Source organism: Inquilinus limosus MP06 (assembly GCF_000767795.1).
Taxonomy (GTDB): Bacteria; Pseudomonadota; Alphaproteobacteria; order DSM-16000; family Inquilinaceae; genus Inquilinus; species Inquilinus limosus_E.
In genome coordinates this window covers 1-56,843 of sequence record NZ_JANX01000002.1, presented here as the reverse complement: position 1 = coordinate 56,843, position 56,843 = coordinate 1, and the positions used below count along the sequence as shown (strand labels likewise).

The following is a 56,843-nucleotide window of genomic DNA, read 5'->3' as shown; positions in this document are numbered from 1 at the left end:
CACTGCCTATAGCGGCCTTGGGATCCGGTCCGAGATGCTCGAGACCACCGACTTCGTCTCGTTCCGAATGGTCCCACTGCGAGGCGACGCCGCCGGCAACAAGGGCATGGCCCTGTTTCCCCGCCGGCTCGACGGCCGCTATGCCATGATTGGGCGGCAGGACAACGAGAACCTGTATCTGATCCGGTCCGACGACCTGCATGTCTGGGAAGGCGGCCGGCTCATCCTTAAGCCGCGGTTTCCGTGGGAGTTCGTGCAGATTGGTAATTGCGGATCGCCGATTGAGCTCGACGAGGGCTGGCTGCTGCTGACCCATGGCGTCGGGCCGGTCCGGCGGTATTCGATCGGGGCGGTTCTGCTCGACAAGCAGGATCCCTCCAGGGTTCTCGCCCGGTCGCGCGAGCCGCTGGTCAGGCCCGAGCCGTCGGAACGCGAAGGCTATGTGCCCAACGTCGTCTACACCTGCGGGGCGATGCGGCACGGTGATCAGATCGTCCTGCCCTACGCGGTCTCCGACACCTTCTCTACCCTCGCGACGACCGAGATCGCGGCGTTGTTGGCGGCGATGGAGGGCTGACGCCGCGGCCGCTCATGACAAGACACGGAGATGCATGATGCAGATGGAAATCCGGCCGACGATCTCGGTCTGGGACGGAGACCGGTGGCACCGCGTCGACACTGGTGCCAAGCTGCTCGACCTGCTTCGGGTCCTGGCCCAAGAGTTGCCACAGCCCGGTTTCGTTATGCTGCACGACAGGGCCGGGATCGACCCGGCGACGATCGCGCATCGCCGGTTCCAGGAGCTGGTGCAGCTTGTCGAGCGCGAGCGCGACGCCGGGGCGGAGCAGCTCAGCCGGGCCGCGGCGACTTCCGCCGTGGATCTGATCAGCGGCTACCGGCGGGTGTTCGTCGGCGTCCTGCCCTGACGCTGCTTCGACGCCAGTCCCGGGGCGGCGGGGTTCAGAAGTCCATGCCTCCGCCGTTCGGAGCCTCCGGGCCGGCGGCATCCGGCCGCGTGGCCACCATCGCTTCGGTCGTGATCAGCAGGCCGGCGATCGAGGCGGCGTTCTGCAGCGCGATCCGCACCACCTTGGCCGGGTCGAGGATGCCCGCCTTGAGCATGGCCGTGAATTCGCCCTTCCGGGCGTCGTAGCCCCAATTGTGGTCCTGGCTGTCGAGCAGCCTACCGACCACCACCGATCCGTCGCCGCCGGAATTCTCGACGATCTGGCGCACCGGCGCCTGCAGGGCCCGGCGGACGATGTCGATGCCGACCTTCTGGTCGGTGTTCTCCGGCTTCAACTGGTCGATGACGCGGCTGGCATAGAGCAGGGTGACGCCGCCGCCGGCGACAATACCCTCTTCGACCGCGGCACGGGTCGCGTGCATCGCGTCGTCGACGCGGTCCTTGCGCTCCTTGACCTCGATCTCGCTGCCGCCACCGACGCGGATGATGGCGACGCCGCCGGCCAGCTTGGCCAGGCGCTCCTGCAGCTTCTCGCGGTCGTAGTCCGAGGTGGTCTCCTCGATCTGCGCCCGGATCTGGTTGCAGCGGCCCTCGATGTCGGTCTTGGCGCCGGCGCCATCGACCACCGTCGTCTCGTCCTTGGAGATGACGACCTTCCTGGCCCGGCCCAGCATGTCGAGGGTGACGTTTTCCAGCTTGATGCCGAGATCGTCGGAGATGACCTGGCCGCCGGTCAGGATGGCGAGGTCCTCGAGCATTGCCTTGCGACGGTCGCCAAAGCCCGGGGCCTTGACCGCTGCGACCTTCAGCCCGCCGCGCAGCCTGTTGACCACCAGGGTGGCCAGCGCCTCGCCGTCGACATCCTCCGCCACGATCAGCAGCGGCTGCCCGGCCTGGACCACGGCCTCGAGCAGCGGCAGGAAGGACTGCAGGTTCGGCAGCTTCTTCTCGTGCAGCAGGATGTAGGGGGTCTCCAGCTCCGCGATCATCTTCTCGGCGTTGGTGATGAAGTAGGGCGAGATGTAGCCGCGGTCGAACTGCATGCCCTCGACGATATCGAGCTCGGTCTCGAAGCTCTTGGCCTCCTCGACCGTGATCACGCCCTCATTGCCGACCTTCTTCATCGCCTTGGCGATCATCTCGCCGATCTCACGCTCGCCATTGGCCGAAATGGTGCCGACCTGGGCGATCTCGTCATTGGTCGAGATCGTCCTGGCCCGCTTGCCGACCTCCTCGACCACCGCGGCGACGGCCAGGTCGATGCCGCGCTTGATGTCCATCGGGTTCAGACCGGCGGCGATCGCCTTGGCGCCTTCCCGGACGATGGCGTGGGCCAGGACGATGGCGGTGGTGGTGCCGTCGCCGGCCAGGTCGTTGGTCCTGGTCGCGACCTCGCGCACCATCTGCGCGCCCATGTTCTCGAACTTGTCAGCCAGCTCGATCTCCCTGGCCACCGTCACCCCATCCTTGGTGATGCGCGGCGCGCCCCAGGACTTGTCGAGCACGACGTTGCGCCCCTTCGGGCCGAGCGTGACCTGGACCGCCCGGGCCAGGATCTCGACGCCGCGCAGCATCCGGTCGCGCGCATCGGTGCTGAATTTGACGTCTTTGGCCGGCATGTCCTGGTCCTTGCGATGATGCTGAACGCCCTGCTGCGGCCCGGCATCGATCCGGCCGGCGCATCCAAGGGCTTGCCATGGAAGCAGCTGCTAAATTCTATATCTCGCAGATATGGGAATCAGCATCGACAAATTCAATAAATTATATTGGTTATCAGAATAATATTATGGTTTGATTTTATATTCGAATTCTGTTTATTTGAGCAATATCTTCCCGACATTGATGGGCGGTGGTGAGTTCGCGACCCGCCCCGCTCACTCCGACAATTCCGCGCAGGCATGCGGCGGGCCGGGTCCGGCCCGGTCCCATCCGCGATAGCGGCATTCGCCGCCAGCCATCCCAACAGCCAGGAGCATCACCCATGAAGGACTACAAATTCGCCATCGGCAGCGTCGTGCAGGTCTCCCGCCGATCGCTGTCCGGACACTCCGGGGACGGGGCGTTCAAGGTGCTCGCCCATTATCCCAGCGACACGTCCGGTCCGCTCTACCGGGTCCGCAGCGTGCGCGGAAGCGAGGAGCGGATGGTGCCGGAGCATGAGCTGTCGCGTTCGGCCGAGCGCGATTCCGGCGCCCCGCGCCGATCAGACGGCCGCTGATCCGGCCTGGGGCCTACACCGACCGGCACGCGGCTGCCCATCTCGCCCATCGCCGGCGCCTGGCCGGCGATGGACGGGCTCCGGGTCCGCGACCCGCGTTGCGGCCGATCTTGCATCCGGCCTAGCTGGCGAGTTGGGCGGCGCAGGCCTTGGCGACCTGGGCGTCGGCGGTCGTTCCGCCCGGCATCGTCGCCCAGCCGGCTTTGACCACGAGGTCGCCGCGGCTGTAGGTCGATGCCGCCTTGAGCTCCGCGATCCGTTCCGTCAGCTGCGGGTCGCGCTTCGACTGGTCGATGCAGATCAGCGACAATGCGGCCACGACATCCGTCTTGGACCGGTCCTGGGCCATGCGCTGGGCCGAGGAGCCGGTGACCCAGCCACCCCAGCCGAAACCGATGACGGCGAGCACGACAGCACCGCACACGGCGCCGTAGAGCGCCGGTTTAAGCCATTCGGGGGTTTTCATGGATTGTGCTTTCGTTCGGAGAGAGGCAAATCTCCCTCACTCGCCAAACTATCATGTCCTAGATGTTGTCCGGGATTTATTTTTTCGGCGCCGTCGATCGCCAAATTTCGATCGATCTGATCCGATCATCCGACGGCCTTCTCAATCAAAATTCGGCCTTAATTCTCATCTTGGCCAAAATGGCGCAGAGGTCGATATTTCGATGCTTCTGACGTGTCTTGCTCTTGATTTTTGGCGTGTGGCCATCACGTCATATATCCCCACGAGGTGCGACTTGGACATGCCCGACACCGACGTCTTTCGCTTGCGCCAGTCGAATCTGAATGCGTTTCTGTTCGCCGATGTCGGGGCGGAATCCAACGGCATGCCCTTGAGCGTGGTCTCCATGCTGGGCCGCCTGGGTGGCGATCCCTGGGTCACGGCAGGCCGGCTGGCCGGGCAGCCACGGGACGCAGCCGTGCTTGAGCTGGCCGAGATCATCACCGGCACGGCACAAGCCGATCGGTCGAGCGGCGAGATCATGGCCATCGCGGCTCGCCTAGCTTCGCTCCTGCCCAGTGTGGAGCCGAGGACGGCCCGTCGTGCCCCGCTGCCCGGAACTCAGTCGCCCGCCCCCGGCCGGTGGAGCGGGGGTGCACTGGCCGTTCTGGTGCTTGCGGCGGTTGCGGCGGCGCTCCTGTTGAGAGTGGTCGGCCTCCTATAGTGCCTTCGCTCGCACAGTTCTGCCCGACCGCCGGCCCTTCCCGACAGATATGTCGCGAGATCTGCGCAAGGTCGCCGAGCCAGGTCCGGCTTGAAGGAGTCACGGCAATGTCCGGATGTGGCGCCCGTCGGTACGCCAAGCCGGTTGAGCAGCGCCGACGATAGCCGGTTCGGACAATGTCCGCTGCGCGGCGTAGGTCAAATGGGCGGGCTGTCGATGGCTGCAGAGTTGCAGCGGGGCTGGACTGGGAAGTTGGCGCGCGGCTCGGGCGAGGGCTGCAGGATGTTTTCTGTCGGGCTTGAGATTCCGGTCTAAGATGCCCGATGACCGAGGTCGACCCGATCTCCTCTGCATCGAATGCGCGGGGCCCGCACGCTCTCGCCATCAGTCGAGCCGCAGCCGCCGCGATACGCCATCTCGGAACGCCGGCTCTATGACCATTTGCGCACCCCTGTCTGGCGGCGCTGTCCGGAACGGTTGAATCCAGGCTCGAATGAGCTCGAGCATCTCTGGCTGCTTCACTGCGGTGAGTGTGGAGCGAGCTTGTGGCCGCTTCTAGAAAAATCCCCGCACCCAGCCCAGCTCACCCATCGTCTGCCAGACGACGCCGGCGGCGATGGCGAGCAGCAGGGCGGAGGCCGCGAGGGCAACGGAGAGCAGAATCCCGTCCTCCTCCAGATAGGCGATGGCGAGCAGGGCGGTCACCAGGGCGGGCGGAATGTTGCTCAGGGGGATCGGCGCCAGCAGCAGGACGCCGAGCAGCAGCACCACCAGCCCGACCCCGCGCTTGGTCGTCTCGAACGGCGTCGGCCAGCGCGGATGGATGAAAGCCTCGATGGCACGCAAAACCGGCACGGCGCGGCGGAGGGTGCGCGCCAGCCCCTCGGTCCGCACGCTGCGCTCGGCGACGCGCTGGGGGAAGGCCGGTCCGGCATGGCCCAACATCATCTGCACCGCCAGGATGGCGAGCAGCGGGGCGACGATGGCGGATGCGCCCGGCATCGCCCCGAGCAGAGCCAGCAGCAGCATCACTAGGCCGAAGGAGCGATCGCCCAACTGGTCCACCAGCCAGCGCAGCGTCACGCGCTCGGCATCGGCCTCGCGCAGCAGGCCATCGAGGAGGGCGGAGGTCGGGATCCGGGGCGTCATTTCACCGGCAGGATATCCGAAAGCTCTGGTGCCGAGGGTCAATCCGATCACAGCGAGTGATCGGGGCCTCACCCAATATCCGGAGTTTGAGGTGAGGCAGCTTTGGGGCCCTTCGGCCGAGCCAAGCAATCAGGACCGGCCGAATCTCAGGCATGCTCGGGAAACTGCTGCAGGACTTATCGACCTATGTTGATCCCGTGGTCGCCGACCAGCTCGGAGAGCGTTGCTAGGAGCGCCGCGGGACGGAAGGGTTTACCGATGCTTGGCAGGTCCCGGTACACCGGGTCAATCTCCCGTCGAGGGCGAGAGCTTATGAATGCGAACGGGATGCCTCGGGCCATCAATGCCTCCGCGACAGGATATGTGTGGTCACCTCCGCTAATCTCGATGTCGAGCAGCGCGGCCGCAATCTGCTCTGTCGAGGCTATTTCGATAGCCTCGGCCAGGTAGCCGGTCGGCCCAACCACGGTGTACCCGGCTTCGAGGACGATTGCTTCAATTTGACAGGCTACGATCCAACTGTCCTCGACGAGGAGGATATGAGCGCCCGATGTTCGCTGATCTATGACTGTCCGTTCTCCGCCTCTTCCCGTCCACCAGAGAACGGAGGATCGGCACCAGTAGTTCGCCAATAAGCACCTAATATTCAGTAAAATCCTGACTAGCGCCTGGTCTCGCTCGGTTGAGCGCCGCGGATCAATCAAACTGGTATTTTATGCGATCTGAGATCCTTACCAGAAGGTCACGGCTGGCTGCAATCCGTTCTTGACTGCGAGCTATCAGATCTCTGCTGATCGCCTCAATTTCGGCCGACTGCTTAAGTCTGAGCGCGGATTCGAACGCGGTCTCTTCAACCTTCTCGCGCCAGTATATGATGGAGGCGAACATCGCCCACTCCTCTGCCGCTCAGGCGGGAGCGCGCGTTCACCCATATTGCGAACGAATCTCTCAGTCGCCAACGCCCGAAGGGTCGCTGCTGACGATGCTGATGAGTGTACGCCGATGCGCGAGAGATGCAACTCGCTGTCGCGAAGGGGCGTCAGCAGCTCGCCGGTAGCTCTCGGGCCTTTGACGCCCCTCGGCAGGGCGCATTGGGAGATTTTGCTTTAACGCACGAGCCGGTGAGGGCTCTCGGCCTATGCTGCGGCAGGAGCAGGGCTGCCGCGCAACCGACCGGCATTGGATCACGCATTGCCGTCGGCCGTTGCGACCACTCGATAGCGAGGATGCGACGGACGGGAGCCGCGTCGATGCACTCCGGTCGGACGCCGAAGAGTGCGAGGCCGCGATCTTGCAGGCGCTGGCCGCCATGGACGGCAACGATGAGAGGGACACGCCGACGCCTTTTCCAGATTCAACAAGATATTCAAGAAGACGCTTGAGTGGGCCCCTGAGCAGAAGCTCGTCTTCAGCGGGTATCTCGCCAAGCGCGGCCGGATTGAGGACGGAGACTGGGAGGCTGTGGTTGATGCCTTGAACGAGTTCATGAAAGAACGGGAAGTTGAGCATTATACTCGATTTTTGAGGGCAGCTGCTGAACGGCTGCATTGCTCAGAGGGATCATCGAAAGCGTCTCGCGACAGGGGACCGCTTTGGGTTCGCGTGCGGTCATGACCGGTTCGGGTACCCACTGGCGATGGCCGGTTTCCGGCGTGTTGGTCCGGCCCGGTAGGCCGCGAGCGAAGCCAATCCCACGGGTTCGGTCGATGTCCGGTATCGGGGCGAGGGCACGATGGCCGCAGATGGCGCCGTCCAGTCGGGTCCAATCAGCAACAGTGGAACCTGCCGTGCGGCCCGGCCTATTTAAACGATGCTGCTGATCAGGAGCGAAGATCCAGACGCTAGCTCACGATGAGCTGGCGCCCGCGATCGGTCGCTTTTCTAAGCCGCGGAAGCTCTTGCGTGCCAGCGGGAACAGCGTCACCGCGAGATAGGCCGACCCAGTCAGCAGCAGCGCAGCGGGCAGACCGATGCCGCTGGTCAAGGCGCCGCCGAAGAGCCCACCGAACGGGATCAGCGTCCAGCAGAGCGCGGTGCTCATCGACGTGACGCGGCCGATCAAGGGCTTGGGGATGCGCTCGAACATCACGGCGAACAGGATCGGGTTGAGGAAACCCGAGGCGAACCCGCCCATCGCCAGGGTGGCGAAGACTAGGACGAATCGACATTCATCTCGCCGCTATCATGCTCTGGCTGCGCTGAATGTGGATTCGTCCTAAGCCAGAAACATGCGCATCGTTCCTGCGATCGTCAGCTATCGGAGACGCGCAGTTGTTCGAGATCGGCGATCAACCCGGGTCCCGTCGGTTCCCACCCGAGTCGCTTCCGCGTCTGCGTGCTGGACGCCGGCATATCGTATGACGCAAACCGGCCGAGCCAGCCAAAGAATGCCTGGGCCTCTTCCGGGGCGATGGATTTGACCGGCAGCTTCAGGCGCCGGCCGATGGCTTCGGCGATATCGCGCATCGAGACACCCTCTTCCGCGACGGCGTGATATTTTGCGTTCGGCTCAGCCTTTTCGATCGCCAGCCTGTAAAGACGCGCGACATCGAGAACATGCGCCGCCGGCCAGCGATTGAGCCCGTCGCCGACATAGGCGCAGACACCCTTTTCGCGGTACACCTCGATCGCCGGGGTGATGAGACCCTGTTTGAGCGGGTCGTGGACCTGGGGAAGGCGCATGACCGAGGCGCGGACGCCTTGCAGCGATAGAGCCGTCTGTTCCGAAACACGGGGGAATGGGAAATCCGGCGGTATCACGCCATCTTCGGTCGCAACCTGACCGGGCCTGGCCAATCCCGCCAACCCCCCTGTAACGATGAGGGGCCTGTCGGAGCCAGCCAGAACGGAACCCAAGGCTTCAATGGCGCGGCGGTCGATCTCGCAGCTCTCCGCGAAGTTCGACCAGTCGTGGATGAAGGCCAGGTGGATGACGGCATCAGAAGCGCTTGCGCCCTGACGCAAGCCGTCGAGGTCTTCAAGTGAACCGCGAAGAACATCCGCGCCAATGGCGGCCAGGGATTTTTGCCCTTTCTCCGAACGCGCCAGGCCAAGAACTTCATGTCCGGCGGCGATGAGTTCCTTGACGACGGGCATACCGATGAATCCGGTTGCACCGGTAACGAAAACACGCATGAGAAGGTCTCCAGGCTTCGCTGGAGACAAATCTCGGTGCAGGGTCTATTCTGGTAAAGTAGTGTCTTTATCATAGTAAGATGACTAACAGGACGAGCGAGCACCCGGCGACCGCCGCACCAGGCTCGACCCGGCCGCTCTCGGCTTTCCGTCGGAGCGCCGCCGCACTCTGGGCCTGCGCCGCGAGGAGGTGGCACAGCGCGCCAACATCAGCCCGACCTGGTACACGTGGCTCGAACAGGGCCGCGGCGGCGTCCCTTCGGCCGATGTGCTCGATCGGATCGCCCGCGCCCTGATGCTGACGGCGGTGGAGCGCGAACATCTTTTCCTGCTCGGCCTCGGGCGCCTGCCCGAGGTCCGTTACCAGGAGAACCAAGGCGTCACGCCCCGGCTGCAACGCGTCCTCGACGCGTTGGACCCGAGCCCGGCGCTCATTCGGACGGCGATCTGGAACGTGCTCGCCTGGAATCGGGCGGCCACCGTGATGCTGGGCGACTATGGCTCCCTGCCGCCGCATCAGCGCAATGTCCTGCGCATCATCTTCCTCGACCCGCGTGCCCGCGCCGTGCAGTGCGACTGGGAGAGCGTGGCGCGCCACGTGGTGGGCGCGTTCCGTGTCGGCGCAGCGCGTGCAGGGGCCGCGGCGGAGGTGGGGCCTCTCGTCGATGAGCTCTGCCGGCTCAGTCCCGAGTTCTGGACGATGTGGCGCGACAACGATGTTCGCAGTGCTGATGGCGAAGCCGTCAAGCATATACGCCACCCGGTTCTCGGCCCCCTGGCCTTTGAATACTCGGCCTTTTCGGTCGACGGCCGGACGGATCTCAGCATGGTGGTCTACAATCGGGCGACGCCGGCGGATGCGGAGAAGATCAGATCGCAGATCGGCTCGACGCCAGGAGGCGAGGGGATATGATCAGTGCTCCGAGCGGCCGGCGCGACTGCCGCGAAGTGTCGAGGCTGCAAGCATCGCCGGATCCGTCTGCTCGCGCACATACCGTGTCGTCGGCAGTCCGACATCGCGGATGGGAGCAGTATCCGGCGCGGTGCGGGCGCGATCTGTCGATGGCCGGATAGCCGCAGCAGGCTGGGTTGTCCATCAAGGGTCGAAGCCGCCAGATCCGCTTCGGGGAGCGGATTGCGATGGCCGGTTTCGGGCATCCTCGTCGGGCCGGGCTAGCCGGGAAGGGTCGGATCCTGCGGCTTCGAACATTGTCCGGTATCGAGGCGCTAATGCGATGGCCGCTTAGGGCGCATCCGTTCCTGGCGAAGTCATGGCCAGCGAGGAGATGATTGCCAGCACGCTTCACGACCACGCCGTCCGGATCCTCTCCTATGAGCTGGTGGCGCAGGCGTTCGGTCTGCCGGAGGCTGCTTAGCCGTCCGCCTTCATCGCCGGGAGCGCGAGGTCCGGGAAGTACCGCGCCGCTTCCGGCTTCAGCAGCGTGCCGAGATCCTTCACCGGGACCGCGATCTGCGGGCCGAGGCAAGCCCCCATGACGTGGGGGATGTCGGAGACGGCGAGGGCCAGCTTGTCACTGGATTGGAAATAGAGGGCTAGGTAGTCCTTCAGGGTCTCTCCGCCGCAGTTGTCATCGAGATCGCCCTGTCTGGACGCCGGGTGCCGGTCTATGAAGGCGGCGAGGGCAGGGCTGGGATCGAGTTTGCCGTACTCGTCGCGTACCCCGGCATCCAGCAGGCGGTTGAAGTCGAGATATCCGCCGTGCCGCAGGTCTAGCGTGAACGGGTCGAAGTGGTTGTTGGGATAGGCGCCGCCACAATCGGTACTGCCCGATTCGGCCACACTCATCAGGGTGGGCGACAGGAACTCGACCGAGATGGACTCGTTGTCGAAGCCGCCGAGCGTGCCGGCGGCGGGACCGGTCGAGGTGTAGAGAGTCCCCTTGCAGGCCAGGGCCTCCACGCTCATGTGCCAGTGCCGCTGTTCCAGGATGGCGTTGGCACGGGCCATGACTGCCGGGTCAGGGTGCCGGGTCAGGCGGGGATAGGCGAACTGCGTCCGCGGATCGACGACCATGCGGTAAGCGACGGGCCCCAGCCGGACCTCCGCCCCCGCGGTCATCGGCACCTGCATCCGCAGGAAATCGTAGGGCGCCGAGGCCATGCTGATCGTCGCCGCTTCGACGCTGTCCGGCGCCGCCGCGTCCGGGTCGTAGGCCGCGACCCGCCGCAGCGCGAAGGGCAGGGTCCTGCCGCTGCGCGCATCCCGCCACTGCCCCTCGTATCGATCGCGCCGGGCGCCATGTAGCCGGCCATCCCAGACCACGGCGGGCTTGCCGGTTCCGGCATCCTCGAACACGGGAGCGTTGCCCCCCTCGGACTCGTCGGCGAGGGGGATCGCCTCCGCCAGCGCGCCGGGCGTGCCGGACAGCGGGATATCGATCCCGTATCGCAGGTAGAAGTAGCGGCCGGTGACGCGCTGGCTGTCTTCGGAGGAGGACAGCTCCATCACCACCTGCGCCGTGCCCAGCGTGCCGCTGTAGACCATGCGCTCGGCGGTCCAGGCCGGGCTTGCGCCCAGGAGGGCCAGCGCGCCGCCGAGCACGGCCGCAGCCCGCACCCGGCGCCGCACTGGACCGGTGCAGGTCTCGAACGAAGCCATCATCGAAGCATCCTCTGTAAGCAGCGCGATGTCGCTAACCGCCGGTTATCCGCTCGGCCGGGCAGGGGCGCGACCGCCATCTTCGGTCTTGTTCGGCCAAGACGGCCGGCGCCGTGCTGGCATGTGCGCAGCCGTACGGCTGGCACGCACATCGCGTCAACGGAGACCTGTCAGCACCCGCGTCAACCCGGATATCCCACGCTGCCCTTCGCCGGCGGGTTCTTCGCCGTCTCTCTGGCGTCGTCGCAGGTGACGCGCCATTTCGGGCCCCGCACGCTGACCCTGGGCTTTGCGCTCCAGGTGCTGGGGTTCGGCGCGGTGATCGTGGCCGTCGCGGGGCTCCTGCCCGGGGCCGGCGGGCCAGGCTTGGCCTGCGCCGGGATCGGCTTCGGGATCGTGATGCCATCGGTGATCAAGGCGGTGATCGGCGGCGTCGACCCCCGCCATGCCGGGCTGGCCTGGGGGGCATCATCTCGACCGTCCAGATCGGCGCGGCGCTGGGCGTCGCCGTCATCGGTGCGTCATCGCCGGCGGGGATCCAGCGCCGCGATCAGGGGCTTTGTTGCGAGACTGGTGGGCCCGGAGAGGAGGGGAAGGGATCGCTTGAGATGAGCCTCTCGGGCAGCGGCTTGGTGGGTACGGCGGAAGCTAGACCATGCGAGGACATGGGGATCGGAATGCGGCGTTGAGCCAGCTGAGGGTGAGGCGTCGGATCTCCTGGATCGACCAGCGGATGAGCTTTGCCGCGACGCTGGCGGTGTTTTCGGCGTCATGGTGTTCGCCTTGAATCGAACGACAGCCATGAGAACGTAGGCGAGCATGACCAGGGACACATGCCGGTGCCATCCATGCCAGGATCTGGTTTCGTTGTGGCCGAGGCCGAACTCGTTCTTGGTGGTCTCGAAGCCTTCCTCGATGCGCCAGCGCGTGCCTTCGACCTGCACCAGGGTCTCGACTGGCGTGTCCTTGGGGCACCAAGTGGTGAAATAGGCGAGTTCGCCGTCGATGCTGCGATGGATCAACAGGGCGCGGGTCCAGAGCCCGGGTGCCGGCGCGTCGTATTCCTCGGCATCGAGGTCGGCCAGCGGGCAGTAGGCCCAGTCGTAGAGCCTTTCTCCCCTGGTTCCGGGGGCCGCGGAGAGGCGTTGCCAAAGGTCGGCGGACAACGTCGCGGCAATGTCCTTGGCCTCACCGGTAACCGAGATCTCCAAAGTCCAGGGCTGAACCGATGGTTGGCATTGACGCCAAGCACATAGCCCTTGCCGGCCCGGCGCAGCGTCATCTCGAGTGCGGCCACACCATGGACACTGTCGGCCGCCGAACGCAGCCCGGCACAATGGAAGGAGAGGGCAGCCGAGGGCGCCGCGGAGGCCGTGCCCAAGGCGGCCAGGATCAGAAGAAGGACGAGGCGCATCCGGAGCATGCCCGATGCCGCATTTATGACATGAAGACCTGCAGCCAGTCGCCGAAGCTGCGATGCCCTTCGTCCGTTCCCCGATCTTCCACCGCGGAAGGGCCGTCCGCCTCCTGGTCGAGAGCCGGGATCTCGCTGGGCGAGTGGCCGAACTCCGTCTTGAAGAGCCGGCTGAAATGTTTCTCGTTGGCGAAGCCGTGGCGCCAAGCAACATCTCCGATACGGGCTCTCGGTTCCAGCGGGTTCGCCAGCGCCTGGCGGGCTCGGCGCAGGCGTTTGCGCTGGATCAGCCGCATGACGCCGCCGGTCGGCTCGAACAGACGGTACAGCTTCGACCGGGAGATCCCAACCTCCCTGCAGATCCGGTCCGGGCTGAGGTCTGGGGACATGAGGGTCTCGTCGATGTACCGCCTGATCCGGCCGACAAGCGCGGCGTCGAGTTCGCTCCCGGCCTGCGCCAGGGTGTCCGATGTGGGCATCAGGCAGGCCAGGAGCATGGTCTTGGTGGCCTGGATCGCATAGGGCGCCTCCGCCCGCGTCAGACCCGGCAGGTGCCGCCGCAGCGAGTGGAGATGGTCGGCCAGCAGCCCTCCCAGCCCGCCCCGCAGGGATCGGCCGTGCAGGCTGGCGACGCCGGCCGGCAGCATGTCGCGCGGGATCACCATGCAGATGGTGTTGCCGGTGGTGACCTCGAGCGCGAAGGGCGCTGCCAGATCCAGCAGGCACAAGTCGCCCGGCCCGACATGGACGGAGGCGTCCCCCGCCTGCCCGCGCAGGGTTTCGCTGATCTGCAGTTGGAGATAGTAGTGGTCCAGCCCGTCCGTGCGGATCTTCCGCGGGTCCCGGCTCATCGCATGGGTGACGGGGGAGGCGGGGCGAAGCCAGTCGCGGCCGCCGAACATCATCTGGTCCAGCAGCGTGAACCCGAATTGCGAGTCGTAGGACACGTCCTCGCCGTCGAGATCGGAGATGTCGAACAGGGCGCCGACGTCGGATCGCCACGCATCGAACCGCTCCCGGGGCTTCGCGATCTTCGTGGTGAACCGATAGGTCAGACCTTCGAAGGGCTCGTCCATGCGGCAGCCTTCCTTGATCGAGCGCCCCTTCCGAGCAATGTTTCTAAAAGGATATGCATCGCGGTGTCTAGGTATCTGATCCCAGATCCGGCCCCGCCGTCGCGTGGCCCTGCCATGCGTCAGGCGAGGGTCATCGTGGCCCAGGTCGGGCCGGCGCCGATCGCCAGGAGGCCGGTCCCAACCCGGTCGGCCAGCCGGCGGGCCACCGTCTCCGGGCCGGCCTCGACGATCTCGCCCCGGTCCACATGCGGGATCGGCCGGTCGAGCTGGTCGACACAGGTGACGACGAGCCGGGGCGTCACCGCGACGCCGGACGGAAGCGAGGCCAGCAGGCGGTCGCGGCGGACGACGTCGGCAACGAGGTCAAGGTCGAGGGGGGCAAGCCGGATCGCGCCCTGATAGGGGTGCGGGACGTTGGTCCGGTCCTCGAAGCGGAGGCCCGGGATTCCGGCCGTCTCGTGGGGCAGGGGGCCGGCGCCGTGGCGGGTGGCATAGACCCGGCTGACATAGATCGGCTCGATGGACCGGAGGCGCCAGTCCCGGGCCAGGGCGGCCACGTTGCGCAGTCCCGTGTGCGACCGGGTGACATGCGGGAACCAGCCGAGATCCTGGTCCAGCAGCAGGCCCTGGGCGCCTTCCAGGACCAGGGGCCGGCCGGACAGGCCCGGCGGCTCCGCCGCGACCGAGACGTGGCGCAGGAACTCTGCGATATCCGCCATTGTCCGCTCGACCACCAGGTCGGAGGCCAGGAAGGCCGCGACCTCGCGGTCGGCGCCGAGGTCCGCCGCCGGCATCACCTGCCGCAGGGTGGCGAGCCGCGCGGGGACCCAGTTCCGGCGGATGGCCTCCAGGCGGTTCCGGACCCGGGCCTCGTCGGCCAGGTCGGCGACGGTCAGCCGGAATCCGGGGTGCAGGCTGCGCTCGACCGTCTCGCCGATCCCCACGCCGCAGCTCCCGTGGCGCGATCCCGACCGCGGCCGCTCCATCGCTTGGTTCAGGACCATGTCGTAGGGCGTGGTGACGACGCATCGAGGGTCGATGAGGACCGCCGGCGCGATCGAGAGCGCCGTGAGCCTCTGGCGCTCCGCGGCGAAGAGGGTGGGGTTGGCTATGAAGAAGCGGCTGAGGAATGTCGGCGCGCCGAGCAGGCTGCCGCTCCCGAAATGGCTAAACACGTGCCGGCGGCCGTCCGGCAGGGTGACGGTATGCCCGGCCTGGGCGCCGCCGTTGAAGCGGACGACCAGGGTGTCGGCTCCGAGCCTGGCCACGAGATGGTCGGTGACGAGGCCCTTGCCCTCGTCCCCGAACCCCGCGCCGATCACGGCATAGGCTTTCATCGGTCTTTCCGAGGAAGGGGCCGCCGCCGGAGCGGCGGCGGCCATGGGGGTCAGAACCGGACGATGCCGGTTCCCGGCGAGGCGGCCGGCAGGTTGGCGATCGCCCGGCCGACCACACGGGTGGTCGAGCCCGGCCAGCTCCTGGCGACGTCCCTGTGGTCGCGGCCCTCGGTGACCTCGATCGCCGAGACGATCACCTCGGGCAGCCGGTCGTAGTCGCCGACGCGGAGCACTCTCTGGCCGAGGACGGCGTGCCAGCTGTCGAGCACCTTGTCGAGGCAGGCGCTGGCGTAGCTGCCCTGCTCGATGACGCAGTGGAAGACGTTGTAGGTCCGCGACGCCATTGCCAGGAGGTCGGGGGTGGAGATGTCGCGGGCCGCTTCGTCGCCGATGACCTCGCGGATGTGGCTCGCCAGCAGGACCGGCGGGGCCTCCTCGTCGCCGACCGTGAACAGGTAGCCCTTTCGGCCGCGCCTCTCGAAGCAGTCGATCGAGGTGTGCCTGGCTGCGAAGTACCAGGGCAGGTTGTAGGATTTATAGCTGTTCCCTCCGCCGCCCTTCTCCAGATACAGGTCCTTGAGCGTGGCGGCGATGCGGATATCCGCCTCAAACTGCGTAACCTGGAGCGGGTAGCGGTCGCACCAGGCGTCGCCGATGCCCATGAAAGCAATATGGGGATCCGGCACCGGCTTGCGGTCGAGGATCTCGCCGACCAGCGTGCCGAGCCCGGTACGGGCCAGGTTGTCGGCGATGACGCCCATCGAGCCGGTGACATCAAGGCCGACAATGATGGCGGTGGAGTTCGGGTTGTCCGGCGAGTCGCGGGATTCGCGCACGGTGATCCGCCGTGGGTCGAGGTCGTCGGCGATCCGGCTGCGGCTGAAGATGGCCGATGTCGGCCTGCCAGCGGTCGCGGATGAGAAGGATGCCCACTCCGTCCCAGCGGCCAGCACCCATGATGATGTCTCCTTTCATTCCGTTGCGGGATAGATCGCGTCCGGCTCGATCGCGAGCGGGACGAAGCGGCGTGCGCCGAAGGCCGCCGTCAAAGCGGACTGCCAGCGCTCGTAGTCGGCGACGGCCGTCCCGGCCGGCGGATCGACGAGGAAATCCGCGAAAGGCTTCGGGACTTCGGGGGATCTCAACAGGCGGGCACCGCCCGGATCGTCCAGGATCTCGCGGCCGGTGGCCGGATCAGGTAGAGGTCCGTGCGCGGATCCCCGATCCCGGTCCGGGCGAGGTCGGCCGGTCCCTGGTCGATCGTGCGCGCGGGGACTGCCACGAGCGGCCGTCCGACCCGCGCGGCGTACCACCAGCCGCCGAGGAGGGCACAGACATGGGCCGCCGACGAGACGAAGCAGGTCGCGGGGCCGATCGCGTTGTGGACGATGCCGGCGTAACCGAGATAGCAGGCGAGGTTTTCCAGCGAGCTGACGATCCAGGCCGCGTGCCTGGGGTCGATCGTGCCGCCGAGATGGGCGACGAGATCCTCGAGCAGGACCATGTCGGGAGGATTCCGGACCACCAGGACCAGGCGGTCCGCCGTCCGCAGGTGCCGGACGGTCTCCGGCTGGCAGCGCGCGATCTCGTCGCGCATCCGGTCCGAGCCGAAGGTGAAGGAGCCGATCGCCCCGAGGGCGTTGTCGAAGAGATCCCGGTGCTGATGCGCGACCGCGAAGGCGATGGTCCGGCGGCCGATGTACATCTCGCCCAGCTCGAAGCCCTTCTGCCGGAGGAAACGCAGCCGGAAGCGCCGGCCTTCCTCGTCCTCGAACTCGACGACGCCAGGCGTCCGCCAGGCGCGGTCGCGCAGCCTGCGACCGGCCGCGCGATAGAGGGCGGCGACATGCCGGAACACGCGGCCCGCCTCGATCTCCCCGCAACGGTCCGGATGCCAGCGTATGGCGAGGGCGTGATACTCCCGCCTCGCAGCATCCGGGTCGCCGGTGAACAGCCGCCCCGGGGTGTCCTCGGCGATGCCAAGGATGTCTTCGGCGGTCAGGACGGTGACGTCGCGCATGCGATCCTCCGGAACCGGTGATCTCATTTAATCTCAATATGAGAATAATTAGAAAGGCGACGCGCGCATGGCAGTCGTCTCCGGAGGTCAGGGCAGGGGAAGCGGGCTGCCCGGATGCCACTGGCGGGCGGCGGCCGCCGCCCGGTCACGCTGCTGCTGCGAAAGCGGATGCTGGCGTTCGATCTGCGCCAGCAGTTCATCGGTGACATCGCGCTCGATCTCGTCGCCGAGCCTGCGTTCGAGGAGGATCAGCGTCAGGCCCGCGACGGCGTCCTTCGGCACGCCGGTCCCGTCGAGATACAGGAGGCCCAGGCCGCCCATGGCCTTGGGGTACCCCTGATCGGCGGCACGGCGGTACCAGCGGGCGGCCTCGGCCGGATCCTGGGGTACACCCTGTCCCTGCTCATACAGGATGCCCAGGTCGTACTGGGCTTCGGCGAGGCCCTGGTCGGCCGCCTTGCGATACCAGGCGGCGGCTTCGGCGTCGTCCTGCGTCGCGGCCAGTCCGAAATGATAGAAGCCCCCCAACCTCTCCTGGGCGGGGGCATAGCCCTGATCCGCGGCCTTGCGGTACCAGCGCGCTGCTTCGGCGGCGTCGATGTCGACACCGTCGCCACCCTCGTAGAGGAGGCCCATGCCGTAGCTCGCCCGTGCGTCGCCCTGTTCGGCCAGGCGCAGCCACAGCGACCGGGCCTTCTCGTAGTCGCCGGCATCGAGGGCAGCCTGCGCGTCGTCGAGAGGGGAGCAGAAGGCCGGGGTCGCGCCTCCGACGAGCATGAGGGCGGTGGCCAGGACGACGGCGGCGTGTCGGCGCGTCGCCGATCCGGTCCGGGCCGGCAGCGGCAGCCGATCGACAATCACAGACATGCCGCTGCCATAGCGCCCGGAGGCGCGGGCGGGAAGGGTCTGGGACGGCCTGTGCCCGAAATGGGATGGACAGGCACCTTTTCCTTCCTGGGGCCTGTGCCTGTTGGGCTAGATCTGGTGGGCTGGCGCGGGTGCCCGCCCCGGCGCGGGTCCTGTTGACATCGGGAAGAGGACGGATGACCCCTGGACGGAGGAGCCGGGACGGCGCGGCCGTGGCGCTGGCCGCCATCCTGCTTGTGATTGGCCCCGCCCCGGCGCGCTCCGCCGGGCCAGGGTACGACTGCACCGACGCCCTCGGCAGGTCGGCCTGTAACTGGGCCTACAGCGAAGGGCTGGCCGCGGTGCAGATCGGGCCGGAGCGGGAGGACGGCCCGCCCCGATGGGGCTATCTCGACGCCTCGGGCCGGATGGTCGTCGAGCCGGCCTTCGACGACGCCGAGGGGTTCTCCAACGGTCTGGCGGCGGTGCAGGTGAAGGGGCTCTGGGGCTATATCGACCCGAAGGGTGCCTGGGTGATCGAGCCGAGGTTCCAGGGGGCGACGTCCTTCAACGGCGACGGCACCGCGATCGTCGAATCCGACGGCCGGCATCTGCTGATCGACCGCCAGGGCCGGACGGTCAGGACCCTGCCCCCGGGCTGGCGCCTGGGCCGCTACGGCTTCGAGCCCGGGCAGCCGCTGGCCAGCATCCTGGTACCCGTCGCGCCGCTCCTGTGGAACGCCGCGACGGGCCTGGCCCGGGACCTGCCGGAGGACGTGATGGATGTAGGGTTGCCCCAGGGCGGGCTGGTCCCGGCCCAGCGGCGCGAGACGAAATACGGCGGGCGCTGGGGGTATCTGGACGAGTCCGGCCGGTGGGCGATCGCCCCGGAGGTTCTCGGCAGCACAATGGCCCCGCGGTCCGACGGCGGCACGGTCGCGATCTACCACGACGATGGCTGGTGGTTCGTCGATGCTGCCGGCAAGCCGCTGTCCGGGACCGGCTATCGCTCGGTGGAACTGCTGATGCCCGGCACGTGGCTGGCGACGACGAAGGACGGCACCCAGCAGATCCTCGACGACAAGGCGGCGGTCGTCCGTGACCTCGGGCAGTATCCGAGCCTGGTGTCGTTCGGCCGCTGGAGCGCGCTGGCGGCCGACGACGCCGTGCTGCTGATCGGGGCGAAGGCGGAGATCAGGGCCGTCCCGGCCGATCATCCCGAGATCGAGGCGCATGGCGACGTGCTCTGGATAAGCGAGCCGTCCGATGCGTCCGACGGCGGGCCCACCCTGGTGCAGATCCTGGACCGCGACGGCCGGCCGCTGCTCGACGACGCGACGGTCAAGGCGCTGAACGGCTATAGCGCCTATCCCGTCTCCGATGGCGACGCGGCGGGTGCGGCCGACGCCCTGCCGCTGCCGTTTGCGACGCTGCTGCCGAAGGACTACCGCGCGCCCGGAGGAATCCTGACGGCCAAGGGCAGGATCGTCACCAACCCCGACTGGGATGACATCGGACCAGGCGGCCGGGGCGACCTGCTTCTCCGGGTCCAGACGGTCAAGGGGTCCTATGGCGCGATCGACGGCGACGGCGGCTGGGTGGTCCCGCCGACACTGGAGCGGCTCAGCGGCTTCGGCGGCGGATACGCCGTGGCCAGGGACCAGGGCGGCGAGGCCGTCCGCCCGGTCCTGATCGACGGACACGGCCGGCGGCGGGACGTGCCGCGCAGCGTGATCGAGGAGGCGCAGGACATCTCGTCGGGCTGCCTCCTCTATTCGCGGCGGGCCGAGGGCGGTTCGGTGGGCTGGGGCCTGTGGGACATCGAGGCCGGGAAGGTGCTGGTCGAGCCGACGCTGGAAGAGATCAAGCCTTTCGATGGCGGCTACGCCCTGGCGCGGCAGGCGGAGGCCTGGGGCGTGCTCGACCGGCAGGGCCGGTGGGTGATCCCGCCCCGCATCGCCGGCTACGGCGAGCCGGAACGGCTGGACGACGGCGTCTACGTGGCCCAGAGCAGCAAGCCGCTGAGGCCGGGAGGGGGGCCCGAGAGCGTGTACCGCCTGGCCTCGGTCGCCGCGGGCGGGGAGATCGGCGAGGATCTGCGCGACAAGCCGGAGCGCCTGGCGGCGAACCGCTTCCTGATCAAGCCGGCGTCGGGCGGGGCCGCGCTGGTCGACGGGGCCGGCAAGGTCCTGCTGCGGAGCGATGCCGCGCCCGACCGGACGGAGATGGCGGGGGATTGGATCGTCCTCCGCTTCGACGACCGCTACGGCGCGATCGACAGCCGGGGCGAATGGCGCGTCCCGCCGCGCTATGTCAGCGCCATCGATTTCGTGCAGCCCGAGGGTCTCGCCAGCGCCTCCGTCGATGGCGGCAGCGTCCTGCTGGACCAGGACGGCAAGGCCGGCCCGGCGGGACTGGCCGACGCGTCGCCCTTGGCCGGCATGGGGCGACTGGTCCGCAACGACGAGGACAAGGACGAAACCGTGCTGATGGCGCTCGACGGCGCCGAGATCCTGCGCCTGCCGGGGCGATACGCCGTGGAGACGAGCGATGCCCGCGGCGGGCTGGTGCCGTTCAAGAGCCCGGAGGAGAAATACGGGTTCCTCGACGCCGGCGGCAAACGCGTGATCGGCGCCTATTTCGACAGGCTGGGCCCGATGGAAGGCGACCGCGCCTTCGCCATGCAGTCCAGCCGGTCGGGCCAGGCCTACGGCTATATCGACCGGACCGGCCGCTTCGTCATCCGTCCCCGGTACGAATGGGCGACCAGTTTCAGCGACGGCCGCGCCCTCGTCTCCGAGAAGGGCGTGCCACAGTTCATCGACGCCTCGGGCCGCGTGGTCGCACGGTTCCTGCTGCATTGCGGCCGTCCGGTGGTGGCCGACGGCAAGAGCGCCCAGATCTGGCCCAAGCAGAAGCGGTCATGCCCCACGCGATGATCCACTTTCGCCGCCTCCCGGCCGCCATCATTCTCTGCGCGGCCGCCCTGGCCGCGGCGACGGCCGCCGCCGCGGCGCAGGAGGCGCCCTGCTTCGAGGCGCCCTACTACGACCTGGCGACGAAGATGTCCCTCGACGCCGACCGCCCCCTGGCCGCCAATCTCTGCATCCACGACCTGCGGGAGGGGCGGGCGGCGGTCCTCCTGCCGCCGCCCGGACAGGACATCGACGACGTCGCCGCGGATCCGGCCCTGGGCGCGCATCGCTGGGGCTTCCTGGACCGGGACGGTCGCCTGGCCATCCCGCCGCGCTTCGAGAGCGTCGACGATTTCCATGGCGGCCGCGCCGCTGCCCGCGACGGCGGCAAGTGGGGCTATCTCGACCCGCAGGGCCAATGGGCCCTGCCGCCTCGCTTCGACTGGGCCGGCCCCTTCACCACGCTGGGGCTCGCGGCCGTGATGCAGGACGGCCGCTTCCGGCTGATCGATCGGTCCGGCAAGCCGGTCGGTCCGGCCTTCGGCGACGACGTCGCCCGGATCTTCCTCCAGGACGGCGATCCCGGTCTGGTCCAGATCCAGTACAAGCCGGCCTATCTGCTGCCGACCGGCGAGCGCCGCTATGCCGTCGACGGTGTCAAGCCGGTGCAGAGCTTCGGCGAGGACCTGTTCATCGCCGCCGCCGCAGACGGCCGCTACGGGCTGGCGGATGGCGCCGGACGGTGGCGTCTGGAGCCGGAATATGACGAGATCGACGCTCCGATGGCGGCGGGCCGGCTCGGCGTGGCCAACGGCACCGTGCTGATCCGCCCCGATGGATCGGTCATCGCGCGGGACTATTGGCGCGTCCAGCCCCTCGGCCCCGGCTTCTGGCTGGCCGCCGACGGCCAGGAGGACGCCGGCTTCGACCTGCTGGGCGCCGCCGGGGAGGTGCTGCGCAAGCTGGACCGGTCCGCTGCCGACGATCTCAGGCAAGAGGGAAGCTATCTGCTGCTGACGACGGCGGCCGGGCTGGAGGTCTACGTGCCGGGGCTGGCCAAGCCGGTCGTCGTGCCGAAAGGGCTGGAGCCGGTATCCTCCTACGACGATACCGGCTTCCTCTTCTTCCGGGCGGCGCCGCCGGAGCCGGGCGACGGCGGCGAGGACCGGATCGCCGGTATCCTGGCCCCGCGGGGCCAGTGGATCGGCGGGGCGCACCCTCCGGCCTGGCTGGCCCGTGTCGCGAAGGCCGAAGCCGTCCAGGGCCGGCTGTGGCTGTGGGGCGACTACGGCACGCCCGTCGCGATCATCGACCCCGAAGGTCGGGCCGTCCTCGGCGATAAGGCGGCGGCAACGCTCGCGAACTACGCGGTCGAGCCCCTTCGCAACTCGCCCGGCCGCAGCGTTCCGCCGACCGCGATCGCCGTGATCGGGCAGAACCACTGCCAATGCGCCGAGGGCGCCGGGCTGCTGCTCTCGAACGGCGACCTCGTGCTCAAGCCGCATTGGCAGAAGGTCGTGCCGCTCGACGACGAGACCCGGGATGTGCCGGCCGATGGGCTGCGCTTCGCCGTCGAGACGGCCGAAGGGACCGGCCTGCTCGACCAGGCCGGCAAGCCGCTGCTCGCCCCGGACCAGGATCACATCGGCCCCTTCCGGTTCGGCTATGCGCTGGCCTACCGGGACGGCGTGTCGCGGCTGCTCGATCGCCGCGGCAAGCTCTCGCCCCTGCCGGACGTGTTCGAGGCGGAGGTCGCCGGGCCGGGCGTCGTGCGCTTCCACGAGACCGCCGCCGAGGACGCGCCATGGGGGCTTTACGACATCGCCTCCCGCCGGGTCGTCGTGCCGCCGCGGTTCCGGGCCATCGGCGATTTCGCCGATGGCCTGGCTGTCGCTTCCCTCGGCCCCGGTCAGGTCGGCGTCATCGACGGCCAGGGCCGCTGGGCGCTGCCGGCCCGCTTCGGCGCGGTGCACCGGCTCAACGACCATCTCTGGCGTGTCGAGGCGTCGGCGACGGCGGGCGCGGATGACGACGAGACCCCGGCCGAGGTGGTCGACTCGTCCGGCCGCGAGATCGTGCCGTTCCGGCGGGGGCTGGACGTCACCGCCGCCGAGGACGGGAAGATCCTGGCCTCGGTCGGCTACGGCGACGACCGGGAGAACTGGCTGCTGCTGCCCGACGGTACGCCGGTCAACGACGACCCCCGTGCCGAGATCTCGCAGATCGGCCGGAGTTGGGAGATCGTCAAGCCGCCGCAGCAGGGCTACGTCGATGCCGCGGGGATTTGGAGCATCCCTCCGGCAACCGCGTCCGGCTCGACCTTCGATGCCATGTCGGGACTCGCGCTGCAACGGACGGGTAGGACGAACCGGCTGATCGACAGGACAGGCAGGCCGGTTGCCGAGTTGCCGGCCGGCCAGTGGAGCTGGCCTCCGGCCTCGCCATGGCTGCTCGCGCGCGATTCGGCCGATGGCAAGCCGGTGACGCGCTATGCCGACGCCAGGGGCCGGCCGACCCTGTCGGTGCCAGGCTCGGCGGGACTGTTCCGGGACCGGCGGGCCGTTCTGATTCGCGAGGACGGTCAGGCAACCTGGATCGACGAGCAGGGCCGGCCGGCCGAGGGGCTGGCCTTCGCCGATCTCGGGCTGCCGGCGGGCGGGTTGGCCTATGCCGCCGCCGACGGGGAGCATTACGGCTATGTCGAGGCGGATGGCCGCTTCGCCATCCCACCTGTCTACGGCGCGGTCTCGTCATTCGCGGACGATCGCGCCGTGGCCTCGACCGCCGACGCCTCGATGGTGATCGACACGACCGGCCGGCCCCTGGCGCGCGTCACCATGCGGTGCGGCGTCCGGGTGCTGTACGGGGCGGGCAACACACGCATCTGGCCCGAGCAGATGCCCAGCCGATGCAGAGGAATCTGACGATGGTTCGTATCACTTCGGTCGCCGGGGCGGCGCTGGCCGCGCTGCTCCTCGGCATCCTGGCCCGGCCTGCCGAGGCGGCCTCGGTCCCCACCGACCCGGTCAAGCGCTGCCGCGGGGTGCTGGACCTCCTCGCCAAGGCCCCGGACGCGTCCGAGACCCCCCTCTCGGTCGGCACCGTCGAGCCGGCGGGGAAGGCAGGCTGCCGCTACGGCAATCTGCGGATCTCGGCCGGCTACAGCAGCCTGGATGTCGAGGCGTTGAGCCTGGACCGGCTCGATTTCCAGCGTGTCTTCGCAGGACAGCCGCCCCTGACGCTGTCCGTGAAGGCCGAAGGCATCCGCATGATCTCCGGTGGGAACCCGGTGACGGCATACTATTCCAAGCTGGTGGTGAGGCCGTTCGTCTTCACCCTGGACTACGCCCTCGCCCCCGACACCGGCCTGCTGACGGTTTCGGACCTTTCGCTGCGCCACGAGATCAACGGCTCCATCTCGGCGACGGGGACGTTCTCCGGGGTCTCCCCGGATCTGCTGGAGCCCTGGCGCCGGCTGCCCGACGCGGCGTCGCTGGCCAGGATCGCGCTGAACCGGTTTTCGTTCCGGCTCCAGAATCAGGGGCTGTTCGAGGCGTTCACGGTGATGCCGATGCTCGCCGCTCTGCCGAACGGCACGACCGATCCCGAGGGCGCCGTAGCGGCCGCGAAGGCCGGAGCCCTGGCGCGGCTGCGCATCGTCGGCGAGTCGGTCCTGCCGCCGGACACGATGACGGCGCTGACCGACCTGATCCAGGACCTGCCGAAGCCCAGGCGCCCCCTGGCTGTGACCATCGCGCCGGCGGCGCCGGTGCGCCTGTCGGACATCGCAGACGCCGCGATGGGGGATGACGCCGCCAAGTCGGCGATCCTGAAGCGGCTGAATCCCACCGTCACCTATGCGCCGGCCCCCTGAGCCGCCATCATCCGAACGGAGCATCGCCATGATCCTGCGTTACGCGCTCTGCCTGGGCCTTCTCGCCGTTACGGCTGCCCCGGCCCGGGCTGCCGGCCCGATGGATGTCTATGCCATCGAGGCCGCCAACCGGGTCGGTGTGCTGGAGTATTGCCGATCGAAGCAGTTCGCCACGGCCGACAACATCGAGCATGCCCGCCGGGTGCTGAACAACCGTCCGCAGATGCCGGCGCAGGCGGAGTTGGACAAGGCCGAGGCGCTCGGGCGGCAAGGGACCGTCCTCGCCGCCGGCGAACAGCACACGCTGGCCGAGCTTGCTCAGCGTTCGAACCTCGACATCGCACGGATGTGCGGCAGCATTGCCGCCAGCTCCGACCTGGCCGCGGGGATGATCAAGTAGCGGGCGGACTGGAAAGAGGCGGAACGCAGCGACCTTGAGGATCCCGGGAGCGACCTTGATGCGGATGGTGCTGCTTCTCTGCGCCTTGGCCCTGTTCGCCGGCCGCGGCCCCGCCGCGGCGCTCGCGGCCGATGTGCCGCAGTTCCGCGACTATCCCGCGGCTGCCACCCATCGTGGCCCGAACGCCCCGGTCGTGCTGGCCTCGCCGACCGAACGGATGTTCCGCACCCGGCTGCGGGACGGCGCCCGCCAGCCGGCGAATTTCGCGGGCGATTTCGTGCTGACCGCCTGGGGGTGCGGCGCGGAATGCCTGATGGGTGCCGCGATCAACAGCAACACCGGCGAGGTCGCCTGGCTGCCCGGCTCGATCTGCTGCTGGGGGGCCGCCGACAGCGGATTCCACCCGATCGAATTCCGCTCCGACAGCCGCCTGATCGTGCTGTCGGGCGCAAGGGACGAACCCGGCGATAGACCCACCGCCCGGTTCTACGTCTTCGACGGCCACCAGTTCACGCTCCTGGCAAGCCGGCCGATCCGGGGAAAGCCGGCGGCTGACGCCTCCGCTGAGGCCGCTGCACTTTGCGACACGCTGCCGTCCCGGCTGGCCGCCTCTCTTCACCCGGACAAGACGCTGGTGGGAGACCAGACCAAGTGCGGATCGTGGCCGGGCCGGCCGGACAAGGCCATTATCCTGCTGATCCTCGAGGATGCGGCGTCCGGCGCCTCGCCGTCGTTCGATCTCGATCTGGTGGTGGCCGACAGCAGAAGCGGCGATGTTGTCGCACATGCCTTTGCCCCGGGCTCCGTCGGGACCGGGAACCGCATGGATTCGTTCGAGATCGACCCGGAGCCGTGGCCGCTCGCGCCGGAGGTGCCGGCTTTCGCGATCCGCGCTCACCATGCCGGCACGGGCGATTGGGACGGATTCTCCGTGACGGATCTGAGCCTCTACGGGCTGGATCGCGATGGGTTGGCGCCGGTGCTTGAGGGGCTCGTCACGAGCGCGGCTAACACCGGCAGACAGATGCCCTGCGGCCATATCGGCCAGAGGATCGAACGGAGGCTGACGATCGGCCCGTCGCGCCACAACGGCCTTGCGGATCTCCTGCTGGACGAAACGCAGACGGACGAACGGACGGTCCCGGAGGATGACCGTCCCGACCTCTGCGATGCCATCGAAGAGACGTCGCGGAACGGGGAGAAGGCTTCATTGGTGTTTGACGGATCGAGATACGACGTGCCGAAGACCCTGCAGTTCAGCGGCAGGGGCACCGCAATGTGGGATTGGCTCGGTTTCGATTGACGAGCTTGGCCAGGACTTCAGCCCGAATGAACGCCATGCGCCATCCACACCCATTCGTCGTCTGCCTGCTCCTCGCCCCGCTGGCCGCAGGTCCGCTGCGGGCGCAGCCGGCAGATACGTCTGATGCGGCGGGCATGCTGGAGTTCCCGGCCTGGTTGCGCGGCCTTCAGGGCAGCATCGGCACGCATCGGATCACCATGTCGCTCTGGCGCGAGGGGGATAAGCTCTCCGGCAGCTACTGCTACGGCGACTGCAAGGCCGGAGGCATATCGTTGTCCGGCGAGACCGAGGACGGCGGGATGCTGCTGGAGGAGCGGGCCTTGGGCGGCACCGGCCCGGTGACCGGCCGTTGGCGGCTGCATGGCGGCATGGGGCCGCTCACCGGTGAATGGCGGTCCTCGGACGGGTCGCGCCGGCTGCCGATTTCGCTGCGCTCCGACACCGTCCACGACTTCCCGTTCGACATCCGGATCCGGGCCTCTGACCCGCCCGGCACCGACGCGTGCGGCGTGGATGCCAGGGTCACCACAATCCTGCTGCGCGGCCCGGATGGCAGCGAGCAGACGCTGGACACGGATTCATCTGGGGCCTGCCGTCTTTTCCTCCCGGAAATCTTGGACGCGAATTTCGACGGCTGGCCCGACCTCCGCATCGATCTCTCCATGCCGGCCGGCCCCAATATCCCATCGCAATATTGGCTCTACGACCCGGCCGGGCACCGGATGGTGGACGCCCCGCAATCGCTGCAGGACATCGCCTCGGCCGAGTTCCTGCCGGCTGAGAAGCGCATCGTCAGCTATTGGCGAAACGGCGCGGCCGACCACGGCGTGGACATCTTCGCCTGGAAGGATGGCGAGGTGGCGCAGATCGACAGCGGCGAGAGCTATTTCACGGCGGTACGCCGGAAGGGGGAGATCAGCTACTGCTACGTCATGCCGGCCTACGACAAGGGGCGGATCGGATATGCCCCCGTCCCGGTCGAGGCCAAGGGCCGGCTGACGCTGGATCTGAACTGCGGCGATTGCGAGGTTCCTGCGGGGGGGGGGCGATCGACGGGCGCCTCCGGGTCGACGTCTATTCCGCCACCGGCGCCCTGCTGCGCTCGGAGGAATCGCGCTGGGCCAAGGTCGACACGGCGCAGGGCGAGCGATGGTGCCCGGACATCCCGTTCTTCGATGACGGCCGGATCGAGCGGACGGTGTTGCGCGGCGACGGCGATTGTCTCGACGCGGATCCGAATGCGCCGCCGTCCGGACAGTAGGCCGCCCGAAACCGCCGCGGAGACGTTGCCCGATGATCCCGACGGCCACGATGGAAACCGATCATGCGCTTTGTCCGGCTCCCACTCGCCGTCGCCTTGCTGGCCGTGCTCTCGCTGCAAGGTGTCCCAGCTCAGTCGGAGGATACGGCGGACCCGATCGACAAGGCACTGCGGGCCTGCCTCGCCGCCGATCGGGGGCAGAGCACGGCCGGCATGGTCGAATGCCTGGGTATTGCCTACGAGGCCTGGGATCGCGAATTGAACCGGACGTATGACCAGCTGATGCGGTCGCTCGATCAGGCATCGCGCGACAAGCTGCGTGCTGCGCAGCGGCAATGGCTGGTGTTCCGCGACGCGGACATGGCCTTCCAGCGCCAGGAATTCGTCGCCGGCAACGGCAAATACGGCACGCTCGCCGGCGTCACGCTGGCTTCCGACAATGTCGAGACGATCCGACGGCGGGTGATGACCCTGCGGGCCTATCTGGGGCCGGACTGAGCGGATCAGGGCGGACAGGGACGTGCCGCGACGGGAATTCTTCCGGGTGTCTCAGTCCGGTCCGAACTTGTCGTTCAACTGGTCGATCCGCTCCATCGCGCGGTCGGCGAGGCAGCGGTTGCGCGCCGCCGCGCCCGACAGGCGTTCGGCCAGGACGCAGTCGCTTTCGGCGAACTGCGCCCACGCCTTCTGCGCAGCGGCAACGGCGCGGCCTTCCCGTCCGGATGACGCGGACTCGGCCATCACCTTTGCCAGAGCGTTTGCTTGGCGCTCGTACAGGCGGCGGATGACGTTGAACGGATCCTCTGGATCCAGCATGCCGTTGTCATAGTCGAACAGCACATGCACGGCATGCGGATCCTCGTTGTAATAACCGTCCCAGTCGATGGTCAGGCTGAGACGCCGGTCGTCGGCCGCCATCGAGGAATAGGTGACCAGCAGGAAGCTGGTCGAGCCACGAGTGTCCAAGATCCGGTATGAATAGCGTCCGATCGGCGCACCGTTCTCGACGATATCGAGCTTGTAGCAATTGGTTGCTGTCTCGCCGATATCGGGCAGGCTACTGTCGCATTCGCCTTCCGGCAGCAGTTGGAAGCCGTCCTTGCCGGTCAGGCGGAGCAGCAGCGTGGCCCGGGACGCGGCGATGTCAGCGGCCAGGATCTCCATCCTGAGAAGCTGCTCCGCACGGACCGGATGGGCTGGCGCGAGGACAGAGAGGACCAGCGTCAAAACCCATCCCGCGATCTTGGTCCGGCTCATGGGGATATCGTCCTTGGCGTGCCGGTCTGGCTCCGGCGCAGTGCATCCAACTGGTCGATCCGGTTGACCGTGCGCAGGACACGACAGCGGTCTGCTTGGGCGGGATCCGGCACCAGAACGGCGGAGCAGTCGGCCTCCTTGAATGCCACCCAGTCCCGCTCCGCCTTGCCGAGCAGCGCGTGCAGCGCCGGGGCGCCGTCGATGATCTGCGGGGCGGCGGCGAGGGTGTGGTACAGCGCGTTCAGGCGCCGGTCCTCGAAAGCATAGATCGGCGCCCAGGGGTTCGCCGGATCGGGGAAGGCATCCGGTGGAAACGCCAGCAGCGCTGTCAAGATCTCGGAGTGCCGGTTTTCCACGACGCCGTTGCCGAGCTTGAAGCCGATGTCGATCCTGAACTCCCTTGCGTAGCGGGGGTCGATCGGGCTGCGATAGCGCAACTGCACGAAGCCGGTGGTGCCGTGCTTGAACAGCACCCGGTAGGACAGGTCGGAGACGGGCTGGAAATTCTCGGTGGCGGCGATTTTGTAGCAGCCCCCGGTGAACCGGCCGCCGATCGGATTGTAGCCGGTTCCGTCGCAACCGTCCGGCGCGCCGCCCAGATCCTCCGGGAGATCATAGGGGGCGAGCCCTTCCCCGGTTACCATCAGCACCAGTGTCACGGTGTTTGCCGCATCGGCGTTGACGGCGACTACCTGCGTATCGAGCGACGCCGTCTTGCCCGCGGCGGTGGCGGTGGCGCAGCCGACCACGGCGAGCCATCCGGCGGCGAGAGCGATCCAAATCTTCATGCCCGTATCCATTCCTCGGATCCGTGGGGTGCTCGCCGGTTCGTGCCGCCGCGCCGTTCCCAACGGCTCCATCCTATTCCCACGGCTGGGCGGCGACGGCTCCAGCGCGTCCGGCGGCAGCACTACAACGGGCAGTTTGGAGTGCGGGCCCGGCTGCACCGGCTGGTCGCCGACCGGGCGGCCGAAAGCGCGGCACCGCGCCGATCTCGTTCTGGTTGACCATGAAGTAGGACGACATGACTAGGATGACCGCGGCCGCCGGCACGGCGGCGGGTGACGTTCGTCCTGAGTTTCGCGAGCAGGGGATTCATGGCAGCTTCGGTGTCCTGAGTGCTGTGGTTTCCGTTCATGCGACGCGGAGATGCGGGTTGTGTTAGCTGCGCGGAGTGATGCGGATCGTCACCGGCCCTCCCGGGCGCAGCGTTACCCGGCCGAGCGGCTTCGGCGGTAGGCCGGCGGGCTCGATACGGAAGTCTCTGGCGATCAGCGCGACCAGCACCGACATTTCCGCTAGGGCGAGGCCCCGGCCGGGACAGGCCCGCGGCCCGTGACCGAAAGGGAGATAGACGCCGCGTGGCCGCTGCGCGGCAGTGGCCTCGAGAAATCGCTCTGGATCGAACCGCTCCGGGTCCGGCCAGTGACGCGGACTGCGATGGGTGACCCACGCGGCGATATTGATGGTCGTGCCGCGGCGGATCCGCCGACGCCCGTCGCTGCCGGGAACCTCCAGCGGCCGCCGCGCCCTACGGCCCACGATCCACCCGGGTGGATAGAGACGCAGCACCTCATGGATCATGCGGTTGGTAAGGTCGAGGGCGGAAAGCTGATCGGGAATGGGCAGGGCGCCGCCGGTCACGGCCAGGAGTTCGTCGCGGATGGCATCGGCGAGATCAGGGTGGTGCGCCAATTCCCACACCGCCCAGGCCATGCCGTTCGCCGTCGTCTCGTAGCCGGCGAAGAACAAGGTCGTGATCTCTGCCCGGATGCGGGCATCGTCAAGCCCGGCGGCGAGCAGCCGGCCGGGCAGGTCGTCATGCTGGACCGGATCGGCGCGTCGGCAGGCGAGGGCCTCGTCCAGCGCCGCCTGCAGCGCGAGACGCGCGCGCCTGAACTCGGGGCCTAACCGGTCCGGCCACCAGCGCGGCAGCCCCAGCAGCGTCTTGAACCGCGCCCGCCCTGCCGTTTCCTGCAGGATCGGGATCAGGTCGCCCAGCCGGGCGAGAATGCCGGAGAAATCCGGGTCGAAGAACAGCCCCAGCAGGATCTCGCGGGTCGCCCGGCTGAGATCGGGCGTGACATCGCGCACCCCGCCGGCGACAGCCGCCCGCCAGTGCGCGCCGAGATCCTCGGCCGCCTGAACGATCACGCCGTGCCGTGCGGTGATGCGCGTGGGATGGAACATCGGCTGGACCACCACCCGGCTGCGGCGCCAATCCTCACCCTCGGTCGACAGCAGTCCGTCACCCAGCGCCGGGCCGATCGTCCGTTGCACCCAGCGGGCCTTTCCAGTCGCCTCCTCGTCCGCGGTCAGGATGGCGCGGATCGCCTCGGGATCGTTGGCCAGCAGGAAGCGCCAGCCCAGCACCGCCTGCTCGGTCCAGGCCGCGGCGTAGGCTTCATCCGGGATGCCGCAAAGGCCGTTGCGCCGTGCGGCGACGGCGTGGGCGAGCGAGGCGAACAGGCCCTTCCGCACGGTCGATGCCATGCCGGTCAGCCATCCATCGTAGTGCGGGTGCCCGCGATCGCCGCCCCGGTCGCCTGGGCGCGCTTGAGCTGGCGTAGATAGCCATGCAGTTGCTCGGTCACCAGTCCGTGCAGCATCAGCCGGAAGCCCGCCTTCAGGGTGGATTGCGGGATCAAGGGATGACGGTTCAGCATGAAGGCCAGGTTGTAAGGGTTGCCGAGGATGCGGGCGACATAGACGCCTATGATCTCGTCCAACTGCAGCGAGTTGCTGGCGCGCCAGAAGTCGCGGTCGCTGAGCAGCAGCTGATAGATCGGCGTATAGGCCTCGACCGCGCTGTGCACGTCGATGCCATTGTCGGTGCCGTCCAGTGCGGCATCGATTGGCATCGGCCCATCCGTGATCGACGACAGGTCGAGCCGCTCGGGCGGCGTCAGCTCGCGCCCGGTGGCGGCGAGATAGGCGTTCAGCTCGAGGATGAACCTGTAGATGTTGATGTCGTGGCGCAGGAACACGTCCGGCATCAACTGGCCGACATTGGACGGGCGTAGCGGCCTGGTCGTGGGCTTGAAGCCGGGCACGTTGGCAGCGATGAAGGCCAGTATCTCCGACCCTAGATGGAAGTGGCGCAGGACCAGGAAGTTGGCGTCGCGGCGCACGAAGTTGCGCAGGCCCCAGACCAGGATTCGATGCAGCAGCACCGGTCGCGCCAGCGTGCTGGGAAGGGCTAGCCGGATCAGGGTGTTGACTACGACGAAAGTGCGAGCGACGGGGCGCAGGATCGGCAGTACCGCTCGGCGCGACCACGAGCGCATGTTGCGGACCAGGGCCGCCTTCGCCTCGGGATCGATCCACAGCCCCTGGTCGACGTAGAGCGCGGTCCAGGGATCCGGGTCGTCCGGCGGCGACCGGGCCGGATCGAAATCCGCGGGCCAGACTGTCGCCTCGGCGCCGGGAGGGGCGAGCCCTTCAGTCGGCTGCACGCTCATCGGTTGCCCAGCTCCTCCAACTGAAGCCGGTACAGCCGAGCGGTGACCTTGGCGCAGGCGACGATGCCGTCGATCCGAGCCTCGGTCAGGTCCAGCTGCTCCAGCAGCGACCACAGCTTGGCGATGTGGTCCTCGTCCTCCGCCGCATGATGGCGCAGGAACCGCACCTGGTCGTCGCGCAGGCGCAGCTGGTCCTGGATCGCGGCGCCCCAGCGGCCGGCGATGCGCTCGCCCAATCCCTCGATGATCACCATCGCGCCCAGGAGGTCGATCGGGTTTGGCTCGCTGGCCTTCTGGAACATCCAGGCCGACAGCGCCTCGGACCCGATGTTCTTGCGGCCGCGGCGAATGTGGTCGAGCGACCCGCCCAGCGCGACATAATCCTCCTCAAGCAGCCGGAAGTCATTCTGCTCCGCCCGCGAATGGCCGATGAACAGCGGTCGCACTGCCACCAGTTCGGGCCCGATCGAGGAGGCGGCGCGGGCGATCCAGCGTGCACCCTCCACCACCTGTTGGCGCAGGTCGAACAGGAACTCGCGGTAGTCGTCGAAGGTCAGCCGGCCGTGCTGCAGCCGGGCCACCACCGGCACCGTCTCGAGGTCTGATTCGAAGGCGGCCCAAACCGCGGTCAGGCGCTGCTGCAGCCGGCGGATGGCGTCGGATCCCGCCGCCGGGGCTTCGGGCGGCGCGTCCTTGGGCGGCGTGGTCCGGATGGGCCGCGCCGGAACCTTGCCCGCCTCGCCGTCCGGGCCGACCACGGTGAGATGGGCGTAGGCGGCGATGAAGCGGCCGCTTTCCGGCACCATCAACACGATGCGCTGGCCGGGAAACAGCTCCCGCGTCCGCACCAGTTCCTCCAGCATGATGTAGATCGAGGCGGCGCCTGTGTTGCCGCAGGTGGCGAGGTTGGAGAACAGTTTCGCCGGGTCCAGCGGCCGGCCCGCGGCCTCCAGCCCCGCCAGCATCTTGCTGCGGAAGGCGGCGGAGGAGATGTGGCACAGGGCGTGGTCGATGCGGTCCGGGTCGATCCGGCCGGCCTCGGTCAGTTCGAAATACCGCGCGATGCACATCGGCACGATGGCATCGAGCTGCTTGAGGTCCTGGCGCAGCCGGAACGCGCCATCGTCAACCGCCTGCTGCAGCGTCGGATAGGTGCCCCAGGCGGCCAGCCCGTCCTCGGCCTCGCGCGACGGCCGGGCGCCGCCGACCATGCAGGTGTCGTGGTGGCCGGCATGGGAGACGATGTCGACCCAGTCGAGCCGCAGGCTGCGGCCGCGGCGGGCCGGCCGATCCTCCAGCAGCACCGCGCCGGCGCCGTCGGACAGCATCCAGCGCAGGAACTCGGCGTCGAGGTCGAAACGCCCGGCCTCGAAGAAGCCGGCGCGGAAGAAGCGACTGGCGAATTCCGAGGCCACCACCAGCGCGTTGGGCCGTCCGTCGGCGGCGATGGCGTGATGGCCGGCCTGCAGCGCCATCATGCCGCTCGCGCAGAAGGACTGCAGGCTGGCGAGGCCTAGCGGCGGCAAGCCCAGCCGGCCATGCACCATGCTGGCGAAGCCGGGCGCCAGCACGTCGCCGCCCGAGGTGCCTGCGGCCAGGAAGGCCAGGTCGCCCGGCGGCAGTTCCGCATTCTCCAGCGCCGCGCGGGCCGCCTCGGCCGCCATGCCGGCATTGTCGACGCGGAAGGCGCCGCTGCGGTCGAGCGAGTAGTGCCGGCTGCGAATGCCGTTATGGGCCAGCGCCTCCTCCTGCACCCGGCGCTGGCGCGGCGACAGCGGGCCGAGCAGGTCCTCCAGCTCGTCGTTGTGGACGGGCTCTCCCGGGAGGAAACGGCCAAAACCGGTGAGGAAGGTCATGAGGGGTGGATCCAATTCAGCCGATGGAGACGGGTCGGGGAGCGGACTCCGGTTCGGTGTCGGAGCCCGGCTCGTCGCCGATCGGACAGCGGCTTTGCGGCCGGAAAGCGCCGACAGGAGGGCCGTGGACGATGAGTCGCCCCGATGAGGGCACAATGCGAGACATGTTCACATCGTGAATGCCGGTTCAAAGAAACCGCGGAGCATGTGAATTCTGCTCCGGCGTTCTGCTGAGGCTCAGGGGTCCAGCCTGGTCACGACCGTCGTCGTCGCTCTTCGCATCCGGCCATCGTCGCTGATGACGGTCTCCCGGACGGTGATGGCGGAGCCGTCGCGCAGCGACACAGAGGCCGAGCCCGAGAAGGATGCGGCGGGCCTGCCCTTTTCCGGGAAGGGATCGGCCGGTTCGGCACCCATGTCCCTCACGAGGCCGTCGAGGATGGCCTGCTGAATGGCGCGGGCAGACCGGCCGGCCTCCCAGGCTGCGGCCAGCGCCGCCGGATCCGCTTGGCCCGACCAGACGATCTTGGCGGTTTGCGCCCTTTCGTCGATGCCCTTCAGCGCCCAGTCGATCTGGACTGGGACCTTGGATCCGCCGACCGTCGTGGTGGTGTCGCTGCTCCAATGGGAGCCGACGATTCTCGGCCCGGCGACGCGGGCCTGCATGTGGCCCAGGAGGAACGCCTGCGGCACGATGCTTTCGAGCGGATTGCGCCCGCTCTTCCGAAGCTGTTGCTGTTGCAGGGCCATAGAGTCGAAGCGGTTTTCTCCACTGACATAGCTCTCATCGGGGGTGAGGGCCATCATTTCGGGAACGCCTGCGAGATCTGTCTTGATTTCGATTTGATCAATGCCGAAATATGACAAGGCGTCTTTGTGATTTTTGTTTATGCCATAGTATTTATCTATCCCTAATGCGGCGTTGAAGGGATCTGCGCCTGGTGAAATCTCGGAACTGAGCTCCCAGAGGATAGTGTAGCCCGTGTCGGTGTGCGCCAGGACCGTGGCGTGCTCGATGTAGTCGCCGAACTCCGCAGGCGGCAGGTTCGCGGCCGCAGTTTCGCCGACACCGGAGGACATTTGGATTTGGTACGCGATGCGCTGGCCGATCACCGGGGACCAGGCCGGGATCTCGACGGCGGTTTCGGCGCGTGCCGAGGCTGCGGCGAAGGCGGTCGCGGCGCTTGCGGCCAGAAGGAGTGCCCGCCGGTTCATGCCTTCCTCAGGGCACTGCCACCAGCCGCGGCGAGGAAACCAATGGCGAAAATGCCGCTGCCGAGCGCCACGGCGTAGAACACCTCATTGTCGTCGGCGCCGTATTCCAGCACATAGATTTTGTCGGCGAGGGCGACATTCGCCTTCCGGTAGGTCTCGGCGACCGGGCCGGGAAGATCATCGGCGACCAGCAGGCCGGGATCCGTCGTCATTTCGAAGGGTGGCGTCTTCGGCGACAGGTCATGCATTCCGCTGCCATCGACCTGCACACCCGCGGGCGCGATGTAGACGTCCTGGTTGGTCTTGAGGAAGTAGACGAGCGGCTGCCCCGGCTGCCAGTCCGACGAGGTGAGTGGGATGTAGCGATCGATCGATGAGCGGGTGCTCGTCTTGATCTCGATCGCCAGCATGTAGTCGGTACGTGCGATCGCGGTCAGCACGGCGCGGGACGATGCCGGCGTCCGGCCTGCCGACAGGTCGACCGGCTCGGCAGGCGCCCCCTGCCCAGAATTGCGATAGCCGTACCAGGCGGAGCCGGCGGCAATCACCGAAAGGCCGAGACCAAGCAGCGCGACGATCCGCGGGGACGCGTCGACCCGTGCGACCATCGGCTTCGTGGGAGCCGTCCGTCCTCTTCCGAGCAGGCGGAACATCGCCAGGCCCACAAGGCCCAGCGCCAGAAGAGGCAGGAGGACGGTCAGCTTCACGTCGTAGGCGCCGAACCGCTCCATCTGCCATTCGGCGAACAGCCGGAACAGCCCTGTGTAGCTGTACCAGCCATAGAGGGAGTAGGCGAAGACCGCGACGTAGTATGAGGCAGCCAGGAGACCAACGGACCGCTTCATGAAGGGCTCGGATGATGTTTCCCATCGGGACTGTCGAAGGGAGCGAGTCGCGTTGTCACGGCGCTCCCCGGCTTCTGCAGGCATATGTCAGCATGGCGAGCCATCTTTAATTCGGATTCGCCGGCTTGGCTCGGACGGCCAAGTGCCTGTCCGTCCCGTTTTTGGTGCTATGGATCCCAGGAGCCCACTTGGCCGTTCCCACTCCCTATCCTGGATGGTAGCTGCGTCAGTGCCATATGTCCTGCCGGCCAAGGTAAGGAGACGATGCTGAGATGCCGGCCTCGGCCGTGCCGAGGCGCTTCGACATGCTCTGGCGATCGCTCTATGTGGCGACGAGATTCCTCATCGTCACTGGAAACGTCGTGCAGACAGCCGTTTCACGGACCGGCTGTTGATGCCGGTCGATGTCGGCGGTGCGGTGTTCGGCGGCGCGATGAGCTTCGCGGAGGATTTCACGGGCTGGACCGTCGCGATGGTGGGCGTCGCGCTGTCAGTACTGCTGCGGCTGCCCGGCTTCCGCTTGGCATGGATCGCGGCCGGAGGCCTGCCGGTCGCGATCGGCGCACACGCCCTGTGGCATTATCCGCACGACCCCGGCGGCTATCTAATCTTCAGCCCTCGGAAATCGGAGATCGGCCTCGCGGTGATGCTCGGCGGCACTCTTCTCACGCTTGGGGTGATCCTGCAGTGGCGGATCACTGTGCCGAGGCTTTCCAGCCGACAGATGCGGGCGTTGCTGATGGCGCTGCGGCTGCTCGCGATGGCGGGAATGGCGGTGGTATATATTGGCCTGCCCGTCATCAGGCTGATCGACGGGATGCAGCCGCCGCCCCCGCCCTGCGCCCATGATAAGGCAGGACGGCAGCTCACCCGTATGCCTCGAACCCTATGATCCGACCGGTGACGCCACAAGATGACCCTCGCCCCGACTGGTGAAGATGCCGACAGGAACGGCTCGCCCGATGCGTTGCCCGCCGCGACAGTGCTTGCCGCTGAGACGGTCCGCCTCCGCCTGGGCAGTTCGGCTCGGCTTCGGGTAATCGATGGGGAGGTGAGCCACGTCCGGGTCGCGATTCCCACATCCGACCAATCTGCCCGCTTCCGGCTTGGCGACGTCCTGGTCCAGGTTCCACTCGACGGGCTAGATTCGGCACCGGCAACCCTTCGGTCCCTGGCGTCTCGCGGGACGCTGGCCACCGCCTGCATCGCGGGCGATGAAGACGACGGTTGGGGCAATCTGTGCTGGCTTCTGGCCAGAGACGCCCGAAGCGTCATACCCAAAGCCTATGATCAAAGCGGGCGGGATTGGCGCTCGCTCCGGCGATGGGGGCCGGCGGCTATCCTGTCCGGCCTGGCTCTGGCTGTCAGCATCCGCTGTCTCTTCGCCAGCGGTTCCTGGATGCTCCTGCCCTTGTTGGTCTCGGCCTCGGCATTGCTCCTTTCTCTGGCCGCTTCGACATTCAGCATCATGAATCTCTGTCGCGGGTTCCGGCAGCGGCCGGTGCTGGAGCAATCGAAGCGGCTGCTGCAGGAGCATTGGGGCCGGGCACCCCGCGGGGCTTCGCATGGCTGACGACCTTCCGGCTGTGCATCGTCTACGCGGCACGTTGCGGAACCTGCGGATGGAATCGCTTCGGAGGGGGGCACAGGAGGGGCGCAGCACGTTCCGGGCCTACCGGTTCGAGCTCGGTGGGTATATGCTGGCCTTCCATGCCGTCGCGGATTTCGGAGACGTCACGCCGTTCCTCGCCGAGGGTGACCGGGTGGAACTGGCGGTGCAGCTCTTCGAAGACAGGTCCGAACGGCGGGAGCCCCTGGTCTATGCCCTGCGCAACCTCGAGGACGACTGCGCCTACGTCAGCCAAGCGAAGTTCCTCGCCGGCTACGGGTTCGGCCATGAAGCCGAGTATTCCTTGCCGGGCATGTCACTGCGCCGGCAGACGAGAGCCATGAGGTTTCTCGCATTCGTGTTTCTGGTCTCGTGGGGAGGCATCGCCGTCTCGTTGTGGGCCGTGGGCGAGTATGACGATGCTGTGTCGTTTGCCGGCTTGTGCATGCTGGGGCTGTTCGCCGCAATTTCGGCTGTGCTGATATGGCAGCGATGGCGCGTCCGGCTAGGCTGGCCATCACGGCGGCAGCGCTTGCTCTCGCGGGTCTATGGGACCCTGTCAATCGGCTCTCCGGAGAAGCCTACGCCTCGCGTCTATAGCGTTTGAGGGGCGATGCCGGGAACTGCTCCTGGCCGGGGCTGGGAGTGTGATAATGTCGGCGGCTCCGAACATCAGGAGAATCCGGCGAAGGCGATGAATTACCGGCTGGAAGTTCGATGGCGTCACTGTGGCGGCGTCGCGTCGTCGACCTTGATCCATCCCTCGATCCGGCCCCTTGCGGGGCTGCGATAGGCGACCTTCAGCCACTTCTCGTCGTCGCTGATGTCGAGCGCCTCGAACGCGTCACCCTGGACGAGATAGCGCCGCGTCGGGCGGTCGGCCGGCCCCTCATGCAGCGGTAGCCGACCGACCTCCACTCTCCCGGTCGCGGTCTCGTTTCCGTCGCCGTAAGAGGACACGCTGCGCGCCACGACCCGCCCTTTCGGGTTGAAGGTCAGGACAAGCGAGGCCGGCCCGCCGCCATCGGCGGAGTCCAGCAGGGCCTGCGCTGCAGTGTTCATGATCACGTTCGCCGACCGGTAGACGTAGGCGTGTCCATCACTGTCGAAGCGGTACGCATCCGTGTACCAGATGGGGCCGCTGCGGCAGGAACTGAACAAGGTGCGGGTCTTCGGATCGGGCTTGAGATTCCAGAAACCGTCGCAACTGACTGGCGGCGCGTCCTTGGGTGGGGACAGCTCGACGAAGTGCTGCGCGGCCGGATCGAAGAGGAAGACCTGGTATTGATCATTGACTTGGCCCAGCGTCGCCGCGAAGGCTACGTCTAGAAATCCGTCGAAATTGAAGTCGGCCGTTTCGGCGTTGTACCGCCCTTCCTCGTCGCCCGCCGTGACGGCGAGCCGTTGAGTGGCGCCGCGCGGCAGGTGGACGGTCACTTCGGGGCCGCCGATCCCCGTGACGCGCGCGGTCACGCCCGGTGCCGCCCGGATGGTCAGGGTGGTCGGCGCGTGGCCTTCGGCTGCGTCGACCTGGGCCGCGGCGGACCAGGACAGCGGCAACGCGACGAAGGCGCAGGCGGCAAGGAACGTCGATCGAGCATGCATAAGTCAAGCTCACGAAGGTGACCTTGGCGATCATACTAGAGCCCTTTTGGGGCAGCGTGGATGTCCGACATCGGCAATGCAGCTGGCGCACTCCTATGTAACAACCCGGTGAAGGCCGCTTGTTTGATCGCGGAGAAGATTGGAGGTCATAGGGATAATCCTAGGAGTAGCCCTATGACGATGCCGCGAGCTGAGGTGCTGCCTTTGGTGGAGCGCCGCCGGCGCCGGCCGCCGCGAGGAAGCGGTCGAGACCGGCGCCTTCAACCGCGAAGATCAAGCCCGGATTGGTGCAGAACTGGCCGGCGCCGAGCGTCAGCGAGTCGACAAAGCCGGCCGCGATTCCCTCGGCCCGGGCGTCGAGGGCGGCGGGCAGGAGGAACACCGGGTTGACGCTGCTCATCTCGGCATAGACCGGGATCGGCTCCGGCCGTTGCGCCGCGGCCGCGACCAGCGCCAGCCCACTGCCACGCGATCCCGGCACTGCCGCGCCTGTCTTCTCGATGTCGATCTCCATGCGCGGAGCCTATCACCGGCAGCGGATGCCGTCGAAGAACCGCCCGGCGCGGAGCTCGGCGGATCGACTGCCCCTGCGCCGCGCGTCGGGCAGGCAGCCCGACGTCAGCGGCCGGCGCATCCGCCGGGCCGTCACGATCGCGGGGCACGGGATCAGGTCGTCCGCTCATGCTGCCTGCGGCGGAGGAACGCATGCCATACCTCGGGATTGACCAGCGACAGGGGCCGCTCTCCGCGAAGGATGCGCAGGCTTTCCTCGGCTGCGCCGACGCTCATGCGGCGCGCGCTGTCATCCGTCAGTCCTGCCACATGCGGGGTGAGGAAGGCGTTCGGCGCCGTCCTCAGCGGATGGTCGCCCGGCGGAGGCTCCCGGTCGAAGACATCGACGGCGGCGCCGCGGATCCGGCCCTCGCGCAGCGCCGCAGCCAGAGCGGTGCTGTCGACCAGTTCGCCACGGCTTGCGTTGATGAAGACCGCTCCGGGCTTCATCGACCCCAGCAGTCGCGCATCGACGATGTGCCGTGTTTCCGGCGTCGCCGGAAGATGAAGCGTGATGGCATCGGAGGCGGCGAAGAGACGGTCGAGCGGCGTGGGCTCGATGTCGCCGGCCGGATCGAGCTCGCGCCCGAAGCCCAGCACCCTCATTCCGAAGGCTGCCTGCATGGCCCGAGCGACGCCCCGGCCGATCCTGCCGCACCCGACGACTCCGAGCGTCCGGCCCTGCAGCTCCATGCCGGAATGCCCGATGCGCGACGACCACCCCGTTTCCGCGAAGGCGTTCGCCAGAGCATGAAGGCCTCGGGCGACCACGATGATCGAACCCACGACATGCTCGACCACGGCCTGGGTGTTGGCGGAAGGCAGGTTCGCCACCGGGATGCCTGCCCGCGTCGCGGCCTCCAGCGGCACGAAGTCGAGGCCGACGCCGTGGCGCACGCAGGCGCTCAGGCGCCGGGCATGATCGAAGATATCGGCCGGCAGCTTGGTCCGGACGATCAGCGCGTCCGCCTCGACCACCGCCCGCCGCAGCGTGTCGGGGCGCTCGTCCGGCGCGACCTCGTAGTCACAGGTCTGCCGCAGCAGGTCTTCGGCATCGGGGTGCAGCCGGCTGGTCGAGAGAACGCGGTGCCGTCCGGGCATGCTTGTCGTCCTGCTGTTCGTACCGGGGCGTCAGCGGCTCAGGGCCAGCCGCGTGATCAGGCTCGACGTGTCCCAGCGCCCGCCGCCGGCCTTCTGGACGTCGGCGTAGAACTGGTCGACGCAGGCCGTCATCGGCAGCGACGCCCGGTTCCGGCGCGCTTCGGCCAGGCAGATGGCAAGGTCCTTGCGCATCCAGTCGACGGCAAAGCCGAAGTCGAACCGGCCCTGGTTCATCGTCCTGCCGCGGTTGTCCATCTGCCACGACCCGGCCGCACCCTTGGAGATGACGTCCAGCACGGCGTCGACATCCAGGCCGGCGGCCTGGCCGAAATGGATGCCTTCGGCGAGGCCCTGCACCACGCCGGCGATGCAGATCTGGTTCACCATCTTGGCGAGCTGGCCCGATCCCGCCGGCCCGAGAAGCCGGACCGAGCGGGCGAAGGCCCGGATGGCGGGCTCGGCCTTCGCGAACACCTCGGCGTCGCCGCCGCACATCACCGTGAGCGCGCCGTTCTCCGCCCCCGTCTGGCCGCCCGAGACGGGCGCGTCGAGGAAGCCCAGTCCCCGGTCGGCCGCCGCCGCATACAAGGCGCGGGCCACGTCGGCGGAGGCTGTCGTGTGGTCGACCAGCACGGCGCCGCGTTCCATCCCCGCGAGGGCGCCCTCGGCCCCCAGCGTCACCTCGCGCAGATCGTCGTCATTGCCGACACAGGTCATGACGATGTCCTGGCCGAGGGCCGCCTCGCGCGGCGTCGGCGCGGCGCGGCCGCCATGGGCCGAGACCCAGCGCTGGGCCTTGGCCGCCGTGCGGTTGTAGACGGTCAGCTCATGACCCTTGGCGGCGAGGTGGCGCGCCATCGGCCCGCCCATGACACCGAGGCCGAGAAAGGCGATCTTCATGATATCCTCCGGTAATGCCGGGCTGCCGCTCAGTCGCCGCGGCGCCGGGTGGGGTCGAGAAGCGAGCGCAGGGATTCGCCGAGCGCGTTGAAGGCGAGGGCGGTGAGCAGGATGGCGAAGCCAGGCGCGTACATCTGCTCCGGCGCGATCTCCATATAGCCGTAGGCGCGGGCCAGCATCTGGCCCCAGCTGGGCTGCGGCGGCTGCACGCCGAGGCCCAGGAAGCTCAGGCTCGCCTCCGCCAGCAGCGCCGTCGCCAGCAGAAGCGTCACCTGGACCAGGACCGGCTGGATCGCGTTCGGAAGGATGTGGCGCAGGATCAGGCGGGCCGGCCGCATGCCGAAGGTCCGCGCCGCATCGATGAACAACTCCCTCTTGACGATGATGGTCTGGACCCGGATCAGCCGAGCGATGCTGGGGGAGAAGACGATGCCGACGGAGATCATGCTGTTGGTCAGGCCGATGCCCAGCGCGCCCGTGACCGCGATCGCGAGGACGATGCCGGGGAAGGACAGCAGGGTGTCGATGACGCGGCTGATCACGACGTCGACCCAGCCGCCGAGATAGCCGGCAGCGATGCCGATGGGCAGGCCGATGGCGGCCCCGATCCCGACGGCGAGGAAGCTCGCATAGAGGCTCATCGGCGTGCCGGTGATCAGGCGGCTGAACACATCGCGGCCGAGGTCGTCGGTGCCGAGCCAATGGTCGGCGCCGGGCGGGGCCAGGATGTCCATGCTCTGCTCCAGCGGCGAGTGCGGGGCGACGATCCCGGACAGCAGCGACACCGCCACCAAGATGGCGAGATACAGCAGGGCCACCGTCGCACGCAGGTCCGAGAGGAGCCACCGCCGGATCCGGCCCTTTCGCCGCGGGGCCGTCGCCGGGCGATCGGACGCAAGGGCGCTCATCGCTTGTTCACCCGCGGATCGAGGATCGAATAGAGCAGGTCGATGACGAGGTTGCAGGCGATGACGATCATCACCAGCACGAAGATCACGCCTTGCACAACAGGAAAATCCTTGTTCGTCGCCGATGTCACGATCAGCGAGCCGGTACCGGGAATGGCGAACACCGCCTCGATCGCCACGGTCGCGCCGAGCGCCCGGTTGAAGACCAGGCCGATGACGGTCAGCAGCGTCAGCGACACGTTCTTCAGCCCGTGCCGCCAGAGGATGCGGGTCTGCGACAGGCCCTTGGCATGAAGGGTGCGGACATACTGCGAGGACAGGACCTCGATCATCGCGCTTCTCAGTTGTCGGGTGATCTCCGCCGTGCCGCCCATGGCGAGGGCAACGGAGGGCAGCACGGCATGGGCGATGGCCGCGCCGAAATCCTGCGTGATCGGGACCGCCCCGGTGGTGGGAAACCAGCCGAGGCCCAGGGCGAAGAAGCCGACCAGGATCATCCCCAGCCAGAAATTCGGCACGGCGACGCCGAGGGAGGCGACGCTGGTCACGGTCCGGTCGACCGGGCCGTCGACATGGGTGGCGGCGAGAAGGCCGAGGGGAACGCCGACGGCGATCGAGAGCAGCAGGGCGCACGAGACGATCAGCAGCGTGTCGGGCAGCCGCCGCAGCACCTCGTCCAGCACCGGCTGCCCGGTGATCAGCGATGTCGAGAGGTCGCCCTGCAGGGCGTTGGCCAGCCAGTGCAGGTATTGCTGCCACAGCGGCAGGTCCAGGCCCAGCATGTGGCGGATCTCGGCGATCCGTTCCGCTGTCGCATATTCGCCGGCGATCACCGCGGCAGGGTCGCCCGGCACCAGCTGGAGCAGCCCGAAGATGGCCAGCGTGGCCAGGACGAGAACGGGAAGAACCTGCAGCAGGCGCGACCCGATGACGGCAAGCGGGCGGTTCATGGCGCGGTCTCTCCCGAGGCTGCCGCCTGGCTGCGGACCGTCGCCGTCCCGGCGAAGTGGCAGGCGGCGAAATGGCCGGGCTCGATCTCCCGCCATTCCGGCTCCGCCTCGGCGCATCGCGGCTGCGCGCAGGGGCAGCGCGTGCGAAACCGGCATCCGCTCGGCGGCGAGACCGGGCTCGGCAAATCGCCCTGCAGGATGATCCGGTCGTTCGAGCGCAGGGAGGAGGGCAGGGCGACCGGCTCGGCCGACAGGAGAGCCTGGGTGTAGGGATGAAGCGGATGGGCCTGGATCCGCCCGGCCTCAGCGAGCTCGACCACCCGGCCGAGATACATCACGGCGATCCTGTCGCTGACATGGGCGACGACGCTGAGATTGTGGGTGATGAACACATAGGTCAGGCCGAATTCCCGCTGCAGCTCCGCCAGCAGGTTCAGGATGTCGGCCTGGATCGAGACGTCGAGCGCCGCCACCGCCTCGTCGCAGACGATGAGGGAGGGCCGGAGCGTCAGAACGCGCGCGATGCAGACGCGCTGCTTCTGCCCGCCGGAAAGCTCGTGCGGATAGCGGCCGTGGAACTCGGGGCCCAGCCCCACCCGCTCCAGCATCCCGGCCGCCAGCCGCCGCCGCTCCGCCTTCGGCAGGCCGCCGGCGACATCGAGCGGCTCACGCACCGAGCTCAGGATCGTCATGCGCGGATCGAGGGCGGCGTTCGGATCCTGGAACACGACCTGATAGTTGCGGCGGTGCTGCCGCAGGGCGCGCGCGCTCAGACGGTGCGGGTCCATCCCCTCATGGAGGACTTCGCCCACCGCCGGCCGTTCGAGGCAGACGAGCGCGCGGCCGAGCGTCGTCTTGCCCGAGCCGGATTCGCCGATGATGCCGAAGGTCTCGCCGCGATGGACCTCGAGCGAGACACCGTCGACGGCTTTCAGCACCTCGTGACGGGCGATGGGGAAATGGACGCCGACATTGCGGACGGCGACGATCGGGCTGTGGCTGCTCATGCTGCGTCCTCCCGCAGCGCCCCGGGCAGGACGATGTCGCGGTGCCGGCCGCAGCGGACGCGGCCCGGGCCTGCATCCTGCAAGGTCTGCGGCCGCAGGCACTCCGCGCGGGAATGGCGGCAGCGCGGGCCGAAGCGGCAGCCCTCCGGCATCTCGCCGCGGACCGGGACGCGCCCGGGAATCGCCGGAAGCGCCGTCTTGCGCTCGGCCAGGGCGGGCAGCGACCGCAGCAGGCCGGAGGTGTAGGGGTGGCGCGGACGCACCAGCAGGTCGTCGACCCGGCCCTCTTCCACCACCTCGCCCGCATACATCGTCACCAGGCGCGAGCAGCTCTCGGCCACCAGGCCGAGATCATGGGTGACGAACAGCATCGCCATGCCCAGCCGCGCGCACAGGTCGGCCAGGACATCCACGATCTGCGCCTGAACGGTAACGTCCAGCGCGGTCGTCGGCTCGTCGGCGATCAGCAGCTTCGGCTCGCAGATCAGGGCGATCGCGATCATGGCGCGCTGGCGCATGCCGCCGGAGAGCTGGTGCGGATAGGCGTGATAGCGCAGGGCCGGCTCGGGGATGCCGACCCGGGCCAGCGCCTCGATGGCCCGGTTGCGCGCCTCGGCCTTGCCGATATCGGAATGGGCCCGCAGGGTCTCGCTGATCTGCTCGCCGATGGTGAAGACGGGGTCGAGCGCACTCATCGGCTCCTGGAAGATCATGCTGATCCTGCTGCCCCTGATCCGGCGCAGCTGCCGCTGCGACAGGGCCGCAAGATCGATGCCTTCGAGCAGGATACTGCCCTCGACGCGGCTGCGCCCCCGGGGCAGCAGGCCCATGAGGGCCAGGCCGGTGACCGTCTTGCCGCATCCGCTCTCGCCGACCAGGCCGACGATCTCCCCCGGGGCGATCGAGAACGAAACCTTCCGCGTCACCTGCGTCTCGCCGCGTCCCGACCCGAAGAACACGCTCAGGTCATGTACGTCGAGAAGGGGCGCGGCTGCGCGCTCCTGCACCGAACCATCCATGGGCCTCGCCTCCGCTCGCTTCACCGGTCCGGGGGGCGGCGGCGCACGGCCGCCTCGTCCACATCGGTTCCCCAGCCCGGCCGGTCCGGGACGACGAGCTCGCCGTTCTCGATCACCGGCTGATGGGTCACGAACTCGCCCTTCCAGGGCACGTCGTCGATGTCGATCTCCATGATCCGCAGGTTGGGCACCGCCGCCGCGAAATGTGCGCTGATATGGTCGGCGAGATGGCCGTAGAAGTTGTGCGGGGCCACGTTGACCTCGTAGGCCTCGGCCATCGCGGCGATCTTCACGGCCTCCAGGTAGCCGTTCCAGAGGACGTCGACGATGGCGACGTCGAAGGCATAGGCATCGAGAAAGGGCCGGTAGCCGCGGCGGGTGTACAGGGATTCGCCGCTGGCGATCGGAAAGCCCGCCTCCCGGCGCAGCAGGGCCAGGCTTTCGGGATCATACATGTCGATCTCGAGCCAGGTCAGCCCATGCGGCTCGACGGTGCGGACCAGCTGGAGGTACCCCTCCGTTCGGAAGTGGAAATTGGCGTCGAGCATGATCTCGACCTCGGGGCCGGCCCCCGCCCGCAGCGCCTCCAGCTGGCGCGACAGGGATTGCATGACCTGCGGCTGCGGGTTGAGGGCGGGGAAGCCCGGCATGGAGCCGAAGCCCGGCCGGAAATTCTCCAGCCGCCCGCCTTCCATCATCATGATGTTGGTCTTCAGCGCCTTGAAGCCGCGCTGGCGCACCTCCTCGCCGAGGCGGAACACGTCGTCGTAGTCCGAGATCCGCTTCGCCCCCACCATCTCCGGGAAGCGGACACGGTAGCTGCCGCAATGCGACCAGTAGACCGGCAGGCGATCGCGCACGGCGCCGCCGAGCAGGGCGTGGACCGGCAGGCCCAGCGCCTTGCCCTTGATGTCCAGGAGGGCATTGCAGATCGCCGCCAGCGCGTGCTGGTTGATGCCGGACCAGGCCGGCACCGTCTGGGTGTAGAGCAGGGCCATGATCCACTCGACCCGCGTGGGGTCGAGGCCGATCAGCCGCTCGCCGAGGGCCCGCAGCGTGGCCGTGAGCCCTTTCGTGCCCACGTCCTCGCTGTATTCCGACCAGCCGACGATGCCGTCATCCGTCGCGATCTTCAGGAACGACGTCGTGCGCCAGCCGGCCGCGCCGTGCAGGTCTTCGACCCGGACAATCTTCATGGAGACTTCCTTGTGGGCCCCGGGGCGGTCAGCCTTCGAGGTAGATGTCGTTGAACTTGGGCTTGCCCAGGAGGTTGGGGACATAGCCCTTGACGTTGGGCGTGAAGACCTCGATGCCCGGCACGAAGGCGAGCTCGCAGGACAGCGCGTTCTCGAGGGCCAGGCGCTCGAGCTGGCCGAACGCCTGCTTGCGGGTCGCCTGGTCGGCCGCGGACTGGGACAGGTCCTGCGCCGTGACCATGGCGGGCGGCGGCGGCACCTTGCCGGCGTTGTTGAAGCCGTTCTCGCCATAGATCAGCAGGAAGGGCTGGCTCGGGTCCGGCCGGCCGGTCCACAGCGTCAGCATCATGTCGCCCTCGCCGCGGACCATGAAGCGCTGATACATGTCCGCGCTCGAGGCCGTGGTCAGCCTGGCCGTGATCCCGGCCTGGCGCAGCTGCTCCATGATGATCTCGTGCCGCTGCTGCGAGGCCTGGTCCGAATAGCCGTAGAACTGGATCTCGATGCCGCCGGGATGGCCGGCCTCGCGCAGCAGGCTGCGGGCCTTGTCCGGATCGTGCTTGTAGAAGCCGTCGACCGAAGGATCATGCGCCCAATAGCCGGGGGGCAGCATGGTCTGCGCCGGCACGCCAAGGCCCAGCAGCGCGGCCTTGTTGAAGGCGTCGCGGTCGATCGCGTAATTGATCGCCTGCCGGACGCGCAGGTCGTTGAGCGGCGCCCGGCCGTAGTTGAAGACCAGATGGTAGTCGGCGATGGTCGGCGTGCTGCTGACGATCACCTTGCCCTTCATCCGGCTCGCGACGACCTGCTGCTGCGGGTTGAGCCGGTAGGCGAAGTTGTTCTCCCCGGCGATCACCGAGCGCAGGCCGGTGTTCAGGTCGGTGATGATGCGGAAGGTGATGCCGTCGAGATGGGGGCGGTCCGGCTGCCAGTAGGCGTCGTTGCGGGTCAGCACGACGACGTCGTTGTCGTTCCATTTCTGGAACTTGAACGGGCCGGTGCCGACCGGCTCGCGATCATGCTGCCGGCCTTTCTCCGCCACCGCCTCGGGCGAGCACATCATGCCGGCGCGGTCGGCCAGGATCAGCGGCAGCGCCGTGTCGGGACGGCTGAGATGCAATGCCACCTTGTTCGGCGCCAGCACCTCGACCGACTCCAGGGATTGCAGGTCGCCCTTCACCGATGACCGTGGATCCGTCCGGGCCCGGTCGAGATTGGCCTTGACCGCCGCCGCATCGAACGGCTCGCCGTCATGGAAGCGGACCCCTTCGCGCAGCTCCAGCACCAGGGTCTTGGGATCCAGGAATGTCCAGCTCGTCGCCAGGCCCGGCTTGGCCGCCAGCGTCGCCGGCTCGAAATCCACCAGCGTGTCGAACAGCGGATACAGCAGCATGTGGTCCGAGCCGAGGCCGCCGGTGACCGGGTCCAGGGTGGAGGGGTTGAAGGCGGCGGCAACGTTCAGGACGCCGCCCTTGCGCGGGGCCGTCTGCCCCCGGGCCGTCAGCGGCAGGAGCGGGGCGGCCATGGCCGAGCCGAGAAGGCCAAGCACCGTTCTCCGCCGGAGCAGCCCGAAGCCGCGGCTTTGCTGGAAGTGAATCGTCAACCTTCTCCTCCCTTTGATGTGCGGGCGGTTGCAGGGCCCGCTTGGAACGGATCGGCGCCGACAATCGGCTGGCGTCGATATTCTCTATTATATATTATATCGAAGTTTGATCGGTAAAGCCTCTTCCGCTGGCGCGGGACGGGATCGCTGGATGTAGAATGCGGCGCGGCTGCACGGCCGATGCGGTCGGGAAGGTGGGATGATGGAAGACGTGGCGGCGGGCGATATCGCCAGCACAATGGCGGCGCGGGTGGAACGCGCGATCCGCCAGGACATCCTGCGGGGGGTGCTGGCCCCCGGCACCCGGCTGCGGGTCGCCGATCTCAGCACCCGCTATGGCGTCAGCCACATCCCGGTGCGGGAGGCGCTCCGGCAGTTGGAAGGCGACCGCCTCGTCGTGATCGAGTCACACAAGGGTGCCATCCTGCGCGGCGTGAGCCCGAAATTCGTGGCGGACATGCATGACACGCGGGAGGCGATCGAAACCCTCCTCGTCCGACGGGCCACCGAGAACGTGACCGATGAGCAGAGCGCTCATCTGGAATCGCTTGCGGCCGCCTATGAGCAGGCGGCGGAAACGAAGAACGCCGATCGGATGGTCGAGGCGAATCTCCGGCTGCACCGTTTCATCGCCAAGATCGCCGACAATCCGGAAGCTGCGGAGATCCATGAGCGCGGGTGGGAGCTCGTCATCAGCATCCGGAACCGCTATGGCTTCGGGGAGAACCGGGTCGCGGCGATCATCGATCAGCACCGCCGGCTGGTCGCCGCCATCAAGGCGCGTGACAAGGATCTCGCCGTCGCTGTCGCCCAGGAGCATTGCCAGTCGGCGAAGCTCGACCTTCTCGAGCGCATGGAGCTGGAGGGCCGGAACCCCGCCTGGGGACCGGGCGGGGCTTCGGGCGGGCGAGTCCAGGACACGAGTGATTGACGTCGGGAGCGGGGCCGTGTGGACCGACAGGATATGCAGGCGGCCTTCGTCGATGCTCGGGAAAGCAGCCGCGCGGCGACCATGCCGCGCCATGAATGCCCGGGATCAGACGCCCCGGGGGCTCGACGGCCCTACGCAATGATTCCGGGCTCGCTCAGGGACCTTTCGTTACCGTCCGGGGCCGGTGGCCGCGGCGCAGTCCGCTGTGGTTGGCGGCCAACATCCGCTCGATCAGGTCCTGACCGGCCCGACGGACGTGCTCGGCCACGATAGCAGCGGCCGCCTCTTCATCCTGGGCGCGGACGCATTCGATGATCTGCCAATGTTCCCGGCAGACCTGCAGGACTCGTGAGCGGGACATCGGAAACCTGATCGCCAAGGCCTGCAGCAGGTCGTTGTGTCGCTTGGCAACGACCAGGGCCTCGTGGTTGTAGTGACCCTCGTAGCAGATGGCATGGTAGCGCTGATTGTAGCCGCGCCATTGCTCGGGCCCCTCCGTCTCGGCGCCCCGATCGTACTCGCGCTGTGCGGCGATGAGTTCCTCGAGCTCCGTCTCGCTTCGGTGCCGGACGAACCAGCGTATGAGATAGGGCTCCAGGACGCCTCGCACCTCGTGGATGTTGCGGAGGAAGGCGTCATCGATCTCTCGCACCCGGGCACCCCGGTTCGGCTCGAAGGTGACGATCCCCTCGCCCTGCAGCTGATGCAGCGCCTCGCGAACCGGGATGGCGCTGCTCTCATAGCGCTTGGCGATCTCGGCGATCTTGAGCCTGGATCCCGAGGCCAGACGTCCCTCGATGATGTCGGCGCGGATCAACTCGCGCAGCCGGCTGTAGTTCGGCTGGGTAGGAGTCTCGCCTCTCATCTCCGGGTCTAGGATGTCCATCCCCATGGTTCGTTTCTCGCGACCTCAACAACTTCGCCGTGCGCCGGCCTGCATTGCCTCGCCGTGCCGCGCCATGGGCATCACGGTCCAGGCGACACGCCGGGCGGCATTCTAGCCTTCAGTCCCCGCCGATGCCCCGCATTTCGGCGGCAATCGGGATTCCGGCGGAATGCCAACGCTATTGAGGGGAGTTACAGCAATTCGGCGGGTGTCGGCCGCGGGCGAGACGATATCCAAGACTTGACATATAATATATGATTTTCAGAATATGATATGCAATGGAAATGAAAATGGGCCAGATCCGCCAGCGGTCCGGTCAACGACAAGAACCAAGGGAGAGAAACATGACAATCCAGGGAGATCCGACCCGGCTGTGGATCAGCCGACGCCGGTTGCTCGGCTATTCCGCAGGCACTGCTCTGGCTGCCGCCATCGGTCGAGTGCCGGGCGCTGCCGCCGCGGAGAATCTCGGCGCCGTCACGCAGGAGCAATGGACGCCGGAATTCATCGAAAGCATCGCCGGGACGATCGAGGTCGACACGGCGGCGGAATGCGCTAAGGTCGTGCCGCTCGACCACAAGGGCAGGCTCACCTACTGGTACGTCGGTCCCAACCAGGCATCGACGCCGCTCCAGCACAAGCTCGAGGCCGAATTCTGGGCCGCTTTCGCGACGACCTATCCCAATATCACCGTCGAAAAGCAGAGCATCGACTATAACGAGATCCCCAACAAGTTGCGGACCGCGGCCCTCGGCAAGGCGGCGCCGATGGTGGCCCGGCTGATGCTGCTGTGGGGCTGCGAATTCGCAGCCAAGGGCTTTCTCCAGGAACTCAAGCCGGAGGATGTCGGCTATCCGAGCAGCGAGTTCTGGCCCCGGGCCCTGCGGTCGGCCATGTGGAAGGGCAAGACCTACGGCATTCCGACCAACAACGAGACCATGGCCTTCATCTGGAACGCAGACCTGTTCCGCCAGGCCGGTCTCGACCCGGAGAAGCCGCCGGCGACCTGGGACGACGTGGTCGCCTATTCCAAGCAGATCAAGGACAAGACGGGCAAGCAGGGCTACGGCCTGGTCGCCCGCCGCAACGCCGGCAACACGCCGTACCGCTTCATGCCGCAGATGTGGGCGTATGGCGGTGGCGCCCTGGACGAGGCCGAGCCCGACCCGACCTACCAAAGGATCCTGATCGACAATGACGGATCGCGTGCGGCCCTGCAGTCGGTCTACGACATGTATGTCCGTGACCGGTCCGTGCCGGTTTCCGCGCTGACCAACGCCCAGACGGAGAACCAGGACCCCTTCATCGCCGGGCGCCTGGGGATGATGATCAGCCATCCAACCGAATACGCGACCATGCTCGACCGCGCGGCCCGGGCGACCGGCGACGACAAGAAGATCGCCGATGCCGTGGTCCAGAACATGCGCTACGGCCTGATCCCTCGAGGGCCGGTCCGACGCGCCGTCGTCTTCGGCGGCTGGAACGTGCACATGTTCAATCCCGATGTGGTCGATGGCGATTTCGATGCGGACGCGGCGCGCGCCTTCATCGCGTTCTCGACCGGCCCGGAGTGGTCGACGAAGCTCAACTGGGAGCAGTCCAACCCGGGCAATTTGCGCGGCTTCCGTACGAAGTGGATGAAGCAGCGGCTCGAGCAGATCAAGTTCCTCGACGTGACCACCTCGATGCTGCCGAGCGGCATACCCTTCCCCGTCATTCCGGAGTCGACGGAGATCATGAACATCATCGTGCCGGACATGATGCAGAACGCGCTGACGGAAAAGATGACCGTCGCGCAGGCCGCCGAGGATGCGGCCAAGAAGATCAAGGATATCTTCAGCCCGCTCTAGCGGGGCCCGGCCGCACGGGGACGCGCGGGAGGCCATCCGGGGGGCCAGCGGTTCTCGCCGGCACCCGCTGCCCCGGCTTTCGGGATGGCTTGGGGGCGCGCCTCAGGCTGCCTGCAGCGCCCGACCGCTTTCCGCGTCGAACAGATGCAGCCGTTCCTGATCGAACGTCATCCAGACGCTGTCGTTCGGCCGCAGATGGATATGGGGCGGCGAGCTCACGATGATCGTCGATGCGCCGACATGGATGTGGGCATAGGTGACGTCGCCGGTCGGCTCGACGGTGTAGATGCGGCCCGGAATGGAGCCGGGCTGGCTGTCGTCCGACAGGCGGATCGCGCTGTGCCGGGCGCCGATGACGACGTCGCGCGACGAGGCGGCTGCGGTCTTGCGCGCGTTGACGGCGGACAACGGGCAGCGCCAGCCGTCCGGCCCCTCGACGACCGCGCCGTCCGGAGTCGCCGACACCGTCCCCCTGACTAGGTTCATGGCGGGGCTGCCGACGAAGCCTGCGACGAAAGTGTTCACCGGGTTCTCGAAGATGCGGTCGGGGCTGTCATACTGCTGCAGCACGCCATCGCTCATGACGGCCACCCTGTCGGCCATCGTCATGGCCTCTAGCTGGTCGTGCGTCACGTAGATCACTGTGGCGCGCAGGTCCTGATGGAACCGCTTCAGCTCGCTGCGCATCTGCACTCTCAGCTTCGCGTCGAGGTTGGACAGGGGTTCGTCCATCAGGAAGACCTTGGGCTCCCGCACGAGGGCCCGGCCGAGGGCCACGCGCTGCTGCTGCCCGCCCGACAGCTCGCGCGGCTTGCGCTCCAGCAGGTGTTCGATATCGAGAATCCTGGCCGCCGAGCGGATCTTCGGATCGATCGCCGATGCCGGCGTTTTGCGCATCTTCAGGGGAAAGGCGAGGTTCCTGTAGACGGTCTTGTTCGGGTACAGCGCATAGTTCTGAAACACCATTGCGATGTCCCGATCCTTGGGATCGAGGTCGGTGACGAGACGATCGCCGATATAGATTCCACCACCAGAGACCTCGATGAGGCCGGCGATGAGATTCAGCGTCGTGGTCTTGCCGCACCCGGAAGGCCCCACGAGTGCCACGAATTCCCCGTCCTCGACGGTCAGTGAGACGTCCCGGACAGCCTGGTAGCTGCCGTAGCTTTTGACGACGTTCTGCAATTTCACCTGGGCCATCGCGGGTTCCTCGGATGTGTGGTCACTGGGTTGACGGGGATGCTGCGGTCAGGACTTGACCGCTCCCTCCGTCAATGCCCTCACGAAGTACTTCTGGAGAACCAGGAACATGGCGACGACGGGAACGCTCATTATGAACGAAGCCGCCATCAGGCCCGGCCAGTTCGTCGCGTATTCCGTAAAGAAATATTGCAGGCCGACCGGCAGCGTCATCTTGGACTGATCGTTGAGGAACGTCAGGGCATAGATGTACTCGTTCCAGGCGATGATGAAGGAATAGATCGCCGTGGCGATGATGCCGGGCGAAGACAGGGGCATCACGACGAACAGAAACGCCTGGAACCGGGAGGCGCCGTCGATGCGGGCGGCCTGTTCGAGCTGAACCGGAATGTTGTCGTAGAAGCCCTTCAGCAGCCAGATCGAGAGCGGCAGGCCGAACGTCAGGTAGGTCAGGATCAGGGATGCGTGGGTATTCACCAGCCCGAGCCAGCGCATCAGGATGAACAGCGGCATGAGAAATACGACCGCGGGAAACATGTTGCGCAGGAGAACCGAATAGAACAGCAGGTTCCGGCCCGGGAAACGGAAGCGCGAGAAGCCATAGGCGGCAGGCACGGCCACCACCAGTCCGAGGACCGTGGTCGCCGTCGAGACGATGAGGCTGTTCAGCATGTAGGTCAGGAATTCCCGACCGACATCGCTATTCGGCGATAGCAGCCGCCGATACTGCTCAAGCGTCGGGCTCGTCGGAATCCACTGCGGCGGATATTGCAGCGCGGCGAACTGCCCCTTCACCGAGGTCAGCAGCATCCACAGCATCGGGAGGGCCGAGAACGCCGTGAGGACGACGAGGAACATGTTGCCCACGAGCCGCCATGGCTCCCGCGGCCTTCGCCGGATCGGGCGTATGACCATCTCGGCGGCGCTCATGTCGAGGCCCTCCCGTCGCCGCGAGTCAGCGCCCGCACGTAGAAGTAGCCGGCCGCCATCATGATGATGAACAGGATGACCGAATACGCCGAAGCAAGGCCGAAGCGGATGCGTCCGAAGGCAAGCTGATAGATGTGGGTGATCCAGATCTCCGATGCGCCGGCCGGCCCGCCGCCCGTCATGACGTTGGGAATCGTGAAGCTGTTCAGGTTGTTCACGAGGAGGAGCAGCACGGTGATCAATGTCACGCCGTGCACATGGGGTACAGTGACGTGCCAGAAGCGCTGCCAGGCGGTTGCTCCATCGATCCGTGCCGCCCGCAGCAACTGATCCGGCACGGTCTGGAGACCTGCCAGCATCATGATCATGGCGAAGGGAAACTCCTTCCAGATGTTCACCAGGATCAGCGAAGGCATGACGGCGCTGCGGTCGTCGAGAAAATTGATCGGGTGATCGGTCAGGCCGAGCGCCATGGAGATGGCGCCGATCACGCCGAAATCGCTGTGGAACAGCCACCGCCATACGTAGGACGCCGCGACCGCGCTGATCACGTACGGAACCAGCAGGGCGCCTCGCAGCGGACCCCGGCCCGTGAAATGCCGGTTGAGGGCCAGCGCGGCGCCGAAGCCGAGCGCAAAGGCGAAAACGGTCGAGAAGCCGGTCCAGATGATGGTGTTGTAGGTTGCCTCGCGAAAACTCTCGGCCTGCAGGATGGCCGCATAGTTATCGAGCCCTACGAACTCCTTCTGGTCGAACGACAGGCTCGGCTGGGTGTCGAAGAAGGAGAGATAGACCGTGTAATAGACAGGGTAGGCGATGACCAGCAGCATCACCGCCATTGCGGGCAGCACATAGAGATAGTCCGTGCGGTGACGGATGATCCTCCGGACCAGTCCGGAGCGCTCCGTCGGGCCCATCGGCACCACCGCCGGCCGGTTCCCACGTTCCATGATCGTCACGACGAGATCCTCCGTTCACGAAGATGGAATTCCGCCGTCAGAGCCGGTCTCCCGTCTGCCCTGGTCCGACGCTCTCCCATGTCGGAAGGGTCATTGCCCGCCGTCGCCGTAGCCCTCGACGACCGTGGCGCGCAGGTGCTGTACGTTCATGCTGATCCCTAGGCCGGGATCCCCCGAGAGGTGCAGCCGGCCGCCGCGATTGTCGAGCGGTGTGTCGAGGAACGCGTTGTATTTTCCGAGGTCGTGCCGGCTCGTCTCGAGGCGATAGAAATTGGGGACCGTCATCATGACCTGCGCCCCGGCGACGACGTTGATCGGCCCGCTCGCGTCATGAGGCGAGATCGGGATGTAGTGCGCCTCGGCCATCGTGGCGATCTTCTTCAGCTCCGAGATGCCCCCTGCCCAGGTCACGTCCGGCATGATGTAGTCGGCCAGGGAGTTCTGCAGGATCGGCATGAAGTCCCATCGGGTGTGCAGTCTTTCGCCGACGGAGATCGCCGCGCCTACCCTTTCCCGGACTTGGCCTAGTGCGCCGTAGCTCTCGGGCGGCACGGGTTCCTCGAACCAGTCGATCTGGCCGGCCTCCTCCAGCGATCGGCAGAGGCGGATCGCGGTCGGCACATCGAAGCGGCCATGCGCGTCGATGAGGATATCCACGTCAGGCCCTGCGACCTGACGGATCAGGGCGGTCAGGTCGGCCGCTTCCTTCTCGCCCCGCTTCGTCATCTGGCCATCGAGATACCCGTGCCGGTGGCCTACGGTTCCGTCATAGGCCGGGAAGGGGTCGAACTTGATGCCGGAATGGCCGGATTCGACGATGGCGCTGATCTCCTTCCTGACCCCCTCCGCATCCGTGAAGTTCCTCTGGTCCGGGTGCGTGTAGAGCAGGATGTCCTCACGGACGGGGCCGCCCAGTAGCTCGTAGATCGGCAGGCCGAGACGCTTGCCGCGGATGTCCCACAGCGCGATGTCGATCGCGCTGACGATGTGCGATGCCGCCCCGCGAGTCCCCATGTAGGTGAAGGAGCGAAAGACCTTGTTCCAAATGAGCTCGATCTTGCCCGGATCGTCGCCGACCAGCAGCGCGTTGAGCTGGCGGACCCCATCGGCGACCACCCGGTTGGCCACCTTGGTGGTCGTCGTCACCTCGCCCCAGCCCGATATTCCTTCGTCCGTGTGAATCTCGATGAACAGATATTCTGCCCAAGAACTGCTGTCGGCTTTGACAAGCCAAGGGACGATCGACGTTATCTTCATGATGTCTCCTGAGTTCTCGAGAGCGTGAAGTCGCGCGCCGCC

The 56,843-nt window shown here is 67.5% G+C and carries 52 protein-coding genes and 2 pseudogenes (1 of these 54 running past the window's edge); 18 read left to right on the top strand and 36 right to left on the bottom strand.

Annotated features, from left to right (window positions below):
* Both P409_RS00955 and P409_RS00950 read left to right on the top strand, forming a co-directional pair.
* A protein-coding gene (locus P409_RS00955; protein WP_238578566.1) for a glycoside hydrolase family 130 protein crosses the window boundary here: on the top strand, positions 1–577 show its 3' portion. 575 nt of this gene lie to the left of the window's left edge; only the last 577 of its 1,152 coding nucleotides appear in the window; the start codon falls outside the window, past its left edge; the stop codon is at positions 575–577.
* Positions 578–614: 37 nt separating this feature from the next.
* Positions 615–926: a hypothetical protein gene (locus P409_RS00950; protein WP_152613181.1), complete on the top strand. Its 312-nt coding sequence runs from the start codon at positions 615–617 to the stop codon at positions 924–926.
* A gap of 34 nt (positions 927–960) precedes the next feature.
* Here P409_RS00950 and groL read toward each other — a convergent pair whose 3' ends face one another.
* The gene (gene groL, locus P409_RS00945) at positions 961–2,586 is read right to left on the bottom strand and encodes a chaperonin GroEL (RefSeq protein WP_034830845.1); all 1,626 of its coding nucleotides are present in this window, start codon (positions 2,584–2,586) and stop codon (positions 961–963) included.
* Positions 2,587–2,948: 362 nt separating this feature from the next.
* On the opposite strand from groL, the gene P409_RS00940 reads away from it, so the two are divergent.
* Positions 2,949–3,185 carry a hypothetical protein gene (locus tag P409_RS00940; protein WP_034830842.1) on the top strand — a complete coding sequence of 79 codons (237 nt, stop codon included), beginning with the start codon at positions 2,949–2,951 and terminating at the stop codon, positions 3,183–3,185.
* Positions 3,186–3,306: 121 nt separating this feature from the next.
* Here P409_RS00940 and P409_RS00935 read toward each other — a convergent pair whose 3' ends face one another.
* The gene (locus P409_RS00935) at positions 3,307–3,651 is read right to left on the bottom strand and encodes a hypothetical protein (RefSeq protein ID WP_034830839.1); all 345 of its coding nucleotides are present in this window, start codon (positions 3,649–3,651) and stop codon (positions 3,307–3,309) included.
* A gap of 280 nt (positions 3,652–3,931) precedes the next feature.
* Between P409_RS00935 and P409_RS00930 the strand changes: the two genes are divergently transcribed.
* Positions 3,932–4,354, top strand: coding sequence for a hypothetical protein (locus P409_RS00930; RefSeq protein ID WP_152613180.1), 423 nt, complete (start codon positions 3,932–3,934; stop codon positions 4,352–4,354).
* Positions 4,355–4,909: 555 nt separating this feature from the next.
* On the opposite strand, the gene P409_RS00925 is transcribed toward P409_RS00930, so the two are convergent.
* The 5 genes from P409_RS00925 to P409_RS00910 form a co-directional block, all read right to left on the bottom strand.
* Positions 4,910–5,554 (bottom strand): exopolysaccharide biosynthesis protein, encoded by a 645-nt coding sequence (locus P409_RS00925; protein WP_238578565.1) that lies wholly within the window; start codon positions 5,552–5,554, stop codon positions 4,910–4,912.
* A gap of 125 nt (positions 5,555–5,679) precedes the next feature.
* The gene (locus P409_RS37655; protein WP_152613179.1) at positions 5,680–6,135 is read right to left on the bottom strand and encodes a response regulator; all 456 of its coding nucleotides are present in this window, start codon (positions 6,133–6,135) and stop codon (positions 5,680–5,682) included.
* A 64-nt stretch (positions 6,136–6,199) separates the two neighbouring features.
* On the bottom strand, positions 6,200–6,391 hold the full coding sequence (locus P409_RS00920) for a hypothetical protein (protein ID WP_034830831.1): 192 nt from the start codon (positions 6,389–6,391) through the stop codon (positions 6,200–6,202).
* A 958-nt stretch (positions 6,392–7,349) separates the two neighbouring features.
* Positions 7,350–7,637, bottom strand: a complete 288-nt coding sequence (locus P409_RS00915) for a hypothetical protein (RefSeq protein WP_034830828.1) — start codon at positions 7,635–7,637, stop codon at positions 7,350–7,352.
* A gap of 116 nt (positions 7,638–7,753) precedes the next feature.
* Positions 7,754–8,638 (bottom strand): SDR family oxidoreductase, encoded by an 885-nt coding sequence (locus P409_RS00910; protein ID WP_034830825.1) that lies wholly within the window; start codon positions 8,636–8,638, stop codon positions 7,754–7,756.
* Between the two features lie 166 nt (positions 8,639–8,804).
* Between P409_RS00910 and P409_RS41460 the strand changes: the two are divergent.
* Together P409_RS41460 and P409_RS00905 are read left to right on the top strand one after the other, a co-directional pair.
* A pseudogene (locus P409_RS41460) lies at positions 8,805–8,951 on the top strand (helix-turn-helix domain-containing protein); the annotation flags it as partial.
* Entirely contained in the window at positions 8,934–9,551 is a 618-nt protein-coding gene (locus P409_RS00905; RefSeq protein WP_430515613.1) for an MmyB family transcriptional regulator, read from the top strand. The pseudogene P409_RS41460 and the gene P409_RS00905, both read left to right, overlap by 18 nt.
* Before the next feature lie 459 nt (positions 9,552–10,010).
* Here the strand turns inward: P409_RS00905 and P409_RS00900 are convergent, their stop codons facing one another.
* From P409_RS00900 to P409_RS00870, 7 genes and pseudogenes are all read right to left on the bottom strand, one after another.
* A complete protein-coding gene (locus P409_RS00900) occupies positions 10,011–11,261 on the bottom strand; it encodes a hypothetical protein (RefSeq protein ID WP_052119872.1) in 1,251 nt (416 codons plus the stop codon).
* A gap of 695 nt (positions 11,262–11,956) precedes the next feature.
* Positions 11,957–12,576, bottom strand: a pseudogene (locus tag P409_RS36785) (IS701 family transposase); the annotation flags it as partial.
* Positions 12,577–12,695: 119 nt separating this feature from the next.
* Positions 12,696–13,748: a helix-turn-helix domain-containing protein gene (locus P409_RS00890; RefSeq protein WP_052119871.1), complete on the bottom strand. Its 1,053-nt coding sequence runs from the start codon at positions 13,746–13,748 to the stop codon at positions 12,696–12,698.
* A 119-nt stretch (positions 13,749–13,867) separates the two neighbouring features.
* A complete protein-coding gene (locus P409_RS00885; RefSeq protein WP_034830820.1) occupies positions 13,868–15,085 on the bottom strand; it encodes an adenylosuccinate synthetase in 1,218 nt (405 codons plus the stop codon).
* Positions 15,086–15,135: 50 nt separating this feature from the next.
* Positions 15,136–15,921: a hypothetical protein gene (locus P409_RS00880; RefSeq protein ID WP_202964509.1), complete on the bottom strand. Its 786-nt coding sequence runs from the start codon at positions 15,919–15,921 to the stop codon at positions 15,136–15,138.
* A 305-nt stretch (positions 15,922–16,226) separates the two neighbouring features.
* Positions 16,227–17,105, bottom strand: a complete 879-nt coding sequence (locus tag P409_RS37645; protein ID WP_052119870.1) for a J domain-containing protein — start codon at positions 17,103–17,105, stop codon at positions 16,227–16,229.
* Between the two features lie 87 nt (positions 17,106–17,192).
* Complete coding sequence (locus P409_RS00870; RefSeq protein ID WP_052119869.1) at positions 17,193–17,972, bottom strand: tetratricopeptide repeat protein; 780 nt, start codon at positions 17,970–17,972, stop codon at positions 17,193–17,195.
* Positions 17,973–18,148: 176 nt separating this feature from the next.
* Between P409_RS00870 and P409_RS00865 the strand changes: the two genes are divergently transcribed.
* The 7 genes from P409_RS00865 to P409_RS00835 are packed head-to-tail and all read left to right on the top strand — an operon-like array spanning position 18,149 to position 28,202.
* Positions 18,149–20,890, top strand: coding sequence for a WG repeat-containing protein (locus tag P409_RS00865; RefSeq protein WP_081991077.1), 2,742 nt, complete (start codon positions 18,149–18,151; stop codon positions 20,888–20,890).
* Entirely contained in the window at positions 20,875–23,790 is a 2,916-nt protein-coding gene (locus tag P409_RS00860) for a WG repeat-containing protein (RefSeq protein ID WP_052119868.1), read from the top strand. Before P409_RS00865 ends, P409_RS00860 begins: the two co-directional genes overlap by 16 nt.
* A gap of 2 nt (positions 23,791–23,792) precedes the next feature.
* Complete coding sequence (locus P409_RS00855) at positions 23,793–24,740, top strand: hypothetical protein (protein WP_034830816.1); 948 nt, start codon at positions 23,793–23,795, stop codon at positions 24,738–24,740.
* A 28-nt stretch (positions 24,741–24,768) separates the two neighbouring features.
* Entirely contained in the window at positions 24,769–25,140 is a 372-nt protein-coding gene (locus P409_RS35915; RefSeq protein WP_052119867.1) for a hypothetical protein, read from the top strand.
* Positions 25,141–25,198: 58 nt separating this feature from the next.
* The gene (locus tag P409_RS35910; protein WP_052119866.1) at positions 25,199–26,443 is read left to right on the top strand and encodes a PA3715 family protein; all 1,245 of its coding nucleotides are present in this window, start codon (positions 25,199–25,201) and stop codon (positions 26,441–26,443) included.
* A 26-nt stretch (positions 26,444–26,469) separates the two neighbouring features.
* Positions 26,470–27,966 carry an XAC2610-related protein gene (locus tag P409_RS38610; RefSeq protein ID WP_161790317.1) on the top strand — a complete coding sequence of 499 codons (1,497 nt, stop codon included), beginning with the start codon at positions 26,470–26,472 and terminating at the stop codon, positions 27,964–27,966.
* Complete coding sequence (locus tag P409_RS00835; protein WP_161790316.1) at positions 27,918–28,202, top strand: lysozyme inhibitor LprI family protein; 285 nt, start codon at positions 27,918–27,920, stop codon at positions 28,200–28,202. Before P409_RS38610 ends, P409_RS00835 begins: the two co-directional genes overlap by 49 nt.
* Positions 28,203–28,253: 51 nt before the next feature.
* On the opposite strand, the gene P409_RS35895 is transcribed toward P409_RS00835, so the two are convergent.
* The 7 genes from P409_RS35895 to P409_RS00805 form a co-directional block, all read right to left on the bottom strand.
* Complete coding sequence (locus P409_RS35895) at positions 28,254–28,961, bottom strand: lysozyme inhibitor LprI family protein (protein ID WP_152613176.1); 708 nt, start codon at positions 28,959–28,961, stop codon at positions 28,254–28,256.
* A complete protein-coding gene (locus P409_RS00830; RefSeq protein WP_034830815.1) occupies positions 28,958–29,749 on the bottom strand; it encodes a lysozyme inhibitor LprI family protein in 792 nt (263 codons plus the stop codon). Before P409_RS00830 ends, P409_RS35895 begins: the two co-directional genes overlap by 4 nt.
* Positions 29,750–30,122: 373 nt before the next feature.
* Positions 30,123–31,454, bottom strand: a complete 1,332-nt coding sequence (locus P409_RS00825) for a cytochrome P450 (protein ID WP_034830814.1) — start codon at positions 31,452–31,454, stop codon at positions 30,123–30,125.
* 5 nt (positions 31,455–31,459) lie between these two features.
* Complete coding sequence (locus P409_RS00820) at positions 31,460–32,422, bottom strand: DUF6999 family protein (protein WP_152613175.1); 963 nt, start codon at positions 32,420–32,422, stop codon at positions 31,460–31,462.
* Positions 32,419–34,278 carry an iron-containing redox enzyme family protein gene (locus P409_RS00815; RefSeq protein ID WP_034830812.1) on the bottom strand — a complete coding sequence of 620 codons (1,860 nt, stop codon included), beginning with the start codon at positions 34,276–34,278 and terminating at the stop codon, positions 32,419–32,421. Before P409_RS00815 ends, P409_RS00820 begins: the two co-directional genes overlap by 4 nt.
* Before the next feature lie 237 nt (positions 34,279–34,515).
* Complete coding sequence (locus tag P409_RS00810; protein ID WP_034830809.1) at positions 34,516–35,493, bottom strand: hypothetical protein; 978 nt, start codon at positions 35,491–35,493, stop codon at positions 34,516–34,518.
* Positions 35,490–36,338, bottom strand: coding sequence for a hypothetical protein (locus P409_RS00805; protein ID WP_034830804.1), 849 nt, complete (start codon positions 36,336–36,338; stop codon positions 35,490–35,492). The genes P409_RS00810 and P409_RS00805 overlap by 4 nt, the downstream gene beginning before the upstream one ends.
* 394 nt (positions 36,339–36,732) lie before the next feature.
* Here P409_RS00805 and P409_RS35890 point away from each other — a divergent pair, with 394 nt between their 5' ends.
* From P409_RS35890 to P409_RS00790, 3 genes are read left to right on the top strand one after another with little or no spacing between them, the layout of a single operon-like run.
* Positions 36,733–37,230, top strand: a complete 498-nt coding sequence (locus tag P409_RS35890; RefSeq protein WP_052119861.1) for a hypothetical protein — start codon at positions 36,733–36,735, stop codon at positions 37,228–37,230.
* 21 nt (positions 37,231–37,251) lie between these two features.
* The gene (locus P409_RS00795) at positions 37,252–37,911 is read left to right on the top strand and encodes a hypothetical protein (protein ID WP_034830799.1); all 660 of its coding nucleotides are present in this window, start codon (positions 37,252–37,254) and stop codon (positions 37,909–37,911) included.
* Positions 37,904–38,554: a hypothetical protein gene (locus tag P409_RS00790; RefSeq protein ID WP_152613174.1), complete on the top strand. Its 651-nt coding sequence runs from the start codon at positions 37,904–37,906 to the stop codon at positions 38,552–38,554. The genes P409_RS00795 and P409_RS00790 overlap by 8 nt, the downstream gene beginning before the upstream one ends.
* Before the next feature lie 116 nt (positions 38,555–38,670).
* On the opposite strand, the gene P409_RS00785 is transcribed toward P409_RS00790, so the two are convergent.
* From P409_RS00785 to P409_RS00740, 10 genes are all read right to left on the bottom strand, one after another.
* Entirely contained in the window at positions 38,671–39,552 is an 882-nt protein-coding gene (locus P409_RS00785) for an XAC2610-related protein (protein WP_034830791.1), read from the bottom strand.
* A 172-nt stretch (positions 39,553–39,724) separates the two neighbouring features.
* Entirely contained in the window at positions 39,725–40,066 is a 342-nt protein-coding gene (locus P409_RS00780; RefSeq protein WP_034830787.1) for a hypothetical protein, read from the bottom strand.
* Positions 40,067–40,218: 152 nt separating this feature from the next.
* Positions 40,219–41,205 (bottom strand): hydroxyacid dehydrogenase, encoded by a 987-nt coding sequence (locus P409_RS00775; RefSeq protein WP_034830782.1) that lies wholly within the window; start codon positions 41,203–41,205, stop codon positions 40,219–40,221.
* 30 nt (positions 41,206–41,235) lie between these two features.
* Positions 41,236–42,105, bottom strand: coding sequence for an NAD(P)-dependent oxidoreductase (locus tag P409_RS00770; protein ID WP_238578563.1), 870 nt, complete (start codon positions 42,103–42,105; stop codon positions 41,236–41,238).
* A 29-nt stretch (positions 42,106–42,134) separates the two neighbouring features.
* Entirely contained in the window at positions 42,135–42,923 is a 789-nt protein-coding gene (locus tag P409_RS00765; RefSeq protein ID WP_238578562.1) for an ABC transporter permease, read from the bottom strand.
* Positions 42,924–43,009: 86 nt separating this feature from the next.
* On the bottom strand, positions 43,010–43,963 hold the full coding sequence (locus tag P409_RS00760; RefSeq protein ID WP_034830773.1) for an ABC transporter permease: 954 nt from the start codon (positions 43,961–43,963) through the stop codon (positions 43,010–43,012).
* The gene (locus tag P409_RS00755; protein WP_052119860.1) at positions 43,960–44,970 is read right to left on the bottom strand and encodes an ABC transporter ATP-binding protein; all 1,011 of its coding nucleotides are present in this window, start codon (positions 44,968–44,970) and stop codon (positions 43,960–43,962) included. The genes P409_RS00760 and P409_RS00755 overlap by 4 nt, the downstream gene beginning before the upstream one ends.
* Complete coding sequence (locus P409_RS00750) at positions 44,967–45,989, bottom strand: ABC transporter ATP-binding protein (protein WP_034830770.1); 1,023 nt, start codon at positions 45,987–45,989, stop codon at positions 44,967–44,969. The genes P409_RS00755 and P409_RS00750 overlap by 4 nt, the downstream gene beginning before the upstream one ends.
* 20 nt (positions 45,990–46,009) lie before the next feature.
* Positions 46,010–47,185, bottom strand: a complete 1,176-nt coding sequence (locus tag P409_RS00745; RefSeq protein WP_034830765.1) for a mandelate racemase/muconate lactonizing enzyme family protein — start codon at positions 47,183–47,185, stop codon at positions 46,010–46,012.
* 28 nt (positions 47,186–47,213) lie between these two features.
* A complete protein-coding gene (locus P409_RS00740) occupies positions 47,214–48,710 on the bottom strand; it encodes an ABC transporter substrate-binding protein (protein WP_052119859.1) in 1,497 nt (498 codons plus the stop codon).
* 277 nt (positions 48,711–48,987) lie between these two features.
* Here P409_RS00740 and P409_RS00735 point away from each other — a divergent pair, with 277 nt between their 5' ends.
* Entirely contained in the window at positions 48,988–49,719 is a 732-nt protein-coding gene (locus tag P409_RS00735) for a GntR family transcriptional regulator (RefSeq protein ID WP_034830761.1), read from the top strand.
* A gap of 154 nt (positions 49,720–49,873) precedes the next feature.
* On the opposite strand, the gene P409_RS00730 is transcribed toward P409_RS00735, so the two are convergent.
* Positions 49,874–50,611 (bottom strand): GntR family transcriptional regulator, encoded by a 738-nt coding sequence (locus P409_RS00730; RefSeq protein WP_052119858.1) that lies wholly within the window; start codon positions 50,609–50,611, stop codon positions 49,874–49,876.
* Positions 50,612–50,895: 284 nt separating this feature from the next.
* Here P409_RS00730 and P409_RS00725 point away from each other — a divergent pair, with 284 nt between their 5' ends.
* On the top strand, positions 50,896–52,455 hold the full coding sequence (locus P409_RS00725; protein WP_202964508.1) for an ABC transporter substrate-binding protein: 1,560 nt from the start codon (positions 50,896–50,898) through the stop codon (positions 52,453–52,455).
* A 102-nt stretch (positions 52,456–52,557) separates the two neighbouring features.
* Here the strand turns inward: P409_RS00725 and P409_RS00720 are convergent, their stop codons facing one another.
* From P409_RS00720 to P409_RS00705, 4 genes are all read right to left on the bottom strand, one after another.
* Positions 52,558–53,655 carry an ABC transporter ATP-binding protein gene (locus P409_RS00720; RefSeq protein WP_034830752.1) on the bottom strand — a complete coding sequence of 366 codons (1,098 nt, stop codon included), beginning with the start codon at positions 53,653–53,655 and terminating at the stop codon, positions 52,558–52,560.
* Positions 53,656–53,703: 48 nt separating this feature from the next.
* Positions 53,704–54,585, bottom strand: coding sequence for a carbohydrate ABC transporter permease (locus P409_RS00715; protein WP_034830748.1), 882 nt, complete (start codon positions 54,583–54,585; stop codon positions 53,704–53,706).
* The gene (locus P409_RS00710) at positions 54,582–55,535 is read right to left on the bottom strand and encodes a carbohydrate ABC transporter permease (RefSeq protein WP_152613182.1); all 954 of its coding nucleotides are present in this window, start codon (positions 55,533–55,535) and stop codon (positions 54,582–54,584) included. The genes P409_RS00715 and P409_RS00710 overlap by 4 nt, the downstream gene beginning before the upstream one ends.
* 99 nt (positions 55,536–55,634) lie before the next feature.
* The coding region (locus P409_RS00705) for a mandelate racemase/muconate lactonizing enzyme family protein (RefSeq protein WP_238578561.1) at positions 55,635–56,843 on the bottom strand (1,209 nt) is incomplete at its 5' end.

Coding starts and splice junctions, on each gene's coding strand:
- P409_RS00950 (WP_152613181.1), top strand. CDS start 615: ATGCAGATGGAAATCCGGCCGACGATCTCGGTCTGGGACGGAGACCGG.
- groL (WP_034830845.1), bottom strand. CDS start 2,586: ATGCCGGCCAAAGACGTCAAATTCAGCACCGATGCGCGCGACCGGATG.
- P409_RS00940 (WP_034830842.1), top strand. CDS start 2,949: ATGAAGGACTACAAATTCGCCATCGGCAGCGTCGTGCAGGTCTCCCGC.
- P409_RS00935 (WP_034830839.1), bottom strand. CDS start 3,651: ATGAAAACCCCCGAATGGCTTAAACCGGCGCTCTACGGCGCCGTGTGC.
- P409_RS00930 (WP_152613180.1), top strand. CDS start 3,932: ATGCCCGACACCGACGTCTTTCGCTTGCGCCAGTCGAATCTGAATGCG.
- P409_RS00920 (WP_034830831.1), bottom strand. CDS start 6,391: ATGTTCGCCTCCATCATATACTGGCGCGAGAAGGTTGAAGAGACCGCG.
- P409_RS00915 (WP_034830828.1), bottom strand. CDS start 7,637: ATGGGCGGGTTCGCCTCGGGTTTCCTCAACCCGATCCTGTTCGCCGTG.
- P409_RS00910 (WP_034830825.1), bottom strand. CDS start 8,638: ATGCGTGTTTTCGTTACCGGTGCAACCGGATTCATCGGTATGCCCGTC.
- P409_RS00905 (WP_430515613.1), top strand. CDS start 8,934: ATGCTGACGGCGGTGGAGCGCGAACATCTTTTCCTGCTCGGCCTCGGG.
- P409_RS00900 (WP_052119872.1), bottom strand. CDS start 11,261: ATGATGGCTTCGTTCGAGACCTGCACCGGTCCAGTGCGGCGCCGGGTG.
- P409_RS00890 (WP_052119871.1), bottom strand. CDS start 13,748: ATGGACGAGCCCTTCGAAGGTCTGACCTATCGGTTCACCACGAAGATC.
- P409_RS00885 (WP_034830820.1), bottom strand. CDS start 15,085: ATGAAAGCCTATGCCGTGATCGGCGCGGGGTTCGGGGACGAGGGCAAG.
- P409_RS37645 (WP_052119870.1), bottom strand. CDS start 17,105: ATGCGCGACGTCACCGTCCTGACCGCCGAAGACATCCTTGGCATCGCC.
- P409_RS00870 (WP_052119869.1), bottom strand. CDS start 17,972: ATGTCTGTGATTGTCGATCGGCTGCCGCTGCCGGCCCGGACCGGATCG.
- P409_RS00865 (WP_081991077.1), top strand. CDS start 18,149: ATGACCCCTGGACGGAGGAGCCGGGACGGCGCGGCCGTGGCGCTGGCC.
- P409_RS00860 (WP_052119868.1), top strand. CDS start 20,875: ATGCCCCACGCGATGATCCACTTTCGCCGCCTCCCGGCCGCCATCATT.
- P409_RS00855 (WP_034830816.1), top strand. CDS start 23,793: ATGGTTCGTATCACTTCGGTCGCCGGGGCGGCGCTGGCCGCGCTGCTC.
- P409_RS35915 (WP_052119867.1), top strand. CDS start 24,769: ATGATCCTGCGTTACGCGCTCTGCCTGGGCCTTCTCGCCGTTACGGCT.
- P409_RS35910 (WP_052119866.1), top strand. CDS start 25,199: ATGCGGATGGTGCTGCTTCTCTGCGCCTTGGCCCTGTTCGCCGGCCGC.
- P409_RS38610 (WP_161790317.1), top strand. CDS start 26,470: ATGAACGCCATGCGCCATCCACACCCATTCGTCGTCTGCCTGCTCCTC.
- P409_RS00835 (WP_161790316.1), top strand. CDS start 27,918: ATGGTCGAATGCCTGGGTATTGCCTACGAGGCCTGGGATCGCGAATTG.
- P409_RS35895 (WP_152613176.1), bottom strand. CDS start 28,961: ATGAGCCGGACCAAGATCGCGGGATGGGTTTTGACGCTGGTCCTCTCT.
- P409_RS00830 (WP_034830815.1), bottom strand. CDS start 29,749: ATGAAGATTTGGATCGCTCTCGCCGCCGGATGGCTCGCCGTGGTCGGC.
- P409_RS00825 (WP_034830814.1), bottom strand. CDS start 31,454: ATGGCATCGACCGTGCGGAAGGGCCTGTTCGCCTCGCTCGCCCACGCC.
- P409_RS00820 (WP_152613175.1), bottom strand. CDS start 32,422: ATGAGCGTGCAGCCGACTGAAGGGCTCGCCCCTCCCGGCGCCGAGGCG.
- P409_RS00815 (WP_034830812.1), bottom strand. CDS start 34,278: ATGACCTTCCTCACCGGTTTTGGCCGTTTCCTCCCGGGAGAGCCCGTC.
- P409_RS00810 (WP_034830809.1), bottom strand. CDS start 35,493: ATGAACCGGCGGGCACTCCTTCTGGCCGCAAGCGCCGCGACCGCCTTC.
- P409_RS00805 (WP_034830804.1), bottom strand. CDS start 36,338: ATGAAGCGGTCCGTTGGTCTCCTGGCTGCCTCATACTACGTCGCGGTC.
- P409_RS35890 (WP_052119861.1), top strand. CDS start 36,733: ATGCCGGTCGATGTCGGCGGTGCGGTGTTCGGCGGCGCGATGAGCTTC.
- P409_RS00795 (WP_034830799.1), top strand. CDS start 37,252: ATGACCCTCGCCCCGACTGGTGAAGATGCCGACAGGAACGGCTCGCCC.
- P409_RS00790 (WP_152613174.1), top strand. CDS start 37,904: ATGGCTGACGACCTTCCGGCTGTGCATCGTCTACGCGGCACGTTGCGG.
- P409_RS00785 (WP_034830791.1), bottom strand. CDS start 39,552: ATGCATGCTCGATCGACGTTCCTTGCCGCCTGCGCCTTCGTCGCGTTG.
- P409_RS00780 (WP_034830787.1), bottom strand. CDS start 40,066: ATGGAGATCGACATCGAGAAGACAGGCGCGGCAGTGCCGGGATCGCGT.
- P409_RS00775 (WP_034830782.1), bottom strand. CDS start 41,205: ATGCCCGGACGGCACCGCGTTCTCTCGACCAGCCGGCTGCACCCCGAT.
- P409_RS00770 (WP_238578563.1), bottom strand. CDS start 42,105: ATGAAGATCGCCTTTCTCGGCCTCGGTGTCATGGGCGGGCCGATGGCG.
- P409_RS00760 (WP_034830773.1), bottom strand. CDS start 43,963: ATGAACCGCCCGCTTGCCGTCATCGGGTCGCGCCTGCTGCAGGTTCTT.
- P409_RS00755 (WP_052119860.1), bottom strand. CDS start 44,970: ATGAGCAGCCACAGCCCGATCGTCGCCGTCCGCAATGTCGGCGTCCAT.
- P409_RS00750 (WP_034830770.1), bottom strand. CDS start 45,989: ATGGATGGTTCGGTGCAGGAGCGCGCAGCCGCGCCCCTTCTCGACGTA.
- P409_RS00745 (WP_034830765.1), bottom strand. CDS start 47,185: ATGAAGATTGTCCGGGTCGAAGACCTGCACGGCGCGGCCGGCTGGCGC.
- P409_RS00740 (WP_052119859.1), bottom strand. CDS start 48,710: ATGGCCGCCCCGCTCCTGCCGCTGACGGCCCGGGGGCAGACGGCCCCG.
- P409_RS00735 (WP_034830761.1), top strand. CDS start 48,988: ATGATGGAAGACGTGGCGGCGGGCGATATCGCCAGCACAATGGCGGCG.
- P409_RS00730 (WP_052119858.1), bottom strand. CDS start 50,611: ATGGGGATGGACATCCTAGACCCGGAGATGAGAGGCGAGACTCCTACC.
- P409_RS00725 (WP_202964508.1), top strand. CDS start 50,896: ATGGGCCAGATCCGCCAGCGGTCCGGTCAACGACAAGAACCAAGGGAG.
- P409_RS00720 (WP_034830752.1), bottom strand. CDS start 53,655: ATGGCCCAGGTGAAATTGCAGAACGTCGTCAAAAGCTACGGCAGCTAC.
- P409_RS00715 (WP_034830748.1), bottom strand. CDS start 54,585: ATGAGCGCCGCCGAGATGGTCATACGCCCGATCCGGCGAAGGCCGCGG.
- P409_RS00710 (WP_152613182.1), bottom strand. CDS start 55,535: ATGGAACGTGGGAACCGGCCGGCGGTGGTGCCGATGGGCCCGACGGAG.